57 protein-coding genes (2 of these 57 cut by a window edge) are annotated in these 57,671 nt (G+C 46.7%); 31 read left to right on the top strand and 26 right to left on the bottom strand.

What is annotated here, in order from left to right:
* Positions 1-2,038, bottom strand: the 5' portion of a protein-coding gene (gene polA, locus ICV39_RS04845; RefSeq protein WP_215390728.1) for a DNA polymerase I. The gene continues 779 nt to the left of window position 1, outside the view; only the first 2,038 of its 2,817 coding nucleotides appear in the window; it begins with the start codon at positions 2,036-2,038; its stop codon lies beyond the left edge, outside the window.
* An 82-nt stretch (positions 2,039-2,120) separates the two neighbouring features.
* Between polA and ICV39_RS04840 the strand changes: the two genes are divergently transcribed.
* The 3 genes from ICV39_RS04840 to ICV39_RS04830 are packed head-to-tail and all read left to right on the top strand — an operon-like array spanning position 2,121 to position 4,285.
* A complete protein-coding gene (locus tag ICV39_RS04840) occupies positions 2,121-2,534 on the top strand; it encodes a hypothetical protein (RefSeq protein WP_215390727.1) in 414 nt (137 codons plus the stop codon).
* Between the two features lie 15 nt (positions 2,535-2,549).
* Positions 2,550-3,527 carry a homoserine kinase gene (locus ICV39_RS04835; protein ID WP_215390726.1) on the top strand — a complete coding sequence of 326 codons (978 nt, stop codon included), beginning with the start codon at positions 2,550-2,552 and terminating at the stop codon, positions 3,525-3,527.
* On the top strand, positions 3,524-4,285 hold the full coding sequence (locus ICV39_RS04830) for a BPSS1780 family membrane protein (protein ID WP_215390725.1): 762 nt from the start codon (positions 3,524-3,526) through the stop codon (positions 4,283-4,285). The genes ICV39_RS04835 and ICV39_RS04830 overlap by 4 nt, the downstream gene beginning before the upstream one ends.
* Positions 4,286-4,291: 6 nt before the next feature.
* On the opposite strand, the gene ICV39_RS04825 is transcribed toward ICV39_RS04830, so the two are convergent.
* Complete coding sequence (locus ICV39_RS04825; RefSeq protein WP_215390724.1) at positions 4,292-6,655, bottom strand: UvrD-helicase domain-containing protein; 2,364 nt, start codon at positions 6,653-6,655, stop codon at positions 4,292-4,294.
* A 24-nt stretch (positions 6,656-6,679) separates the two neighbouring features.
* On the opposite strand from ICV39_RS04825, the gene ICV39_RS04820 reads away from it, so the two are divergent.
* Together ICV39_RS04820 and galU are read left to right on the top strand one after the other, a co-directional pair.
* Positions 6,680-9,571 (top strand): valine--tRNA ligase, encoded by a 2,892-nt coding sequence (locus ICV39_RS04820; RefSeq protein ID WP_215390723.1) that lies wholly within the window; start codon positions 6,680-6,682, stop codon positions 9,569-9,571.
* Between the two features lie 14 nt (positions 9,572-9,585).
* Positions 9,586-10,470 (top strand): UTP--glucose-1-phosphate uridylyltransferase GalU, encoded by an 885-nt coding sequence (gene galU, locus ICV39_RS04815; protein ID WP_215390722.1) that lies wholly within the window; start codon positions 9,586-9,588, stop codon positions 10,468-10,470.
* Positions 10,471-10,569: 99 nt separating this feature from the next.
* Here the strand turns inward: galU and ICV39_RS04810 are convergent, their stop codons facing one another.
* Positions 10,570-10,797 (bottom strand): sulfurtransferase TusA family protein, encoded by a 228-nt coding sequence (locus ICV39_RS04810; RefSeq protein WP_215390884.1) that lies wholly within the window; start codon positions 10,795-10,797, stop codon positions 10,570-10,572.
* Positions 10,798-10,811: 14 nt separating this feature from the next.
* Entirely contained in the window at positions 10,812-13,436 is a 2,625-nt protein-coding gene (alaS, locus tag ICV39_RS04805; RefSeq protein ID WP_215390721.1) for an alanine--tRNA ligase, read from the bottom strand.
* A gap of 125 nt (positions 13,437-13,561) precedes the next feature.
* Here alaS and ICV39_RS04800 point away from each other — a divergent pair, with 125 nt between their 5' ends.
* The 3 genes from ICV39_RS04800 (at position 13,562) to ICV39_RS04790 (ending at position 17,411) form a co-directional block, all read left to right on the top strand.
* Positions 13,562-14,023 (top strand): tripartite tricarboxylate transporter TctB family protein, encoded by a 462-nt coding sequence (locus ICV39_RS04800; RefSeq protein WP_215390720.1) that lies wholly within the window; start codon positions 13,562-13,564, stop codon positions 14,021-14,023.
* Positions 14,024-14,042: 19 nt separating this feature from the next.
* The gene (locus ICV39_RS04795; RefSeq protein ID WP_215316031.1) at positions 14,043-15,545 is read left to right on the top strand and encodes a tripartite tricarboxylate transporter permease; all 1,503 of its coding nucleotides are present in this window, start codon (positions 14,043-14,045) and stop codon (positions 15,543-15,545) included.
* An 84-nt stretch (positions 15,546-15,629) separates the two neighbouring features.
* Positions 15,630-17,411: a glutamine--tRNA ligase/YqeY domain fusion protein gene (locus ICV39_RS04790; protein WP_215390719.1), complete on the top strand. Its 1,782-nt coding sequence runs from the start codon at positions 15,630-15,632 to the stop codon at positions 17,409-17,411.
* Here the strand turns inward: ICV39_RS04790 and ICV39_RS04785 are convergent.
* Positions 17,392-18,279 carry an SDR family oxidoreductase gene (locus ICV39_RS04785; protein ID WP_215390718.1) on the bottom strand — a complete coding sequence of 296 codons (888 nt, stop codon included), beginning with the start codon at positions 18,277-18,279 and terminating at the stop codon, positions 17,392-17,394. The genes ICV39_RS04790 and ICV39_RS04785 overlap by 20 nt on opposite strands.
* A 36-nt stretch (positions 18,280-18,315) precedes the next feature.
* Between ICV39_RS04785 and ICV39_RS04780 the strand changes: the two genes are divergently transcribed.
* Together ICV39_RS04780 and ICV39_RS04775 are read left to right on the top strand one after the other, a co-directional pair.
* Entirely contained in the window at positions 18,316-19,365 is a 1,050-nt protein-coding gene (locus ICV39_RS04780) for a CDP-6-deoxy-delta-3,4-glucoseen reductase (RefSeq protein ID WP_215390882.1), read from the top strand.
* A 55-nt stretch (positions 19,366-19,420) separates the two neighbouring features.
* Positions 19,421-20,611 (top strand): acetylornithine transaminase, encoded by a 1,191-nt coding sequence (locus tag ICV39_RS04775; protein WP_215390717.1) that lies wholly within the window; start codon positions 19,421-19,423, stop codon positions 20,609-20,611.
* An 18-nt stretch (positions 20,612-20,629) separates the two neighbouring features.
* Here the strand turns inward: ICV39_RS04775 and ICV39_RS04770 are convergent, their stop codons facing one another.
* From ICV39_RS04770 to ICV39_RS04740, 7 genes are all read right to left on the bottom strand, one after another.
* Entirely contained in the window at positions 20,630-21,343 is a 714-nt protein-coding gene (locus ICV39_RS04770) for an ABC transporter ATP-binding protein (RefSeq protein ID WP_215390716.1), read from the bottom strand.
* Positions 21,343-22,116 (bottom strand): ABC transporter ATP-binding protein, encoded by a 774-nt coding sequence (locus tag ICV39_RS04765; protein WP_215390715.1) that lies wholly within the window; start codon positions 22,114-22,116, stop codon positions 21,343-21,345. The genes ICV39_RS04770 and ICV39_RS04765 overlap by 1 nt, the downstream gene beginning before the upstream one ends.
* Complete coding sequence (locus ICV39_RS04760) at positions 22,113-23,201, bottom strand: ABC transporter ATP-binding protein (protein ID WP_215390714.1); 1,089 nt, start codon at positions 23,199-23,201, stop codon at positions 22,113-22,115. Before ICV39_RS04760 ends, ICV39_RS04765 begins: the two co-directional genes overlap by 4 nt.
* Entirely contained in the window at positions 23,194-24,129 is a 936-nt protein-coding gene (locus tag ICV39_RS04755) for a branched-chain amino acid ABC transporter permease (RefSeq protein WP_215390713.1), read from the bottom strand. Before ICV39_RS04755 ends, ICV39_RS04760 begins: the two co-directional genes overlap by 8 nt.
* 53 nt (positions 24,130-24,182) lie before the next feature.
* Entirely contained in the window at positions 24,183-25,337 is a 1,155-nt protein-coding gene (locus ICV39_RS04750; protein ID WP_371816572.1) for a branched-chain amino acid ABC transporter substrate-binding protein, read from the bottom strand.
* 61 nt (positions 25,338-25,398) lie between these two features.
* Positions 25,399-26,340 carry a 4-hydroxy-3-methylbut-2-enyl diphosphate reductase gene (ispH, locus tag ICV39_RS04745; protein WP_215390711.1) on the bottom strand — a complete coding sequence of 314 codons (942 nt, stop codon included), beginning with the start codon at positions 26,338-26,340 and terminating at the stop codon, positions 25,399-25,401.
* Positions 26,341-26,346: 6 nt separating this feature from the next.
* Positions 26,347-26,793 (bottom strand): peptidylprolyl isomerase, encoded by a 447-nt coding sequence (locus ICV39_RS04740; RefSeq protein WP_215390710.1) that lies wholly within the window; start codon positions 26,791-26,793, stop codon positions 26,347-26,349.
* 30 nt (positions 26,794-26,823) lie between these two features.
* Here ICV39_RS04740 and radC point away from each other — a divergent pair, with 30 nt between their 5' ends.
* The 3 genes from radC to rpmG all read left to right on the top strand — a co-directional run bounded on the left by radC (position 26,824) and on the right by rpmG (position 28,087).
* A complete protein-coding gene (gene radC, locus ICV39_RS04735) occupies positions 26,824-27,513 on the top strand; it encodes a DNA repair protein RadC (RefSeq protein ID WP_371816571.1) in 690 nt (229 codons plus the stop codon).
* 161 nt (positions 27,514-27,674) lie between these two features.
* Positions 27,675-27,908 (top strand): 50S ribosomal protein L28, encoded by a 234-nt coding sequence (gene rpmB / locus ICV39_RS04730; protein WP_011903570.1) that lies wholly within the window; start codon positions 27,675-27,677, stop codon positions 27,906-27,908.
* A gap of 11 nt (positions 27,909-27,919) precedes the next feature.
* Complete coding sequence (gene rpmG, locus ICV39_RS04725) at positions 27,920-28,087, top strand: 50S ribosomal protein L33 (RefSeq protein ID WP_015421876.1); 168 nt, start codon at positions 27,920-27,922, stop codon at positions 28,085-28,087.
* Positions 28,088-28,194: 107 nt separating this feature from the next.
* On the opposite strand, the gene ICV39_RS04720 is transcribed toward rpmG, so the two are convergent.
* The 3 genes from ICV39_RS04720 to purN form a co-directional block, all read right to left on the bottom strand.
* A complete protein-coding gene (locus tag ICV39_RS04720; RefSeq protein WP_215390708.1) occupies positions 28,195-29,394 on the bottom strand; it encodes an acyl-CoA desaturase in 1,200 nt (399 codons plus the stop codon).
* 66 nt (positions 29,395-29,460) lie between these two features.
* Positions 29,461-30,978 carry an RsmB/NOP family class I SAM-dependent RNA methyltransferase gene (locus ICV39_RS04715; protein WP_215390707.1) on the bottom strand — a complete coding sequence of 506 codons (1,518 nt, stop codon included), beginning with the start codon at positions 30,976-30,978 and terminating at the stop codon, positions 29,461-29,463.
* Positions 30,975-31,604: a phosphoribosylglycinamide formyltransferase gene (gene purN, locus ICV39_RS04710; protein ID WP_215390706.1), complete on the bottom strand. Its 630-nt coding sequence runs from the start codon at positions 31,602-31,604 to the stop codon at positions 30,975-30,977. Before purN ends, ICV39_RS04715 begins: the two co-directional genes overlap by 4 nt.
* A 39-nt stretch (positions 31,605-31,643) precedes the next feature.
* On the opposite strand from purN, the gene ICV39_RS04705 reads away from it, so the two are divergent.
* Genes ICV39_RS04705 through ICV39_RS04680 form a run of 6 tightly spaced genes read left to right on the top strand, consistent with a single transcriptional unit; the run spans position 31,644 to position 38,061 of the window.
* Positions 31,644-32,594 (top strand): bifunctional riboflavin kinase/FAD synthetase, encoded by a 951-nt coding sequence (locus ICV39_RS04705; protein ID WP_215390705.1) that lies wholly within the window; start codon positions 31,644-31,646, stop codon positions 32,592-32,594.
* Positions 32,569-35,448 carry an isoleucine--tRNA ligase gene (gene ileS, locus ICV39_RS04700; protein ID WP_371816570.1) on the top strand — a complete coding sequence of 960 codons (2,880 nt, stop codon included), beginning with the start codon at positions 32,569-32,571 and terminating at the stop codon, positions 35,446-35,448. The genes ICV39_RS04705 and ileS overlap by 26 nt, the downstream gene beginning before the upstream one ends.
* Before the next feature lie 23 nt (positions 35,449-35,471).
* Positions 35,472-35,969 carry a signal peptidase II gene (lspA, locus tag ICV39_RS04695; protein ID WP_215390703.1) on the top strand — a complete coding sequence of 166 codons (498 nt, stop codon included), beginning with the start codon at positions 35,472-35,474 and terminating at the stop codon, positions 35,967-35,969.
* 9 nt (positions 35,970-35,978) lie between these two features.
* Entirely contained in the window at positions 35,979-37,190 is a 1,212-nt protein-coding gene (gene coaBC, locus ICV39_RS04690) for a bifunctional phosphopantothenoylcysteine decarboxylase/phosphopantothenate--cysteine ligase CoaBC (RefSeq protein WP_215390702.1), read from the top strand.
* Between the two features lie 13 nt (positions 37,191-37,203).
* Positions 37,204-37,653, top strand: coding sequence for a dUTP diphosphatase (gene dut / locus ICV39_RS04685; RefSeq protein ID WP_215390701.1), 450 nt, complete (start codon positions 37,204-37,206; stop codon positions 37,651-37,653).
* 30 nt (positions 37,654-37,683) lie between these two features.
* Positions 37,684-38,061 (top strand): hypothetical protein, encoded by a 378-nt coding sequence (locus tag ICV39_RS04680; protein WP_215390700.1) that lies wholly within the window; start codon positions 37,684-37,686, stop codon positions 38,059-38,061.
* 96 nt (positions 38,062-38,157) lie between these two features.
* Here ICV39_RS04680 and ICV39_RS04675 read toward each other — a convergent pair whose 3' ends face one another.
* The 3 genes from ICV39_RS04675 to clpS are packed head-to-tail and all read right to left on the bottom strand — an operon-like array spanning position 38,158 to position 41,088.
* Positions 38,158-38,391, bottom strand: coding sequence for a hypothetical protein (locus tag ICV39_RS04675; protein WP_215390699.1), 234 nt, complete (start codon positions 38,389-38,391; stop codon positions 38,158-38,160).
* A 37-nt stretch (positions 38,392-38,428) separates the two neighbouring features.
* Entirely contained in the window at positions 38,429-40,735 is a 2,307-nt protein-coding gene (clpA, locus tag ICV39_RS04670; protein ID WP_215390698.1) for an ATP-dependent Clp protease ATP-binding subunit ClpA, read from the bottom strand.
* A complete protein-coding gene (gene clpS, locus ICV39_RS04665) occupies positions 40,732-41,088 on the bottom strand; it encodes an ATP-dependent Clp protease adapter ClpS (RefSeq protein ID WP_251372757.1) in 357 nt (118 codons plus the stop codon). Before clpS ends, clpA begins: the two co-directional genes overlap by 4 nt.
* 276 nt (positions 41,089-41,364) lie before the next feature.
* Here clpS and ICV39_RS04660 point away from each other — a divergent pair, with 276 nt between their 5' ends.
* Both ICV39_RS04660 and ICV39_RS04655 read left to right on the top strand, forming a co-directional pair.
* Complete coding sequence (locus ICV39_RS04660; protein ID WP_011903586.1) at positions 41,365-41,568, top strand: cold-shock protein; 204 nt, start codon at positions 41,365-41,367, stop codon at positions 41,566-41,568.
* A gap of 83 nt (positions 41,569-41,651) precedes the next feature.
* Positions 41,652-42,104, top strand: coding sequence for a DUF192 domain-containing protein (locus ICV39_RS04655; RefSeq protein ID WP_215390697.1), 453 nt, complete (start codon positions 41,652-41,654; stop codon positions 42,102-42,104).
* Positions 42,105-42,184: 80 nt separating this feature from the next.
* On the opposite strand, the gene ICV39_RS04650 is transcribed toward ICV39_RS04655, so the two are convergent.
* The 3 genes from ICV39_RS04650 to argF form a co-directional block, all read right to left on the bottom strand.
* Positions 42,185-42,490, bottom strand: a complete 306-nt coding sequence (locus tag ICV39_RS04650; RefSeq protein WP_215390696.1) for a pyrimidine/purine nucleoside phosphorylase — start codon at positions 42,488-42,490, stop codon at positions 42,185-42,187.
* A gap of 36 nt (positions 42,491-42,526) precedes the next feature.
* The gene (locus tag ICV39_RS04645) at positions 42,527-43,759 is read right to left on the bottom strand and encodes an argininosuccinate synthase (RefSeq protein ID WP_215390695.1); all 1,233 of its coding nucleotides are present in this window, start codon (positions 43,757-43,759) and stop codon (positions 42,527-42,529) included.
* Positions 43,760-43,823: 64 nt separating this feature from the next.
* Complete coding sequence (argF, locus tag ICV39_RS04640; protein WP_215390879.1) at positions 43,824-44,771, bottom strand: ornithine carbamoyltransferase; 948 nt, start codon at positions 44,769-44,771, stop codon at positions 43,824-43,826.
* A 148-nt stretch (positions 44,772-44,919) separates the two neighbouring features.
* Here argF and ICV39_RS04635 point away from each other — a divergent pair, with 148 nt between their 5' ends.
* The gene (locus ICV39_RS04635; protein ID WP_173956353.1) at positions 44,920-45,234 is read left to right on the top strand and encodes a DUF3579 domain-containing protein; all 315 of its coding nucleotides are present in this window, start codon (positions 44,920-44,922) and stop codon (positions 45,232-45,234) included.
* Between the two features lie 74 nt (positions 45,235-45,308).
* Here ICV39_RS04635 and rpsT read toward each other — a convergent pair whose 3' ends face one another.
* Entirely contained in the window at positions 45,309-45,575 is a 267-nt protein-coding gene (gene rpsT / locus ICV39_RS04630) for a 30S ribosomal protein S20 (protein WP_173956354.1), read from the bottom strand.
* 151 nt (positions 45,576-45,726) lie between these two features.
* On the opposite strand from rpsT, the gene murJ reads away from it, so the two are divergent.
* Positions 45,727-47,280: a murein biosynthesis integral membrane protein MurJ gene (gene murJ, locus ICV39_RS04625; RefSeq protein ID WP_215390694.1), complete on the top strand. Its 1,554-nt coding sequence runs from the start codon at positions 45,727-45,729 to the stop codon at positions 47,278-47,280.
* 5 nt (positions 47,281-47,285) lie between these two features.
* The gene (locus tag ICV39_RS04620; RefSeq protein ID WP_215390693.1) at positions 47,286-48,128 is read left to right on the top strand and encodes a SirB1 family protein; all 843 of its coding nucleotides are present in this window, start codon (positions 47,286-47,288) and stop codon (positions 48,126-48,128) included.
* Positions 48,129-48,177: 49 nt separating this feature from the next.
* Here the strand turns inward: ICV39_RS04620 and ICV39_RS04615 are convergent, their stop codons facing one another.
* Complete coding sequence (locus tag ICV39_RS04615) at positions 48,178-48,822, bottom strand: VTT domain-containing protein (RefSeq protein WP_215390878.1); 645 nt, start codon at positions 48,820-48,822, stop codon at positions 48,178-48,180.
* A gap of 58 nt (positions 48,823-48,880) precedes the next feature.
* Between ICV39_RS04615 and miaA the strand changes: the two genes are divergently transcribed.
* Positions 48,881-49,891 (top strand): tRNA (adenosine(37)-N6)-dimethylallyltransferase MiaA, encoded by a 1,011-nt coding sequence (miaA, locus tag ICV39_RS04610; protein ID WP_215390692.1) that lies wholly within the window; start codon positions 48,881-48,883, stop codon positions 49,889-49,891.
* A gap of 6 nt (positions 49,892-49,897) precedes the next feature.
* Here the strand turns inward: miaA and purM are convergent, their stop codons facing one another.
* Positions 49,898-50,950 carry a phosphoribosylformylglycinamidine cyclo-ligase gene (purM, locus tag ICV39_RS04605; RefSeq protein WP_215390691.1) on the bottom strand — a complete coding sequence of 351 codons (1,053 nt, stop codon included), beginning with the start codon at positions 50,948-50,950 and terminating at the stop codon, positions 49,898-49,900.
* 72 nt (positions 50,951-51,022) lie between these two features.
* Here purM and ICV39_RS04600 point away from each other — a divergent pair, with 72 nt between their 5' ends.
* The 6 genes from ICV39_RS04600 to panB are packed head-to-tail and all read left to right on the top strand — an operon-like array spanning position 51,023 to position 56,291.
* Positions 51,023-52,012: an AI-2E family transporter gene (locus ICV39_RS04600; RefSeq protein ID WP_215390690.1), complete on the top strand. Its 990-nt coding sequence runs from the start codon at positions 51,023-51,025 to the stop codon at positions 52,010-52,012.
* A gap of 10 nt (positions 52,013-52,022) precedes the next feature.
* Positions 52,023-52,778 carry a DnaA regulatory inactivator Hda gene (gene hda, locus ICV39_RS04595; RefSeq protein ID WP_215390689.1) on the top strand — a complete coding sequence of 252 codons (756 nt, stop codon included), beginning with the start codon at positions 52,023-52,025 and terminating at the stop codon, positions 52,776-52,778.
* 19 nt (positions 52,779-52,797) lie between these two features.
* Positions 52,798-53,478 carry an HAD family phosphatase gene (locus ICV39_RS04590; RefSeq protein ID WP_215390688.1) on the top strand — a complete coding sequence of 227 codons (681 nt, stop codon included), beginning with the start codon at positions 52,798-52,800 and terminating at the stop codon, positions 53,476-53,478.
* The gene (gene pcnB / locus ICV39_RS04585; protein ID WP_215390687.1) at positions 53,475-54,878 is read left to right on the top strand and encodes a polynucleotide adenylyltransferase PcnB; all 1,404 of its coding nucleotides are present in this window, start codon (positions 53,475-53,477) and stop codon (positions 54,876-54,878) included. Before ICV39_RS04590 ends, pcnB begins: the two co-directional genes overlap by 4 nt.
* A 52-nt stretch (positions 54,879-54,930) precedes the next feature.
* A complete protein-coding gene (folK, locus tag ICV39_RS04580) occupies positions 54,931-55,458 on the top strand; it encodes a 2-amino-4-hydroxy-6-hydroxymethyldihydropteridine diphosphokinase (RefSeq protein WP_215390686.1) in 528 nt (175 codons plus the stop codon).
* Between the two features lie 17 nt (positions 55,459-55,475).
* Complete coding sequence (gene panB, locus ICV39_RS04575; protein WP_215390685.1) at positions 55,476-56,291, top strand: 3-methyl-2-oxobutanoate hydroxymethyltransferase; 816 nt, start codon at positions 55,476-55,478, stop codon at positions 56,289-56,291.
* A 12-nt stretch (positions 56,292-56,303) separates the two neighbouring features.
* On the opposite strand, the gene dnaJ is transcribed toward panB, so the two are convergent.
* Both dnaJ and dnaK read right to left on the bottom strand, forming a co-directional pair.
* Positions 56,304-57,437, bottom strand: coding sequence for a molecular chaperone DnaJ (gene dnaJ / locus ICV39_RS04570; protein ID WP_215390684.1), 1,134 nt, complete (start codon positions 57,435-57,437; stop codon positions 56,304-56,306).
* Positions 57,438-57,544: 107 nt separating this feature from the next.
* Positions 57,545-57,671 carry the 3' end of a molecular chaperone DnaK gene (dnaK, locus tag ICV39_RS04565; protein WP_215390683.1) on the bottom strand. The gene runs 1,811 nt beyond the window's last position, so 127 of the gene's 1,938 nt are visible here — the last part of the coding sequence; the start codon falls outside the window, past its right edge — the gene reads right to left on this strand; its stop codon occupies positions 57,545-57,547.

Raw genomic sequence — 57,671 nt, 5'->3', positions numbered from 1 at the left:
CAAGACGACCTGTCACCGCAGTTGCTTGAGAAAAATTGGTATGCACGCGACCCGTCTTAGGATCAGCCATGCGTGGCAATTTCTCAATATAGGTTGACATCAACTTTGCCAAACTACGGTAGTCCAGAATGCGTGCTGGCAATGGATAGTCTTCTGCCAACTTTTGTAGCACCTCTTCATCCGTAGATGGCGCGCCCGACGGCGTCTTTTTAATTACTGGCAGCTCTAATTGACCAAACAGGATTTCTGCAATTTGCTTGGGCGATTGAATATTAAAGGGCTGACCAGCCAGTTGATGGATCTCGCCCTCTAGCTCCAATAGACGCTTACCCACTTGCTGCCCTTGCTTGCCTAAAAGGGCTGAGTCAATACGAATGCCGTTGCGCTCCATCACTCCAAGCACATGCATTGCTGGCATTTCAATCTGCTGATAGACATACAAAAGACCAGGATTTGCCTGAATTTGGGGCCAAAGCTCTTGGTGTAGGTGCAAGGTGATATCAGCATCTTCAGCCGCATAGTCAGTAGCAACCTGAAGATCCACCTGATCAAAACCAATCTGATGCGCGCCCTTGCCGCAAACCTCTTCATAGCGAATGGTTTTCACACCAAGATGGCGCTCAGCCATACTGTCCATATTGTGCGGAAGATGCGACTCCAACACATAGGATTCCAACAAGGTATCAAATGCAACGCCACCCAAGGTAATGCCGTAGTTTGCAAACACATGGATGTCGTACTTTAAGTTTTGCCCAACTTTTAAATGCGTTTTACTTTCTAACCATGGCTTCATGCGTGACAGCACAAAATCGCGATTTAACTGCGTCTCGCCATTACGATGAGCCACCGGAATGTAGCAAGCTTCTCCCACTTTCACTGAAAGTGAGATGCCCACCAATTCTGCAGCTAAAGCATCTAGGCTGGTTGTTTCTGTATCGACTGCTGTTAATTCAGCAGCCTCAATTTTTTTCAACCACTTATCTAAGGTAGCTTCATCTGTAACGCACTCGTAATTGCGCTCAAGTAAATCTGGTGCCGCTATTTTTTCTGGCGCACTAGTAATTGCTATAGATTTCTTAGATTCAGACTCTTCATTCTTACTGGCCGTGGATGTAATAGGTGTGCCCGCCAGATCGAAGGCGCCTTCCTCTGAAGTCTTACTGGATGGGCTTTCCAACTGTTTTTCTACATCGCGCAACCAGGTTTTAAATGCATAGCGCTCGAATAGCTCACGCAGTAGCGCAGCGTCTTCTGGCTTAGCATGCAAATCATCTAAACCGGGTAAATGTGGTGATAAATCGCAATCGGTTTTGACGGTAATGAGTTGTCGCGCTTGTGGCAACCAGTCAAGAGTTGCACGTAAATTTTCTCCGACAACGCCTTTTACTTGATCCGCATTTGCAATCAAATTATCTAAATTACCGAATTCCGCCAACCATTTATTTGCTGTTTTAGGTCCCGCTTTAGGGACGCCAGGAACATTGTCAACGGCATCACCAATGATCGATAAATAATCAACAATTAATTCTGGTGGAACACCAAACTTTTCAATGACGCCATTAATATTCAACTTTTCATTCGTCATCGTATTGATCAGCGTGACCGACGAATTAACTAATTGCGCTAAATCTTTATCGCCTGTCGAGATGATAGTTTCCCAACCCGCTTGTGTCGCCTGACAAGCCAAAGTGCCAATCACATCATCAGCCTCTACTCCAGACACCATCAAAACCGGCCAACCTAAAGCCTTAACCATTAGGTGAATTGGCTCAATCTGCTTCACCAAATCTTCTGGCATAGGTGAGCGATGAGCCTTGTACTCGGAGTACATCTCGTCCCTGAAGGTTTTTCCCTTGGCGTCAAATACGCAAGCAATATGGTCGGCTTTTAGCTCTGACCGGGCACGGCGCATCATATTGACCATGCCATAGATGGCCCCCGTGGGCTCCCCGGCCCCATTTCTCAGGTCGGGCATGGCGTGGAAGGCGCGATAGAGGTAGCTAGAGCCGTCTACCAACAAGAGTCTATGTTTCGTCATACCGCAATCGTACAATCTAGTTAACAATTACCTACAGGACGGATTAATGAACCGTCCAAAAGTAGGCCAAAAAAGGTGAAAAATGATGCATGCCCTAACAAACGTAATTAGCCATATTTTTAGCCAAAGTCTCGCTCTGACGAGTTTTTTGGTGATTTTTGCCGTATTCGGAGCAGGATCCGCACAGGCTCAGAATACCAGCCAAGCTCTTAGCCAATCTGAGCTCAACAGAATCAACAATCAACCTCTGTCTCCAACCATGAGTCCAGCAGGTGTTGTCAGCAACCCAGAGGCCCGCAAACCAAGTTTCCAACATAAGGAAGCTACTGGCACAGAAATTACTGAGTACAAGGATGCCAATAGTCCTACTCAAGTACAAGTTAAAACGAAGTACACCACTTACGAGATGTCGCCACCTGACTCGGTAATGCCAGGACCACCCTCAGGTGAAGGCGCGCTTCTTAGCGTACCTAGTATTAGCATTCCAATTCAATAAAAAATAGATTGATCAATGGCTGTATTTACTCCGATTGAACTTGGTGAGATCGCTCCATGGATCTCCCAAGAATTTACTATCGGCGAAGCTGCAGACATTCGCGGCATTCATGGTGGCATTGAAAACTCCAACTTCTTCTTAGACACTGTTAAAGATGGCAAGAAGCAAGAATATGTTCTGACTATCTTTGAGCGCCTATCTGCAGAGCAACTGCCCTACTACCTAGAACTGATGCGCCACTTGGCAAACAAGGGCATACCAGTCCCCAAGCCAATTGAGAACAAGCGCGGAGAGATTCTTTTCTCTCTCAAAGGTAAGCCAGCGGCAATCGTCAGCAAGCTACCGGGTCTGTCCCGCATGCAACCCGAAGTAAAGCATTGCGCACTAGTGGGTGAGATGTTGGCCAAAATGCATCTTGCCGGAAAAGATTTTCCAAAATCACAAGAGAACCTTCGTAGCCTTGGCTGGTGGCAACAAACTATTCCACTGGTATTGCCACACTTAAACACAGCGCAAAAAGAATTACTCACTCACGAGCTCACTGCACAAGAAGCTTTTTTCTCATCCAGTGATTACGATATGCTTCCGCAAGGTGCTAGCCATTGCGACCTCTTCAGAGACAATGTCTTGTTTGATCCGAAAGGATCTACCGATACCAGCAACGATCAATTAGGTGGTTTTTTTGATTTCTATTTCGCAGGCACCGACAAGTGGCTGTTTGATCTTGCAGTCACTGTGAATGATTGGTGTTTGGCTGAGAACAAGCAGGATTTAGATCCAGCGCGCTTTGACGCTTTGATGCAGGCCTATCAATCCGTACGCCCACTGACCAAAGAAGAGCAGGCAAGCTGGCCGCTGATGGTGAGAGCAGCGGCTCTACGTTTCTGGGTATCACGCTTATGGGACTTTTATTTGCCCCGTGACGCTCAAATGCTGACCCCTCATGACCCAACGCACTTCGAACGTATTCTTCTTAGTCGCCGCACCCTATGAGACTCAATTCTGTTGCACCCAAAGAAGGCTATACCTGGATTAGACAGGGCATTTGGTTATTCAAACAAAATCCACTGGGATTTTTGATGTTGGTCTTTATGTATGTTTTTATGGCGCAGCTTGCCGTCATCGTTCCCGTGATTGGCGTCTTTGCGGTTCTACTATTAACACCAACTCTTTCCGTTGGATTCATGACCGCATGTCGACAAGCAATTCAGAAGGAGCGTATTCGACCAAGCGTTTATTTAATTGCACTGCAATCAGGTCAGTTTATTCGTAATCGAATTTTGCAATTGGGTTTGGTGTACGCAGCACTGATCTTATTAATGAGTTTTATCTTAAGTCTCTTGGTAGATTTCGAAACACTTTTACCCCTCATGACGACAGATAAGCCAATTACGCCTGAAGCACTCAGACAGGTCTATCTGATATTAGTCTTTGGTGCGATTCTGTATATCCCGATTGCAATGTTGATGTGGTTCTCCCCCATCCTGATTGCGTGGGCTGATATGTCTGTTCCGCAAGCTTTATTCTCTAGTTGGCTGGCATGCTGGACAAATAAAGCCGCATTCTTTTTTTATCTAGCAATCTGGAGCGCGGTCTTAATCGCCATTCCTCTTACGATCGGCATGATCTTTGACGCCCTCAATTTCGGTCAAGCCGCTTCATTCATCGTGGCGCCTATTTCGATGGCTGGCTTAACCATCATGCACTGCTCTTTCTACGCTACTTGGAAAGCCTGCTTTACCGAAGATTAAGCAGACTCAATCAATCGCAGCAAGTTTCGCAATACTGAGTTGCAACCATTTGACACCGTGGCGCTTAAAGTTCACTTGTGCCCGAGCATCGGCATCAACGCCCTCTAAGCCTGTAACACGCCCTTCACCAAACTTAGTATGAAAGACATTTTGACCAATGGTGAATGGATAATTTCCGCGGGGTGGCGAAGCTAAGCGCTTTACTTCCATAGAGGCTGAACCCACTCGCTTAGTTGGTCTTGGGCGTTCGCTACCTGAATCAAAAAAGTCATTGGATTCGTATTCACGCTGGCGAGTGTAGCCATCTTGCCAAGTTGAACCAGATCTTGAGCCAGCACCCCAACGCGCATCTTTAGCCTTGGGCGTTAACCACTTTAGCGATTCAGATGGCAACTCTTCCAAGAAACGAGAAGGCATGTTGTAGCGCACTTGACCATGCAACATACGCGACTGAGTATGAGATAAATACAAGCGTTCTTTAGCGCGGGTAATAGCGACATACATTAAACGTCGCTCCTCTTCCAGGCCGTTTTGCTCATTCACGCTGTTCTCGTGTGGGAACAAACCCTCTTCAAGACCCGTAATGAATACCGAAGTAAATTCCAAACCTTTAGCGGAGTGCACTGTCATGAGTTGCACGGCATCCTGACCTGCTTGCGCTTGGTTATCGCCTGCTTCTAAGGAGGCATGTGCTAAGAAAGCGGCGAGCGGTGACATCTCCACTGCACCTGGATCGTTCTCATCCGGTAGTAGTGCGGCAACAGCATCTTGGCCATAACCTTCTTCGGCAATGAATGCAGTAGCAGCATTAATCAATTCTTGTAAGTTTTCTACTCGATCTTGCCCTTCGCGTTCAGATAAATAATGCTGAATCAAACCACTGTGCTGAATCACAAACTCGACCGTTTCGGGCAAGGTGTTGTGACGCGTTGCTTCACGCATGTGATCCACTAAGCGAATGAAGCCACCCAATGCGGCACCCGCCTTACCCTCGAGAGATGATGCTGCCGTATACAAAGAACATTGCTGTGCCCTGGCAGCATCTTGCAAAGCCTCAATCGATCTTGCACCGATGCCACGCGTAGGGAAATTCACCACCCGAGAAAAGGATGTATCGTCATTGGGGTTTTCAAGCAAGCGTAAGTAAGCGAGTGCATGCTTAATTTCAGCGCGCTCGAAGAATCGCAAACCACCATACACACGATATGGAATGCCCGCAGAAAAAAGTGCGTGCTCAATAATTCGTGATTGGGCATTACTTCTGTAGAGCAAAGCGATTTCAGTACGTTTGATACCGCTATTGACTAGCGCTTTAATTTCATCAACCAACCAAGCTGCTTCAGCATGATCGCTTGGCGCCTCATAAATCCGAACTGGCTCGCCATGGCCAGCGTCCGTTCGCAAATTCTTACCAAGACGCTCGGAGTTATTCGCGATTAAATGGTTGGCAGTATCCAGAATATGCCCATGCGAGCGATAGTTCTGCTCTAGCTTAACCAGCAAGGGATGAAACTGCTTTTCATACAGACGCATATTTTCTACATCGGCACCGCGGAAAGCATAAATACTTTGATCATCATCGCCCACTGCGAATACCGAACTACTTCCCATGCCACTAACATTCACGCGGCTTGCGTCATGACCAGAGAGTAATTTAAGCCACGCATATTGCAAGGCATTGGTATCCTGAAACTCATCAATCAAGATATGACGAAAACGTTCTTGGTAATGTGTGCGAATAGGCTCGCTATGTTTTAACAACTCATAACTGCGTAGCAATAATTCAGCGAAGTCGACAACTCCCTCGCGCTGGCATTGCTCATCATAAGCCGCATAGAGTTGCGCCATCTTCGCCTGAAAATCATCGCCGACCGATAAATCTTTAGCACGCTGCCCGCGCTCTTTGGCATGCGCAATGAAATACTGCAATTGTTTGGGTGGGTACTTTTCATCATCCACCTTTAAGCCTTTTAAGAGGCGCTTAATTGCTGATAGCTGATCTTGGGTGTCCAGGATCTGGAAAGTCGATGGCAAACCAGCCTCTTTGTGGTGGGCTCGCAATAAACGATTACATAGACCATGGAAAGTGCCAATCCACATGCCGCGGGTATTGATTGGCAGCATAGCGCTCAAGCGCACCATCATCTCTTTTGCCGCCTTATTGGTAAATGTCACCGCCAAGACCCCAATTGGCGAAACCTGACCTGTTTGGATCAACCAAGCAATCCTGGTGGTCAATACACGCGTCTTACCGCTGCCAGCACCTGCCAAAATCAGAGCAGATTGGGCTTGGCCATTTGGGTTTACGGGCGGGAGGGTTACGGCCTCGCGCTGTTCTGGATTAAGGTTCGCGAGCATATCTGAATACATCAGCCCAATTATAATTTGCCTCTTATGCCAAATGCCTCAAATACCCCTAATTCATCAGTAGCCAACTCCGCGGAAGAGTTAGCTAAATCCTACGAACCTGCACCGATTGAAGCCTATTGGGGCCCAGAATGGGAGCGCAGAGGCATTGCTGACGCCAGCATGGATGAAGGCAAGGGCGACTTTTCGATTCAATTGCCGCCACCCAATGTCACTGGCACCCTACACATGGGGCATGCATTCAACCAAACCATCATGGATGGTCTAGTACGCCATGCCCGCATGTCCGGCAAAAATACTTTGTGGGTACCTGGCACAGACCACGCTGGTATTGCCACTCAAATCGTGGTTGAACGCCAACTCGATGCGCAAAAAATTTCTCGTCACGATCTCGGTCGTGAAAAGTTTCTCGAAAAAGTTTGGGAGTGGAAAGAAACTTCCGGCAATACCATTACACGCCAAATTCGTCGCCTCGGCGCCTCGATTGATTGGGGTAAAGAATATTTCACGATGGACAGCAAAATGTCCAAGGCCGTCATCGAAGTTTTCGTTCGCCTGCATGAGCAAGGTCTAATTTATCGTGGCAAGCGCTTAGTGAACTGGGACCCCGTTTTAGGAACTGCAGTCTCTGACCTTGAAGTGGTGAGCGAGGAAGAAGATGGCTCAATGTGGCACATTCGCTATCCACTGGCTGATGGCTCAGGCCACTTAACCGTTGCCACTACCCGCCCAGAAACCTTACTGGGTGACGTTGCCGTCATGGTTAACCCAACTGATGAGCGCTACAAACATCTCATTGGCAAATCAGTCAACCTGCCTTTATGTGATCGCCAGATCCCCATCATTGCCGATGAATATGTTGATCTGAATTTTGGTACAGGTGTTGTGAAAGTCACCCCAGCGCATGATTTCAATGACTATACTGTTGGACAACGTCATCAGTTACCGCTGATTAATATCCTCACTCTTGACGCCAAGATTAATGAAAATGCTCCAGCCGCTTATCAAGGCATGGAACGTTTTGCAGCACGCAAGCAAGTGGTTGCTGATTTAGATGCAGCAGGCTTGCTTGAAAAAGTTCAGCCACACAAATTAATGGTGCCACGCGGTGATCGTACGCAGACCATCATTGAGCCTATGCTCACTGATCAATGGTTTGTGGCCATGTCTAAACCGAGCCCTGATAATCAATATCAACCTGGTTCTTCTATTGCAGGCGCAGCCTTAGATGCCGTTACTAAAGGCGACATTAAGTTAGTTCCCGAGAATTGGATTAATACCTACACCCAATGGCTTGAGAATATTCAGGACTGGTGTATCTCCAGACAACTCTGGTGGGGTCATCAGATTCCAGCTTGGTATGGCGATGATGGTCAAATTTTTGTGGCACGCTCCGAAGAAGAAGCTAAGGCCAAGGCTACTGCAGCTGGTTACACAGGCAAACTCAATCGCGACCCTGATGTGCTCGACACGTGGTTTAGCTCTGCCCTAGTCCCCTTTAGTTCTCTTGGTTGGCCAGAAGAAACGCCAGCGCTACATCACTTCTTACCATCCTCAGTATTGGTAACCGGCTTTGACATCATTTTCTTCTGGGTGGCGCGCATGGTCATGATGACTTGCCATTTCACAGGCAAAGTGCCGTTCCATACTGTTTATGTTCATGGTCTCGTGCGGGATGCTGAAGGCCAAAAGATGAGTAAGTCCAAGGGTAATACTTTGGACCCGATCGACTTAATCGATGGCATCAAACTGGATGAGCTGGTAGGCAAACGCACTACTGGCCTCATGAATCCGAAGCAAGCCGAGAGCATTAGCAAGAAAACCAAAAAAGAATTTCCGGATGGTATTCCTGCATTTGGTACAGATGCGCTGCGTTTCACTTTCGCCTCTTTAGCATCGCTTGGCCGCAACATTAATTTCGATCAAAAGCGTTGCGAAGGCTATCGCAATTTCTGCAATAAGTTATGGAATGCAACCCGCTTTGTGCTCATGAATTGTCCAGGTGGCGACGAGGACAATGGTCTTGCCCCATGCGATAACCAGTGTGGCCCAGATGGCTATTTAGACTTCTCGCCTGCAGACCGCTGGATTGTGTCGCAACTACAAAGAACCGAGGCTGAGGTAGCTAAAGGATTCCAAAACTATCGTTTTGACAATATTGCTAATAGCATCTACCAATTCGTTTGGGATGAATACTGCGACTGGTATTTAGAACTTGCCAAAGTGCAGCTACAAACCGGCACGCCAGCGCAGCAACGAGCAACCCGTCGCACTCTGTTACGCGTACTTGAGACTATCTTGCGCATGGCGCACCCACTCATTCCATTCATCACTGAAACACTTTGGCAAACCGTTGGACCAAAGTCTGGAAAAGAATTGGTCAAGCAGGCTAAACAAACAATCGCATTGCAACCCTATCCTGTTTCTCAACCTGAAAAAATTGATGAGCAAAGCGAAGAGTGGGTAGCGCAAGTCAAAGCGATTGTGGATGCTTGCAGAAATCTACGCGGTGAAATGCAAGTTCCCCCCGGCCAAAAAGTGCCTTTGTGGATTTATGGTCCAGAAGAATTCCTAGAAAAGGCGACTCCTTATTTGCTCGCTTTGGCCAAGCTAACAGAAGTCAAAATCTACAGCGATGAGTCCGCTCTAGAAAAAGATGCCCCTGGCGCCCCAATTGCTCTCGTAGGCGATATTAAGTTACTACTAAAGATTGAAGTAGATGTAGTTGCTGAGCGCGCCCGTCTCGGTAAAGAAATCGAGCGCCTTGCCAATGAAATCACCAAAGCCCGTGGCAAGCTAAGCAATGAAAGCTTTGTTGCTCGCGCCCCCGCTGACGTAGTTGCCCAAGAAAAACAACGCCTTGCAGGCTTTGAGCAAAATCATGAGAAGCTTGTTGCACAATTAGAACGTCTTCAATAAAGATCGGATTAGCAATGCCCTTGTCTACCAAAGCGGTCACTAAAGCAGTTTTCCCAGTCGCAGGTTTAGGCACGCGTTTTTTGCCGGCGACTAAAGCCAGCCCAAAAGAAATGCTCAATGTGGTTGATAAGCCACTTATTCAGTATGCGGTTGAAGAAGCGATTGCAGCTGGCATCACCGAGATGATCTTTGTGACTGGGCGTAGCAAACGCGCGATTGAAGATCACTTTGATAAAGCTTATGAACTCGAAGCGGAACTTGAAGCCAAAAATAAGCAAGCGCTACTAGAGATTGTGCGAAGCGTAAAACCCAGTCACGTTGACTGTGTCTATGTCCGCCAACCAGAAGCACTAGGTCTTGGCCATGCAGTCCTATGCGCAGAGAAGCTGGTTCGTGACGAACCATTTGCAGTCATCCTAGCTGATGACTTGTTGGATGGTAATCCACCCGTTTTAAAGCAAATGCTCAAAGTGTATGAAGAGCAAAATGGCTCGGTGCTGGCAGTTGAAAAAATTGACCCTGCTCAAAGTAGCTCTTATGGCATTGTTGCCGGCACTGAGGTAACTAAAGGCATTCATCGTTTAAGCGGCATTGTGGAAAAACCCCAACCCAAGGATGCACCATCAAACTTAGCTGTTGTGGGTCGCTATGTTTTATCATCCGATATCTTTAAACACATTCGCAACCTCAAGCCAGGAGCGGGCGGCGAAATTCAGTTAACTGATGCAATTGCCTCGCTTCTAAAAGAAGATCCCGTATTTGCCTATGAGTACGATGGCGTTCGTTATGACTGCGGTAGCAAATTGGGTTACCTCAAAGCTTCAGTGGAATTTGCCTTACGTCACCCTGAAGTATCAAAAGATTTTGCAGCCTATCTAAAGAGTCGCTCACTTATTTAATTTACTTGCTTGATTGAGGCAATGAAATAAAAAAGGCAGGTAATACCTGCCTTTTTTTGATTCATTTCTTGAATTCAGTGCAGCTATCAGCGCACTTGCTTATCTTCTTTTTAGAAAGAAAACTAACACATCACCTTCGGTAGTGCTGGCAATTAACTCATTACCGGTTTGCTTAGCAAAAGCAGGGAAATCTCTAGCTGCACCGGAATCAGTGGCTTTAATCTTCAGAACCTCACCAGATTGCATGGTGGCCAAAGCTTTTTTGGTGCGCAAAATGGGTAATGGGCAATTCATACCAATAGCGTCTACTTCAGCATTAAATACGATATTGCTGGCCTCACTCATTTGCTTGCCACCCAGTCTTTCACACCAGCAAGAGCCGCATTGAGTTTGCTAGGGTCATTGCCACCTGCCATCGCCATTTCTGGCTTACCGCCGCCTTTGCCACCTACCTGCTGAGCGACAAAATTCACGAGATCGCCGGCTTTCACTTTAGATATTGAATCCGCAGTAACACCCGCAACCAAACTCACCTTGTCACCCTGAACCGATGCCAAAACAATCGCGGCTGATTTGAGTTTTGCCTTCAGGGCATCCATAGTCTCGCGCAACACTCCAGCGTCTGCACCGTCCAAACGCGCTGCGAGCACTTTGATGCCATTGACATCAATCGCTTGACCAGCCAACTCATCGCCCTGACTAGCCGCCAATTTGGAATTGACTTTCTCTAACTCGCGCTCAGCTTGACGCAAACTCTCTTGAAGCTGTGCCACGCGATTTACTAAATCACCAGGGTGTGTTTTCAAGATAGCAGCAACTTCATTGACCTTGTCTTCAAGACCTTGCAAGAAATGAAGAGCTTGATTACCGGTAACCGCTTCAACACGACGTATGCCAGCAGCAACGCCACCCTCAGAAACAATCTTGAGACTACCGATATCACCCGTGCGAGATACGTGAGTGCCTCCACATAATTCTTTTGAGCTACCGATCTCAAGAACACGCACTTCATCGCCATATTTCTCGCCAAAGAGCATCATCGCGCCAGTCTTTTGCGCATCCTCCAAAGACATCACTTTTCCAGAGGTGGCGGTATTCGCCAAAATCTCGGCGTTCACAATATCTTCAACGCGACGAATTTGTTCTGCGGTAATAGGGGCGTTATGGGTAAAGTCAAAACGTGTTTTAGTCGCATCCACTAAAGAACCTTTTTGCTGGACATGATCACCCAACACTTCACGCAAAGCTTTATGCAAGATGTGTGTAGCACTATGGTTGCGCATGGTGTCCGTTCTTTGCTGAACATCTACCAAGGCATTTAAGGTGTCGCCTACTTTAATCTCGCCTTCTAATAACTCACCTTGATGCCCAAACACATCCGCCTGAATCTTGAAGGTATCCTCGACAGCGAAACGAAGCGACTCATTGCGCAACTCGCCACGATCGCCAACCTGACCACCAGATTCTGCATAAAACGGGGTGTGGTCTAAAACAACGACCGCAGCATCGCCAGCCTTAACCGAAGTCACCTCAGAACCATCTATATATAAGGTAGTGACCTTGGCACCTTCGTGTTTGAGAGTGTCATAGCCATGGAACTGGGTTGGCTGACCTTTGTATTCCAGGCCTTGGGCAACTTTGAACTTGCCTGCTGCTCTAGCCTGATCGCGTTGCTTTTGCATTGCGACTTCAAAACCTTCAGCATCAACTGTGACGCCACGCTCACGACAAACGTCTGCAGTTAAATCTAATGGGAAGCCAAAAGTGTCATGCAAACGAAATGCAGTTTCACCATCGACTACCTTGGCGCCACCAGCTAGCGCGCCATCCAAGATTTCCATACCATTGGCAATCGTTTGGAAGAAACGCTCTTCCTCTTGCTTGAGCACTTCGCTAACTTTATCTTGTGCTGCGCGCAGCTCAGGATAGGCATCACCCATTTCTTGAACAAGCGCAGGTACGAGCTGATAGAAGAATGGTTTGCGTGCACCTAACTTGTAACCATGACGTATCGCGCGACGCGCAATACGGCGCAATACATAACCGCGTCCAGCATTACCTGGAATCACACCATCTACTACGATAAAACTACATGCTCGAATATGATCTGCGATCACCTTCAATGATGGAGAGGCAGCATCGCAATTACCGCCGCCAGCTGCATCGACCGCATCCTTGGAAGCCTTAAGCAGATTGACGAAGAGGTCGATTTCATAATTGGAATGGACATGTTGCAACACTGCTGCAATGCGCTCCAAACCCATGCCCGTGTCAACGCTAGGTTTAGGCAGTGGATGCATCACACCCGCTTCATCACGATTGAACTGCATGAAGACGTTATTCCAAATTTCGATGAAGCGATCGCCATCTTCTTCTGGGCTACCTGGAGGACCGCCAGGAATGTGTTCGCCATGATCGTAGAAAATTTCAGTACAAGGTCCGCATGGGCCAGTGTCACCCATCATCCAGAAATTATCTGAAGCGTAACGCGCGCCTTTATTGTCGCCAATGCGAATAATGCGATCTGCAGGCACGCCAATCTGATCTTTCCAAATGGCATACGCCTCATCGTCCTCAGCATACACAGTGACCAATAACTTTTCTTTTGGCAACTTAAATACTTGGGTCAATAAATCCCAGGCAAATTGAATCGCATCTTTCTTGAAATAGTCCCCGAAAGAAAAATTGCCCAACATCTCAAAAAAGGTGTGGTGACGGGCGGTGTAGCCCACGTTATCCAAGTCATTGTGTTTACCGCCAGCTCGAATACATTTTTGGGCTGTCGTCGCACGGGTATAGGGACGCTTGTCAAAACCCAAAAAAACGTCCTTAAATTGATTCATTCCCGCATTAGTAAATAGCAGGGTTGGGTCGTCGCCAGGAACTACCGGGCTTGACGGGACAATTTGGTGGCCTTTTTGAGCAAAGAAATCCAGGTAAGCCTGGCGTATTTGGGAGACTTTCATAGCCGTAATTATGGCATTCGCACTCGTCTAGGGCAAACCCTAGACAAGGTACCCCCCTCGTGGCTTACAATCGCTCAACATCAATAAATAATCGGCTTCTAAGTCCGATATAAAAGGAGCGCAACTTGAAAATTCGCAATCAACGGGATTTTGGGGCTGGTGTCATGTACATCGTGATTGGCCTCTTCTTCACCATCGTGGCAACCCAATACCCCATGGGCACTGCGGCCAAAATGGGCCCAGGCTACTTTCCATTCTTCTTGGGAATCTTAATGACCCTTCTTGGCCTGCTGGTTGCCGTTAAGGCATTGAGCGCCACAGCGGCCATTGAGACCATTCCTAAGTTCAACTGGAGAGTGATTGCTCAAATTACTGGTTCAGTAGTGCTATATGGATTGCTGCTACCAAGAATGGGTTTCTTGATTGCTGTGGTTGTACTAGTTCTCGTCTCTGCTAGTGCTAGCAAAGAGTTCACATGGAAAGGTTCGCTAATTAATGCTGCCTTCCTAGTGGTATTTACATACTCAGTATTTGTGGTGGGCTTGAAGCTTCAGTTCCCGCTGCTACCTGTATTCCTACAACAATAACGAACCGGGACTCTGAAAAATGGATTTATTTGCTAACTTAGCTCTCGGTTTCGATACCGCGTTTACACTACAAAATCTCTTGTACTGCCTCATCGGCTGCATCTTGGGAACCCTCATTGGCGTATTGCCTGGCCTTGGCCCTATCGCTACCATTGCGATGCTCTTGCCAGCAACATACGCGTTGCCTCCTATTGCGGCTTTGATCATGTTGGCTGGTATCTACTACGGCTCACAATACGGCGGATCAACAACAGCAATTTTGCTCAACATCCCAGGAGAGACGTCCTCGGTGGTGACGGCGATTGACGGCTACCAAATGGCTCGGAATGGTCGAGCGGGCGTTGCTTTGTTTACTGCTGGTATGGGTTCATTCTTTGCAGGCTGCGTTGCAACTTTAGTGTTGGCTGCTTTTGCTGCGCCACTCTCACAACTCGCATTTAAGTTTGGTCCTGCAGAATATTTCTCATTGATGGTGCTTGGCTTGATCGGCGCGGTCGTGTTGGCATCCGGCTCATTGATTAAAGCGATTGGCATGATCATCCTTGGCTTGCTCATGGGCTTGATCGGTACCGACGTGAACTCTGGTGTATCACGCTATGCGTTCGATATTCCTGAGTTGAGCGACGGTATTGGCTTCGTAGCAGTTGCGATGGGCGTATTCGGCTTTGCGGAAATCATGGGCAACCTTGAAAAGCAAGGTGAAGATGAGGGCTTCCTCAATAAGCTCACCAGCATGATCCCAACGAAGAGTGATGTGAAGCGCATGATTCCTTCCATCCTGCGTGGCACAACGATTGGTTCTATCTTGGGCATTCTTCCTGGCGGCGGCGCAGCTTTAGCAGCGTTCGGCGCTTACTCAGTTGAGAAAAAATCCTCCAAGTACACCCATGAATTTGGCAAGGGTGCGATTGAAGGTGTTGCAGGTCCTGAATCAGCAAACAATGCTGCAGCTCAAACTTCATTTATTCCATTGCTTACCTTGGGTATTCCACCAAATGCCGTGATGGCTTTGATGGTTGGCGCGATGACCATTCACAACATTCAACCTGGCCCACAAGTGATGACCAGCAACCCTGCTTTGTTCTGGGGTCTGATCGCTTCTATGTGGATCGGTAACGTGATGTTGATTCTCTTGAACTTGCCACTCATTGGTATTTGGGTGAAGCTCTTGAAGATTCCATATCGCTTCCTCTACCCAGCAATTTTGGTGTTCTGCTGTATTGGTGTGTACACCGTGAACAACACTGTATTTGACGTCTATGTAACCGCAGGCTTTGGTTTGATTGGTTACCTATTCTTCAAATTAGGTTGCGAACCACCTCCATTACTCTTGGGCTTCGTGCTAGGACCGATGATGGAAGAAAACTTCCGCCGCGCATTATTGCTTTCTCGCGGCGACTTCTCAACCTTCGTCACACGCCCACTGTCGCTTGGATTATTGATTGCAGCGGCCTTGCTAGTGGTGATTGTTGCCTTGCCAGCAGTCAAGAAGACTCGCGAAGAGGCGTTCGTCGAAGACTGATTGTCTTAGACCTCACAGAAACGAGCCCGCAGCAGTTTGCGGGCTTTTTCTTTATGGGCCAGGGGTTTTCTCTACAATGTGGCTATGTCCCAAGATAGCAAATCCCCTAAATTAGGTACGGCAGGTACTGGCGCAATTGCCGAGCCATCGAACTTCTTACGTCAGATCATTGATCAAGATTTAGCGAGTGGCGCGTTCTCACGGCGCACCAATTTAGCGGGTGAGCCCATTCCCTCCATCATTACTCGCTTTCCACCAGAGCCAAATGGCTATTTGCATATTGGTCATGCGAAAAGTATTTGCCTGAATTTTGGTTTAGCTGCGGATTACAACCAACAAGCAGGTGGCGCGCGTTGCAATATGCGTCTAGACGATACCAACCCTGTCAAAGAAGATATTGAATACGCTGACAGTATTTTGGATGCAGTGAAGTGGCTCGGCTTTGATTGGGGAACACATCTGTATCACGCCAGCGATTACTTTGATCGCCTCTATGAATTTGCAGAAATCCTGATTCAAAATGGCAAGGCGTATGTTGATAGCCAAAGCGCTGACGACATTCATACCAATCGCGGCAACTTCGGCCAAGCAGGAAAAAACAGTCCATATCGCGATCGCAGCCCCGAAGAGAGCCTCGCCCTCTTTCGTGAGATGCGCGATGGCAAATACAAAGATGGCGAACATGTTCTGCGCCTAAAGATTGATATGGCGCACCCCAACATTGTGATGCGCGACCCTGTGGTTTACCGTATCCGCCATACCGATCATCACCGCACTGGCAGCAAATGGTGCATCTACCCCTTATATGACTTCACGCATTGCATCTCTGACGCACTAGAAAATGTTTCTCACTCCATTTGCACGCTGGAGTTTGAGAACAATCGTCCACTCTATGACTGGATTGTGAATTCTCTAAAGGAATTGGGCGTATTTAAGGACCCCGTACCGCATCAGTACGAGTTTGCCCGTCTTAATCTCACTTACACCATTACAAGTAAGCGTAAGCTATTACAGCTCGTTGAAGAAAAGCATGTTGATGGCTGGGATGATCCCCGTATGCCTACGATTGTTGGCATACGTCGCCGCGGTTACACACCAGAAAGTATTCGCTTATTCTGTGAACGCATTGGCGTATCGAAAGCAGACAGTTGGATTGATATGAGCACTCTCGATCAAGCTTTGCGTGATGACCTAGAAGTCAGAGCACCTCGAGCAACTGCTGTTCTCAAACCGCTGAAGTTAGTAGTAGAGAACTTTGATACAAATGCTAAAGAGCCTTGTTCTGCTCCACGTCACCCTCAACATCCAGAATGGGGTAATCGTGAGTTTCATTTCACACGCGAGTTGTGGATTGAAGCTGATGACTTTATGAAAGAACCTGTAAAGGGATTCTTCAGGCTATACCCGCCCATTGGCGATCAACCGGGCAGTCGTGTGCGCCTACGCCATGGCTTTGTAGTCGAATGCACTGGCTTTGAAACCGATGCGCAAGGCAATGTCACCCAGGTCAATGTCACGCACTTCCCTGACAGCAAGAGTGGGACGCCAGGATCTAATAACTACAAGGTCAAGGGCAATATTCATTGGATTAGCACTGCAGAAGCTATTCCAGCAGAGGTTCGCCTCTATGATCACCTCTTCACAGACCCACACCCCGATAGCGGTGATAAGAATTTCTTAGATGCCATTAATTCAAACTCCAAAGAAACCATTACCGCTTACTTAGAGCCTTGCATGAAAGATGTTCAAGCGGAAGATCGCTTTCAGTTCGAGCGGCATGGTTACTTTATCGCTGATAAGGTAGACTCCAAACCAGGCAAATTGGTGTTCAACCGTACTGTTGGTCTTAAGGATTCTTGGAAATAGTCTTCAGAAAATCCGCTACGCTTGGATAACGTAGCGGTCTCTTTAATTCCGATAAGCGTGTATTCGTCACGCGCCTCGATTCGCGCATAAAAGACCACAGCATCGGGCTGACGATTTCTTGCAATTGATTAGCCGGCATTCTTGGCGCTCTTGCTAAGCCAAAGGCATCTGCCACTTCATCAAAATAATCACCCATTTTGCTTTCATTGCCATCACACGCATTAATGACTCTTTGAGGTTTGCCGTGGAAGACGGTCGCACAAACCAAGCGCGCTAAATCATCACTATGAATATGATTCGAATACGCATCCTCTTCCGGCAATAGTGCTGGGGTTTGCGATTGCAAACGCTCTAAAGGAAGGCGATTGGAGGCATAGATCCCTGGAACACGCAAAATGGTGATGGCAACTCCGTGCGCGGGACCCCATAGGCGAAGCATCCTCTCTGCATCCATCCTACGCTGGGCTCGGTCACTTTGTGGATTGACTGGGGTCACTTCGCTCACTCTGGCGCCCCGATGATCGCCGTAGACACCAGTAGTGCTGATATAGATCAGTCGCCTGACGACAGAAGACCCTTGGGCTAAAATTCTGAGCAGGTTACGGGTTCGGTAATCACGATTTCCTTGATTTTGGGGTGGAGCTAAATGTATGACGGTTTGAGCTAAGCTCGCCAGCCGCCATAACGACTCTGGTTGATCCAGATTTCCTAAAATCGGTGTCGCGCCAGCCTCTCGTAACTCCTGAAAACGATGTTGTGAAGAAGTCAGCGCAAAAACCCGATGGCTGGATGAAAGCTGTTTTGCCACCCGAAGGCCAATATCGCCACAGCCAATAATCAGGATTGAAGGTTTACCAAAAGTACGCATAAGTAGCATCGTAACGATTTATTGAAAGGAATGAGAGTGTCTTACCAAGTCACGCTCAAAACGAGCGGCAAACAATTTACTGTTAACCAAGATGAAACCCTCTTGGAGGCCGCATTACGTCAAGGCATTAACTTGCCCTATGGTTGCAAAAACGGCGCCTGCGGATCCTGCAAAGGAAAAGTGGTTGAAGGCAAGGTAAGCCATGGTCAACATAGCGAAAGCGCCCTCAGTAAGGCTGATGAAACCGCTGGTGGCATCCTATTTTGCTGCTCACACCCCCAGTCTGACTTGCTCATCGAAGCGCGTGAAGTTCAAGGTGCCGGGGATATTGCTATTCGTAAAGTGCCTTGCAGGGTCAACACGATTAGCAAACCGAGCAATGATGTTGCCATTCTGAAACTGCAACTACCTGCTGCAGAGCGCTTCCAGTTCTTAGCAGGTCAATATATCGAATTCTTATTAAAGGATGGTCAGCGCCGCGCCTATTCGATTGCCACGTCCCCCGATCAAGAGGGTCCATTAGAACTTCATATTCGTCACTTACCGGGCGGCTTATTCACTGACTTTGTATTTGGAGTATCCGATCCCGCCTTAAAAGAAAAAGATATCCTGCGTTTTGAAGGGCCTTTAGGGAGCTTTTTCTTGAGAGAAGACTCTAAGAAACCAATTATCTTTTTAGCAGCAGGCACTGGCTTTGCACCGATCAAATCCATCATCGAGCAAATGCAAGCCAAAAAGATTGAAAGGCCTATTTATCTCTACTGGGGCGGACGTAGGCCAAGCGATCTCTACCTAAGCGATCTTTGCAAAGCTTGGGAAAAAGATATTCCGAATTTTCAATACATTCCCGTGATCTCGGATGGCCTCCCTGAAGATGCTTGGCAAGGCCGCACCGGGTTTGTCCATCAAGCGGTAATGCAAGACCATCCAAGTCTTAAGGGTTTTCAGGTCTATGCTTGCGGAGCGCCAGTAATGGTGAATGCCGCTAGAACCGACTTTTCTGCGAAATGCGAGTTACCTGAGGAAGAGTTTTTTGCAGACTCCTTCACCAGCGCCGCAGATTTAGCAACAAACCCAACTCAATAAAGTTAGATAATAGAAGACTTTAGCCCTTGTAATCCCATTTCATTACCAAATCAGCATGAACACACCCGCTCCTATCGATACCCATTCAGTGATGTTTATCACCCAACGTCCAGACGTGATCATGGTTGAGGGAGATGGGTCTTGGTTAACCGATAACAATGGCAAGCGCTATTTGGATTTCTTGCAAGGCTGGGCGGTGAACTGTCTAGGACACGGTAACCCAGGAATGATTGCTGCGCTCAATGCTCAAGCAAAGAAACTCATCAATCCAAGTCCAGCGTTTTACAACGAGCCAATGATTGGCTTATCTAATTTGCTCACGGCTAATAGTTGCTTCAACAAAGTCTTTTTTGCAAACAGCGGTGCAGAAGCAAATGAAGGTGCAATCAAGCTAGCTCGCAAATGGGGTCAGCTCAATAAAAATGGCGCCTTTGAAATTATCACTTTTGATCACAGCTTTCATGGCCGCACTTTGGCGACTATGAGTGCTTCAGGCAAACCAGGTTGGGATACGATGTTTGCTCCCCAAGTGCCAGGTTTTCCTAAAGCGGATCTCAATGATTTAGATTCTGTTAAAAAATTAGTTACAGATAAAACCGTTGCAATCATGCTCGAGCCCGTGCAAGGCGAAGGTGGCGTGATACCAGCCACTAAAGAATTTATGCAAGCGTTGCGCAAATTCACCAAAGAAAACAACATTCTGTTGATTGTGGATGAAGTACAGGCTGGCTGTGGTCGTACGGGCACCTTATTTGCCTATCAACAATTTGGCATCGAACCAGACATCATGACTTTGGGTAAAGGCATTGGTGGTGGCGTGCCTCTTGCAGCGCTTATGGCAACCGATGCTGTAGCTTGCTTTGTGCCTGGAGATCAAGGCGGCACCTACAATGGCAATCCACTCATGACTGCGGTCGGTATCAGCGTGATCGAGCAACTATTGGCCCCAGGATTTTTGGATAGCGTTAAAGCAAAAGGCGAGCTCCTGAAATCTGAGCTTCTCAAACTCTCAGCAGAGTTTGGCTTAGAAGGCGAACGCGGCGAGGGTTTGTTGCGTGCGCTCATGCTTGGCAAGGATATTGGATCAAAATTAGTCGAGTTAGCTCGTGATCGCAGCCCCGAAGGTTTATTGATTAACTCACCAAGACCGAACTTATTGCGCTTTATGCCAGCACTCAATGTCAGCAATGATGAGATCTTGCAGATGTGCAATATCTTACGTGAGCTTCTTAAAGAAACTGCTTAGTAGTTATGGAGTAACTGCTTATTCACCTAAATAGGCGGTACGCACCCTTGGATCTTGAAGTAATTCCGATCCAGGGCCAGTGAGTGCAATCAACCCACTTTCCATCACATAAGCCCGATCCGCCATTTGCAAGGCAAGACGTGCATTTTGCTCTACCAACAAAATGGTCATGCCATTCTTGGAGAGATTGCGCACCACATCAAAGATGGTTTCAACCATGATGGGGGATAAGCCCATTGAAGGCTCATCAAGCAACAATAGTTTTGGCTCAGCCATCATTGCCCTACCCATTGCCACCATTTGCTGCTCACCACCAGAAAGTGTTCCAGCCAATTGAGAAAGTCTCTCCTTCAATCTCGGGAAATATTGAAAGACCTCTTCAAGCTTGCGCTCAATTGCCTTGGAATCGCTCTTCAAAAAGGCACCCATCTGTAAATTTTCTAGGATGGTCATGCGCTTGAATACACCGCGCCCCTCCGGGACTAGACCAAGACCCAATCGAGCCAATTCATAAGCGGGCTGACCATTAGTTTCCTCGTTAGCAAATTGAATGGCGCCTGCGGTTGGGGTCAGTAAACCAGCGATAGCTTTAAGACTAGAGCTTTTGCCAGCGCCATTGGCGCCAATTAAAGCAACTAGCTCACCTTGATTTACATGCAGATCAATGCCCTTAACCGCATTGATGCCGCCGTAGGCTACCTTCAAATCTTCAACCCTGAGCAGTGCACTCATTAAGCAGCCCCCTGACCAAGATAAGCCCTAATCACTTCGGGATGTTCGCGCACATCAGCCGGCTTACCTGAGGCAATCACCTTACCGTAATCGAGCACTGTTAGATAGTCGCAAATACCCATTACCAAGCTCACATCATGCTCAATCAACAGAATCGTTTTTCCATCGGCACGAATACGCAATAGCAACTCACGTAGTTCCAACTTTTCAGTGGCATTCATACCAGCCGCTGGCTCATCCAATGCCAATAACTTCGGTTCGGTTGCTAATGCTCGAGCAATCTCCAAACGTCGTTGATGCCCATAAGAGAGGTTGCGGGCTTGCGTATCTGCGTAATTGCTCAAGCCAACATAGGCCAGTAACGCAAGCGACTTTTCTCGAATCTGTAGCTCTTCACGACAAGTAGAGGGAAAACGGAAAATTGCGCCAAGCAATCCTGCCTTAGATCGACAATGGCAACCTACCATCACATTCTCAAGGACAGACATCTCGCCAAATAAACGAATGTTTTGAAAAGTTCTCGCCAATCCAGATTTTGTGACTTGCGATACTGACTCTGGAAAATAAGAGGCTCCATCAAATAAGAAAATTCCGGAATCAGCAGGATAAAGGCCGGTAATCACATTAAAGAACGTAGTTTTACCAGCACCATTGGGACCAATTAGACCAACAATCGCACCATGAGGAACTTGCAGGCCAACAGAGTCGAGCGCCTGCAATCCACCAAAGCGTTTAGATACATCAGCGACATCCAATAACAAATGCGCGGTCATTGGTCACCCCGCTTCTGCCAAATTCCACCAGGACGATAGAGCATGATCAAAATTAAGGCTAAGCCGTAGATCAATTGACGAATCACTTCCACATCGACAATCACATGACCAAAAACCATCTTCTGGACGGGCTCAGCAACCCCACGTAATACCTCAGGAAATACTGCCAACACAATCGCACCCAAGATCACACCTGGAATATGGCCAATCCCTCCAAGAACAACCATTGCTAGTACGACGATGGATTCCCACAAAGTAAAAGATTCTGGCGATACAAATCCTTGAAAAGCAGAAAAAAGGACGCCTGCTACACCAGCAAATGAGGCCCCAATCGCAAAGGCCAGTAATTTCATATTACGGGTATTGATACCCATCGCTTTGGCTGCGATCTCATCCTCACGAATAGCAACCCAAGCGCGACCAATTCGAGAATTTTGCAAATGCAAACAAACGATAGTAACCAGAACCGCCAAGGTTAGAAAAAGGTAAAACACCAAATACAAACCTGGAATCTGAATAAACCCTAAATCCAACGGCTTGGTAAACGTGATGCCAAATACCTGCAAGGGATCAATTGCAGTAATCCCTTTTGGACCATTGGTTAGATTCAAAGGGCGATCTAAGTTATTCATAAAAATACGAATGATTTCACCGAAGCCCAAAGTCACAATCGCCAAATAATCGCCGCGTAATTGCAATGTAGGCAAACCCAGCACAATCCCAAAGAGCGCTGCTAGCGCAATTGAAAATACTGCAACCATCCAAGGCGAAAAATGCAGACCCCGTGGAAACACAGCGGCAATAGTTTCAAAATGATTTGGCAAATGTGGGGAAGCAAGCAAAGCGTAGCTGTATGCACCAAGAGCATAAAAGGCGATGTAACCTAAATCCAAGAGGCCGGCAAATCCCACAACTACATTTAGACCCAAAGCCAGCACGATATAGAGCAGAGCAAAATCTAGAACTCGCACCCAGTAGTTACCGCCACCGGCACCCACGATCCATGGCAATAAAACAAGTGCAATTACGCCCAAGCCAAGATAGGCATTACGACTGAGATGATTCTGGGCAAGCTTCTTAAGCACGATCAGAAACTTTCTCGCCTAGCAAACCAGTGGGTCGAAGCACTAACACCAAAATTAATACTAAGAAGGCAAAAATATCTTGGTAATTGGAACCAAAGACACCACCAGTGAGCTCACCAATATAGCCGGCGCCCAATGCCTCAATTAAACCCAATAAGAGACCGCCCAACATGGCGCCCTGTAGATTCCCGATGCCACCCAAGACAGCCGCAGTAAAGGCTTTAAGGCCGGGAATGAATCCCATATAAAAATGCACATTGCCGTAATTGCTGGCAATCATCACGCCAGCTAATCCCGCAAGTGCGCCACCCAACATAAAGGTGATCGAAATCACGCGATTGGGGTTCACACCCATCAAGGAGGCAATTTGAGTTTGTTCCGCAGTTGCGCGCATTGCTCTGCCCAACTTCGTTTTCTCAACTAAGAACAACAGTCCGCACATCACTGCTAATGCCACCAGAACGATGACTATTTCTTTACCAGTTATCGTTGCGCCAGTAGCACCCAATTCAATCGGGGTTGATGGAAGTAATTGTGGATAGGTCATCGGATTTCGTGACCAAATCAACATCGCTATTGTTTGCAAAAGAATTGACATGCCAATAGCGGAAATTAATGGCGCCAAGCGGGGCGCATTACGCAAGGGACGATAGGCAATCCGCTCAATCCAATAGCTTAAGCCAGCACAAACCGCCATCGTGACCGGTAAAACAATTAAGAGGGTTAGCCATCCAGGCAACCCACTGGTCAAACCTAAAATTAGGCGCAGCAATGACAAAGACACCATTGCGCCAATCATCAACACTTCGCCATGCGCGAAATTAATAATCCCCAGTACGCCATACACCATGGTGTAACCCAAAGCAATCAAGGCATAGATGCTACCAAGCACTAAGCCATTGATGATTTGCTGAAGAAAAATATCCATTACCGAGCTTCGATAAAAAGAGCGCCGAATATTCGGCGCTCTTTCAAGACTTCTTACATATTGATGACGTCAAGAACTGTTTTCTTTTTGTCTTTGAAGTCGTACAAGGTGATCACGCCTTCTTTCATATCACCTTTGCTATCAAAAGCGATATTGCCAATCAAACCATTCATTTTAGTATCAGGCATTGCAACTAAGATTTTTGCTGGATCAGTTGAATTAGCGCGCTTCATTGCGTCTACCAAAACGTATACAGCATCGTAGGTAAATGGTGCATAAATTTGCACATCAGAATTAAAGCGCTCTTTGTAACGCTTCTGGAAATCTGCACCCTGAGCCATTTTAGAAAGGGCTTTACCTGCTTCTGAGCAAGTAACGTTCACTACCGCCTCACCTGCAAGCTCGATTAGCTTTTCAGTACACATACCGTCACCACCAACAATCTTTGCCTTAATGCCTAGCTCACTAGCTTGCTTAGCCAAAGGACCACCGGTAGCATCCATGCCGCCATACATAATGACGTCCGGTTTGCTACCCTTTACCTTGGTCAAAATAGCCTTAAAGTCAGTCGCTTTATTATTGCTTGCCTCACGAGTCACCACTTTTAGGCCGGCAGCTTTTACAGTCTTCTCAAACTCATCAGCTAGACCTTTGCCGTATTGAGTAGAGTCATCAATAATCGCAACTGTTTTTGCTTTTAAAGTGTTTGCAACGTAATTACCTAAAGCAGGACCTTGCTGAGCATCAGTTGCCACTAGGCGATAAGTTGTCTTGAAGCCTTGCTTGGTGTAATCGGGATTGGTTGAAGATGGAGAAATCTGGGTAATGCCAGCATCGCTATAAATCTTCGATGCTGGAATACTGGTGCCAGAGTTCAAGTGGCCCACAACACCGACTACTTTTGCATCAACTAATTTTTGGGCAACCTGTGTAGCAGTTTTTGGATCTTCAGCATCGTCCTCGGGAACCAAAGTCAAAACTGCTTTTTTGCCATCAATTGTTAAGCCGGCCTTATTGATTTCTTCAAGGGCTAAACGCGCGCCGTTCTCATTGTCTTTGCCCAAATGAGCGATAGGTCCAGTTAATGGAGCTACGTGTCCAATCTTGACCTCAACACCATCAGCAGGAACGGCAGCTGCTTTATCGCCGCCCTTTCCACAAGCCGTCAAAATTAATGCAGTTACCGATAAGGCAATCGCGCTCTTCATAAAATTCACTTTTGATGCATTGGAATTAATCATCTACAGCTCCTCTGTTATGAATCAAACTTCAATCAACTAAATTTTTTGGTAAAGAAAAAGTGACGTCTTCGACAACGCCGGCTAAAGGTCGGACACTACGTGGGCCAAATTCTTGAATGCGCGCCACTATGGATTGAGCAAGACTCTCGGGAGCGGATGCGCCCGCCGTTAAGCCCACTCGCTTTTTTCCCGTAAACCATTCAGGCTTTAACTGCTCTGGGGCATCTACCATGTAGGAAGGTACGCCTAATTTTTCTGAGAGTTCACGCAAGCGATTAGAGTTCGAGCTTGTCGCACTACCCACCACAATAACGACCTCGACTTGAGGCGCCATAAATTTCACGGCATCTTGTCGATTCTGAGTGGCGTAACAAATATCTTGTTTGCGAGGCTGAACAATATTAGGAAATTTTCTGGTGAGCGCCTCAACAATCTCTTTAGTCTCGTCAACAGACAAAGTTGTTTGCGTTACAAAAGCAATTTTTTCATCACTTGGGAACGGCAACTTTTCTACATCGCTAATTTTTTCGATTAAGAAAACGCCTTCTTTCACTTGGCCCATGGTGCCCTCTACTTCGGGGTGCCCTGCATGACCAATCATCAATACCGTGTAACCCTCTTTGCACATCTTGACCACTTCAAGGTGCACCTTAGTCACAAGAGGACAAGTCGCGTCATACACCTGCAAGCCACGTTGCTCGGCATCCTTGCGCACATCTTGAGATACGCCATGCGCACTAAACACGACGATTCCACCCTTGGGCACTTCATGCAATTCATCCACGAACACTGCGCCTTTTTCGCGCAATTCATTTACTACGTAAGCGTTATGAACAATTTCATGGCGCACATAGATCGGCGCACCGAAGCGCACCAGCGCCTCATTCACAATATTGATTGCACGATCGACCCCTGCGCAAAAACCGCGGGGTTGTGCCATCAAAATTTCTGCGTGATCAGATCCACTCATATTGCTTTAAAGAATAGCGACAATCTGCGCTTCAAAGGTAACTTCCCTGCCGGCCAAAGGGTGGTTGAAATCAAACCATGCACCTTCGTCATCAATCGATTGCAAAACACCTGCATATTGAGCGCCGCCAGGAGCATTGAATTCAATCACATCGCCAGGATTAAATTCCACATCATCATCGCGCCCTTCTTTCAGCGCTTTCAATGAAACCCACTGTACTAAATCTTCTTTACGATCGCCAAAACTTTCCCCCGGCGAAAGTACAGCACTCTTCTTGTCACCAACACCTAATCCCAACAACACCCTCTCAAAGCAAGGCGCAAATTGTCCAGAACCCATCAGAACCGTCGCAGGGCGATCAACAAACGTATTGATGTAATCCTCCCCATTGGGCAAGGTCAGCCGGTAGTTCAGAGTCAAATAGGAGTTGGGCAAAACAGTAAGCTTAGTCATAAGGTGATTGTATCTAGCCCTGCGTCAGGAGTGCACTCTTCAATACCCCAATGGCCCAAAAATGAACAGCCCCGAGAAAAGCTCCGTTTGCATGGGGCCAAATGCCTCACTGACGCAGAATTACTTGCGATATTTTTGCGGGTTGGGGTTAAAGGAAAAAATGCCGTCACCCTAGCAAACGATCTCTTGCATCACTTTGGTAGCTTACCCCGCCTTCTCGCTAGCAGTCCCGTTGAATTTACCCGCATTCATGGAATGGGGCTTTCCAAGTGGAGTCAGATTCAAGCAGCTTATGAACTGGTCAAACGCAGCCTTGAAGATGATCTTGCCCAACGCTCAATCTTCTCCTCTCCAGGTCGCGTCAAAGAGTTTTTACAGGCCAAAATTGGGGGTCTACCCCACGAGGTTTTTCTCTGCCTCTATCTAGACTCAGGGCTGCACTTAATTGAATGCCAAGAGCTATTTCGGGGCTCAATTACCCATACGGCGGTATACCCCCGAGAAATCCTCAAAGAAGCCCTTTCCAGAAATGCCAGCGCCCTGATCGTTGCCCACAACCACCCCAGTGGCAAACCCCTACCCAGTAAAGCAGACCAAGATTTGACTCAAACCCTCATTAAAGCCTTGCAGCTAGTGGATATACCCTTGCTAGACCACTGCATCGTGAGTAATGGTGGATTTTTCTCCTTTTCCGAGTCTGGCCTTATGGATATTGAATAAAATTGATAGTGTTTACTAACATACAAGAAATATATTGTGATTTTATGGCCAATTTCACGTCTTTTGGACCCCGTAGGCCCACCGCCAAAGCCACATGGGGCTAGCCCAAATTAGGCTTTGACTGATACAATCTTTCTTTTTCGCAATTAATGGAGTTAGTCATGGCAAAAGTTTGCCAAGTCACTGGGAAAAAGCCGATGGTTGGCAACAATGTATCCCATGCAAACAATAAAACGAAGCGTCGCTTTTTGCCGAATTTGCAAAACCGTCGTTTCTGGGTTGAATCTGAAAACCGTTGGATTAGCTTGCGCTTAACCAATGCTGGTTTGCGCGTTATCGACAAAAATGGCATCGATGCTGTTTTGTCTGATCTCCGTGCACGTGGCGAAATTTAAGGAGCGCACAAATGGCTAAAGGCGGCAGAGAAAAAATCAAATTAGAGTCATCAGCTGGTACTGGTCACTTCTATACAACTTCAAAAAACAAGCGTACAAAGCCTGAGAAAATGGAGATCATGAAATTTGATCCAACCATTCGCAAGCACGTTGCTTATAAAGAAACAAAACTCAAGTAATCGACACTGAGCATTACTTGAAGTAAATAAAAAACCCGCTAAGCAGCGGGTTTTTTATTATCCATTTTGGATTTCTTTTTAACCTGTTTATTGATTAATTTAATTCCTCAGGCATAACGACGCAATCTTAAAGAGAACTCTCGCAAGCTTGCTAGGCCACTATCTTCAGCACGCTGACACCAAGCATGCAATTGTGAAACCAATTGCTCGCGGGTTGCTGTTGAACGACCCCAGATAGCCTGAAGATCACGACGCATTTCGATCATCTTACGAAGCTGTGCATTACTAGCCATTAGCTCTTCTAGCTTAGCTTTCTCTTCTTCGCTTAAGCGGGACTCATCTTTAACTAACCAAGTGCGAGCGTCGCTTAAATGGGATGCCAATACTTGCATATGTTGCACTTCATTACTAAAGAAATTACGCAATGTCTTGCTGTAACGCGCCATGATTTCATAACGATTTGCAATGATTGCTTCTAATGTATTTTGATCGGCAGGACGCAAATCACTTAAAACTGGTTTTGGCGGCGTCTTTTTCACAGTAGCTAAACCTACTGCACTCATCATTTGAATATACAACCAACCAATATCAAATTCATACCACTTGTTAGAAAGTTTCGCGCTAGTGGCAAACGTGTGATGGTTGTTGTGCAATTCTTCACCACCAATCAAAATGCCCCAAGGAAAAATATTGGTTGAGGCATCTTCACAATCGAAGTTGCGATAACCCCAGTAGTGGCCAATGCCGTTAATGATGCCGGCGGCAGTGATTGGAATCCACAGCATCTGCACGGCCCAAACAGTTAAGCCAACTGCGCCGAATAAAAACACATCGATGATGAGCATGATGGCAACACCCTGCCATGTGAACTTCGCATAAACATTGCGCTCGAGCCAATCATCTGGAGTGCCATGACCAAACTTGTCCATGGTCTCTTGATTCTTTGCCTCTTGCTTATAAAGCTCAGCACCGCGGGATAGCACGGTCCCAATGCCTAGAATTTGCGGGCTATGGGGATCGTCAACTGTCTCGCACTTGGCGTGGTGCTTACGGTGGATCGAGGCCCACTCCTTGGTCACCATGCCGGTAGTAAGCCAAAGCCAAAAACGAAAGAAATGAGAAACGATCGGGTGCAGGTCGAGGGCACGGTGCGCCTGACAACGATGCAAAAAGATAGTTACTGCGGCAATCGTGATGTGGGTGGCAATCAACGTGAACAGAGTAATCTGCCACCAAGACCAATCTAAATATCCATTGGCGAGCCAGTTAAGGAATAAATCAAAACCTGAACTTGAAACTGTATTCAAAAGTGTGTCCTTTAAGTATCAGCTTTCATTTTAACGCTTTTCAGGCTTTTTTTGACCTATCTTTCGTTAATTCTTAGGTTTTTGCATTTCTAGGCTTTCAGATTTAATGCTCTTTTTCTGAAAAACAGCCCCAAAAAAGCCATCCGTACCGTGAATATGCGGCCACAATTGCCACCAAGGATTTTCTGCGGAACAGCCCAATGGTAATTTTTCCTTTGGGAACAATGGCTTGAGGACCTCAGCCGCTGGAACCACCTCAAAATCAGGGTGATTCTTGAGGAAATCCTCTGCAACTCCTTGATTTTCCTGGGGTAATAGGCTGCAAGTGGCATATACCAAGCGACCACCTGGTTTTAAGAGGCGAGCTGCTGAATTCAAAATGCTGGCTTGCTTTTGATTCAATTCCGCAACACCCTCTGGGGTTTGGCGCCACTTCAGGTCAGGATTACGGCGCAAGGTGCCCATACCGCTACAAGGGGCATCAACCAGAACACGATCTATCTTTCCGGCTAAGCGTTTGATCTTGGCGTCATTCTCAGAATCAATCCACACAGGATGAACATTAGAAAGACCACTTCGAGCTTGTCTCGGTTTGAGATTGGCTAAGCGACGTTCAGATGTGTCAAATGCATATAGGCGGCCTGTGGATCGCATCAACGCGCCAATTGCCAATGTCTTGCCACCGGCGCCAGCGCAAAAATCAACAACCATTTCGCCACGTTTTGGAGCCAGCAAATAGGCCAACAACTGGCTTCCTTCATCTTGCACTTCAAACATGCCTGCTTTAAAGCCTGCAGTATTTTGCAAAGCGGGTTTACCCATAATGCGCACACCATCTGGTGCAAACGGAGTTGGAGTAGCTTGATAACGACCACCCAATGCATTCATCTGCGCAAGTAATTCCTCGCGATTGGTCTTCATCGTGTTTGCGCGCAAATCTAAAGAAGCGGGATGCATCAAAGATTTCGCTAATTCTTCACGAGTATCTTCACCTGGATATTTTCTAAAGGCATCCCACAACCACTCAGGCAAATTGTTGCGCACTAGTGGATTTAAAGAACTTGGATCTACCGTTGAAATTCGTTGCAACCACTCATACTCACCAGGCTTGAGAACATGCGCCAAGTCCGCAATCGCACTCTCCGCACGATTGCCTGAACCAAGCCCACCTTCAGAAAGAGCGGACAGCAAACCCAATAGGGCTAAGCGTCTAGCCTGTGATCCCTCGCCACTAGAGGCAAATTGTGAGAACTCATTTTTACGACGCAAAATAGCAAATGCACTCTCTGCTATCAACGCTCGATCACGATTACCAAGCTTTGGCTCAGATCGAAAATAACGACTAACAATCCGATCAGCGGGTTGATCAAACTGCAGTAATTCTGGAAGTAAGCGCTCTAAATGAATCGCATGCTGCGGCAAAGCTTTCGCATTTGAGAAATTTTTCTGACCTTCAGGCGCAATCAAGTTGCCACTGGCATTACGTCGCTCCGGACGGCGCAATGGATCTTTTGATTTAGCCGCATAACTTTTTTGCGGACCTAAGCGCTTATTGGATTTTGGATTGGAACGTTCTGCGCTCATAATTTAAATAATTGCGATTCTGGGGGTTGTAACTTCACTTGATTACCTTCAATGCGCAATCGTCCGTCAAGAAACCATTTTACGGCTCGAGGATAAATCTGATGCTCAGCCTTCAAAACTCGAGCAGCAAGTGTATCGGCATCATCACCTTCGAGCACTGGCACGGAAGCCTGACAAATAATCGGCCCCTCATCGACACCCTCGGTCACAAAGTGCACTGTAGCCCCATGCTCTTTAACCCCCGCCTCTAAGGCGCGCTCATGGGTATGCAAGCCTGGGAAGGCCGGCAAAAGGGCTGGGTGAATATTGATTAAACGACCCCCAAAATGACGAATAAAACTCGGGGTCAAAATCCGCATAAAACCAGCTAAGACCACCAAATCAGCTCCAAGCTCATCAATTTTCTGGATCAGAGCGGCATCAAAGGATTCTCGGGTAGGGTGCTCTTTATGCTCTATTGCAAAGGCTGGAATACCTTGCGAGCGAGCAAAATCAAGGCCCTTAGCTGCGGAGTGATTCGCTATAACCGCTGCAAATTTGACTGGCCATTGCTCTTTTTGAGCCGTTTTAACGATAGCCTCGAAATTGGATCCGCGGCCGGAGATTAAGGTAACGATAGAAAGCATGCCCACAATATAATTGATGGCTACCCAGAAGGCGATTTTGTGAACGTATTTCGTGGCTCGACCCCGTTTTCCGCAGGACCTGCTTGTGCCCTCACCATCGGAAATTTCGATGGCGTGCACAGGGGTCATCGCGCCCTGCTCAAGCAGTTGGTTGCTGGCGCTCGGGAAAGAGGCTTGGCCAGCTGCGTACTGACCTTTGAGCCCCACCCAAAGGAATTTTTCTCCCCCGAACAAGCCCCACCCCGAATTCTGAATTTGCGCGACAAATTGGCTGCTCTTGCGGATCTAGGTATTGATCGAGTCGTTGTTGAGCATTTCAATTCCGCATTTGCTCGCCTTTCGCCGGAAGAGTTTGTTTCAGAGATTATCGTCAAACGACTCAATACCAAATGGATTTTGATTGGTGATGACTTTTGCTATGGGGCTAAGCGAGCAGGTAATTTTGCAAGCCTCAAAGCGGCTGGTGAAAAATATGGATTTGAAGTTTCCAGCATTCAAACGATTTCTGAAGATGGTGAGCGTATTTCGAGTTCAGCATTGCGCACCGCTCTTGCAAATGGTGATATGAAGCAAGCAGAAAAATTACTTGGTCGCCCTTATGGAGTTTCTGGACACGTCATTCATGGGCAACAACTTGGTCGCAAATTAGGATTCCCCACTTTAAATTTAGCCGTAGCCAATCACTTACATCATCGCAAGCCAGCGACTACTGGCATCTTCACTGCGCAAGTACTGGGGCTTAGCGACAAACCTTTGCCAGCTGTAGCTAGCCTAGGCGTGCGGCCTACGGTGGAAGATGAAGGTCGCGTGTTACTTGAGACCCACATATTTGATTATCAAAAGGATGTTTACGGAAAAATCATTACCGTTGAACTTTTAGAAAAAATTCGTGACGAGGAAAAGTATGATGACCTCGACACTCTCACAAATGCGATTGCGCAAGACGCAAAGCACGCCAGAAATTATTTCCAGAAAAAATCTTATGTCTGAAAAAGAAAATAACTATCCAGTCAATTTACTAGATACCGCATTTCCGATGCGAGGCGATCTAGCAAAACGCGAACCGCAATGGGTTGCGCAATGGCAAAAAAATAAGCTTTACGAAAAGATTCGTGCGGCTCATGCTGGTCAACCAAAGTTCATCTTGCATGATGGCCCTCCTTATGCGAATGGCGATATTCATATTGGTCATGCGGTTAATAAGATTCTGAAAGACATGATTGTGAAATCCCGCTGGTTGATGGGATTTGATTCCGCATACGTACCAGGCTGGGATTGCCACGGAATGCCAATTGAGATTCAAATTGAGAAGCAGTTTGGCAAGAATCTGCCCACGGCTGAAGTACAGGCTAAAGCCCGTGCCTATGCGCAAGTGCAGGTAGGCAAGCAAAAGAAAGATTTCGAGCGCTTAGGCGTATTGGGTGACTGGAACAACCCTTATCTCACTATGAATTACCGCAACGAAGCTGATGAAATTCGTGCACTAGGCAAGATTTGGGAAAAGGGTTACGTATTCCGAGGCTTAAAACCAGTGAACTGGTGTTTTGATTGTGGTTCTGCGCTTGCAGAAGCTGAGGTGGAATACCAAGATAAAACTGATCCAACAGTCGATGTAGGTTTTGCGTTTGATGATGCGCAGCGTCCACAGCTTGCCAAAGCATTTGGATTGGAGGATCTACCCAATAAGCCTGGTCAGATTGTGATCTGGACAACAACGCCTTGGACTATTCCTGCTAACCAAGCAATGAATGTTCACCCAGAGTTAACTTACGCACTTGTGGATGTTGGTAGCAAATTATTAATACTTGCAAAAGATCGTGTCGAGATCTGTTTACAAGATTACGGTCTCGAAGGCAAAGTCATCGCCACCTGCCTTGGTGAGAAACTCGCCAATATTTCTTTTTGGCACCCTCTCGCTTCTTTACACGAAGGCTACAAACGTCTTTCACCAATCTATGTAGCTGAATATGTCACGCTCGATACTGGCACAGGCATTGTTCACTCTGCCCCAGCCTATGGCGAAGAAGACTTTAAGTCTTGCAAAGCAAATGGGCTTGTGGACAAAGACATCTTGAATCCAGTAATGGGAAATGGTGTGTATGCGTCCTGGTTGCCGCTCTTCGCCAACGAATACATTTGGAAAGCGAATCCAAAAATCGTAGAAGCAATGCGTGAGGCAGGAAGCTTATTGCGTGACAAAACCTATACCCACTCGTATATGCATTGCTGGCGCCACAAGTCGCCGATTATTTACCGCGCGACCTCACAATGGTTTGCTAGCATGGATAAAAAACCATCTGATGGTAAAGCCAGCTTACGTGAAACTGCTTTGGCCGGCATCGATAGCACCGACTTCTTCCCTGCATGGGGCAAGCAGCGCTTACATAGCATGATCGCCAATCGCCCTGATTGGACGCTCTCACGGCAACGTCAATGGGGCGTGCCGATGGCCTTCTTTGTTCACAAAGAAACTGGGGATCCACATCCACGCACAGTCGAGTTACTCGAGGAAATTGCAAAGCGCGTAGAAAAAGGTGGAATTGAAGCCTGGCAGCAACTCGAAGTTTCTGAGTTACTCGGTGATGAAGCTTCTCAATATGAAAAGAATCGCGACACACTAGATGTGTGGTTTGATTCTGGCACAACCCATTGGCATGTGATTCGTGGATCGCATCGCGACGAGCTGCTCACTGCAGACGCAGAAACCCCTACCGGTCGTTTAGCAGATTTGTATTTAGAGGGTTCAGACCAGCACCGCGGCTGGTTCCACTCCTCATTGCTCACCGGCGCGATGCTAGACGGAAAACCCCCTTACAAAGCACTCTTAACTCACGGCTTTACTGTTGACGGTCAAGGTCGCAAGATGAGTAAATCGGTGGGTAACGTGATTGCCCCACAACAGGTGGCAGATAAGCTCGGCGCAGAAATTATTCGCCTCTGGGTTGCCTCGACAGATTATTCGGGCGAGATGACGATCTCTGATGAAATCCTGAAACGCGTTACTGAAAGCTATCGTCGTATCCGCAATACCTTGCGCTTCTTGCTAGCGAATCTTTCGGATTTTGATCCCGCTAAACATGCAATGCCTACAGATCAGTGGTTAGAAATTGATCGCTATGCAGTAGCGCTAGCCAATCAATTGCAGAGTGATATTGAGGCACATTACAAGGCTTATGAATTCCATCCTGCAGTCGCGCGCATGCTTACTTTCTGCTCAGAAGATTTAGGTGGCTTCTATTTAGACATTCTGAAAGATCGCCTCTACACCAGCGCCCCTGATTCTGCAGATCGTAGAGCGGCTCAAAATGCGCTTTTCCATATCACGCGCAATCTCTTGAAGTGGTTGTCTCCGTTCCTCTCATTTACCGCAGAAGAAGCTTGGCAAGATCTCCCTAAAGATCCCAGCAGGAAACTGTCTGAATCTATCTTCATGGAAGAATTTGGTACTTTCCCAGAAATCGCCAACTCAGAAGAATTACTCGGCAAATGGAATCGCATTCGCGAGATTCGTTCAGAAGTGACCAAGGCTATTGAGGTGGAGCGCGAGGCAGGCAATGTAGGCTCATCCCTGCAAGCTGAACTCACCATTAAGCTTGGTGACACTGACTTCGCTATCTTGCACTCGCTTGAGAATGACTTACGTTTTGTCACTATTACTTCAAGTGCCAATATTGAGTTAAGTAATGATGGCTTAGAGGTATCAGTACGCGGCAGTCAATTTAAGAAATGCGGTCGTTGTTGGCATCACACCAAAGATGTTGGCAGCAATACAGATCACCCTGATCTGTGCGGCCGCTGCATTAGCAATCTTTTCGGTGACGGCGATCATCGCCTCTTTGCTTAATCTGATTCTTGTCCAATTCATCAATGAGCCAACAGAGCATTCCATTTTTACGCTGCATAGCTATTGCTGTCATTACCTTGCTACTAGATCAAGCAAGCAAATGGCTGGCCTTAAGTGAATTGCAGCTTGGAATTCCGGAACCTGTTCTGCCTTTCTTCAATTGGTTGCTACTGTTTAATCCCGGCGCTGCATTTTCTTTCTTGGCTCAAAGCTCGGGATGGCAACGTTGGTTCTTTACTGCCCTGGGTCTGCTTGCCTGCGTCTACATCGTCTTTATGCTGCGCAAACATCAAGATGAGAAGCTACTTTGCATCGCCCTCAGCCTGATTCTCGGCGGAGCAGCTGGAAATGTTTTAGATCGCCTCATGTATGGCGCTGTCGTGGACTTTATTGATCTGCACTATGCCGGATGGCACTGGCCAGCCTTTAATGTGGCTGATAGTGCCATTTGCGTTGGGGCTGCACTGATCATTGTTAGCGAATTACGCAAGTCATTTGGCAAATCCACACAATCCCAGTAAGCTGGCGCCATGCAATCCTTAATCAATAAAAAAATCGTTCTCGGCATCTCTGGCGGCATTGCCGCTTATAAGACGCCTGAGCTTGCTAGATTACTGATGCAAGAAGGCGCCTCGGTCCAAGTGGTGATGACTGAAGCTGCCCAACAATTTGTTACCCCAGTAACAATGCAAGCCCTTACAGGCAATCCTGTCTTTACAAGCCAGTGGGATAACAGCATTAGCAACAATATGGCGCATATTGAGCTCTCACGAGCCGCTGATGCGATTGTGATTGCCCCAGGAAGCGCCGATCTGATGGCAAAACTATCTCTGGGATTGGCAGATGATTTGCTAAGTACTCTTTGCCTCGCAAGAGACTGCCCTCTTCTTATTGCCCCTGCGATGAACAAGCAAATGTGGGAACATGCAGCCACCCAAAGAAGCGCGGAACGATTAAATAAAGATGGTGTGACACTACTTGGTCCCGCCAGTGGATTTCAGGCTTGTGGCGAAGTTGGGATGGGTCGCATGCTCGAACCAGCAGAGGTTGCAGAACAAGTCATTGCCTTCTTCCAGAAAAAAACATTGCTCGGCAAAAAAGTACTGATCACCGCAGGGCCAACATTTGAGGCAATTGACCCAGTTCGCGGAATTACCAATCACAGCTCTGGAAAAATGGGCTTTACAATTGCTAGGGCCGCGCTTGAGGCTGGCGCCCAAGTACATTTGATTGCAGGTCCATGCAACTTGCCAACGCCGCTTGAGGCAACTGGGTTAATTACTCGCACCAACGTGGTTAGCGCCAAAGAAATGCATGCAGCCACTCTTGCCGCTACAGATTGCGATGTATTTTTCGCGGTGGCTGCAGTGGCTGACTGGGGGATTGCCAAGCCAGCTAAGGAAAAGATCAAACGCAACGGTAAAGAAACGCCCAATATTGAATTTGTCGCTAATCCCGACATTCTGCTGGATGTAGCTAAAACGGTAAAAACCAAAGCTGGCAAACCATATCCCTACTGTGTTGGCTTTGCTGCTGAATCTACGGATCTTGAGAAGCATGCTGATGAGAAACGTAAACGCAAAGGCATTCCAATGATCGTGGGTAATATTGGCCCCGATACATTTGGCAGTGATTTAAATCAATTGCTTGTCATAGACGCTAGTGGCAGTAAAAAAATTGCCAAGGCAGAAAAGTTACAGCTCGCACGCCAATTAATTCAGTTGGTAGCTAAGAAAATTTAATTTAGGAAACTTCATGCAATCTTTACAAGTCAAAATTCTCGATGAACGTATGCGAGATCAGTTGCCAGCTTATGGCACACCGGGAAGCGCTGGATTAGATTTGCGCGCTTGTATTGATGAAACAATTGAAATTGCGCCAGGTCAAACAGTATTAGTTCCTACAGGCCTCGCAATATATGTAGAAGATCCACGTTATGCCGCATTTATTCTGCCTCGTTCAGGTCTTGGCCATAAGCATGGAATAGTGCTGGGGAATTTAGTTGGCCTCATCGATTCTGACTATCAAGGTCAGCTTATGGTGAGCACATGGAACCGTGGATCCACTCCATTTAAGCTAGAACCCATGGAGCGCCTAGCTCAGTTAGTCGTCATGCCTGTGCAACAGGTGGAACTCAAAGTGGTTGAAGAGTTTACCGAGAGCAGTCGTGGTGCTGGTGGCTTTGGCAGCACCGGCAGGGGCTAAGGCTTTATTGAGAAATGTCTAGGGATGAGCATGAAAAGGTATCTATTTGTTCTTGGACTTCTATTAGCTGGATGCGCAACTACAGCGAATTACGAAAAAATCCTACAGACAACGATAGGAAAGCCTGAAAAAGACTTGGTGGCCGCCTGGGGAATTCCTCAGGGTTCATATGAAAATGAAGGTGTCAGATATCTAACTTATTCCCGCTCTGAATCAGGCGTAATACCTGGCCAGCCAGCAAGGGCCAATACAGTGATGATTGCCGGAAAACCATATACAAATATGGTGGGTGGCAGCCCTTCAATAGGATATACAAACGCCTGTACGACAATCTTTAAGATTGAGAATAAGATTGTTGTGAGCTATGAATTTAAGGGCAATGACTGCAAGGCTTATAGCAAAGATTAAAGAAAATGCCCTCAATCAAGAGGGCATTCGTTTTTGCTAAGTTACTGATTTTGTTGATTGTGAGTATCAACTACATAATTGCGATTAACCGTCAATTTACTTCCGAATATGAGCGTGGCGTGCTGCATCTTGTGACATGCCTGCACCCTTACCTTCGCGCGATTCTTTTTCAGCAGAAATCTCTTTGCGACGCTCTTTGCAAGACCCAGCGATTTCTTGCAAAGCTTTACGAGCACGGGCAGCAGATGCCTTAATGCCTTTTTCTTGAAACTTTTCATTCTCAGCTTTATACGTTTCAAACGCTTCAAGCAATTTATCGTGATGAGACATATTTTCCTTTTTACTTTTTATTAAGAACGATGATTAATTAAATTTCTTCCGCAGGCGCAACATCAATCTTGGCGGCTTTACCCGGTAATTTTGGTACATCAAAAGTTAGGTTGACTTTACCGTCAGCATCAATATCCACATCGACATGGCCGCCCTGGGCTAACTTGCCAAACAGTAACTCATCAGCTAGGGCTTTGCGAACGGTATCCTGGATAATCCGCTGCATTGGACGTGCGCCCATCAATGGATCAAAACCATGTTTCGCCAAATGAGCTCGCAGGGCAGGACTAAAGGTGGCATCCACCTTCTTCTCATGCAGCTGCTCTTCCAATTGCATCAAGAACTTGTCAACCACGCGCATGATGATGGTTTCATCAAGAGCTTTGAAAGACACGATAGCATCTAAACGATTGCGGAACTCAGGTGTAAAGAACTTCTTGATATCGGCCATTTCATCACCGGATTCACGCGCATTTGTAAAGCCGATGGTGGACTTCTGCATTACCTCAGCCCCTGCATTGGTGGTCATGATAATGATCACATTGCGGAAGTCTGTCTTGCGACCATTGTTATCAGTCAAGGTTCCATGGTCCATAACTTGCAACAGGATGTTGAAGATATCTGGATGCGCTTTCTCAATTTCATCCAAAAGTAGCACGCAGTGAGGCTTCTTATTGACCGCCTCAGTCAATAGACCGCCTTGATCAAAACCAACATATCCAGGAGGAGCGCCAATCAAACGACTTACGGCGTGACGCTCCATGTACTCAGACATATCAAAACGTAAAAGTTCGATACCCAAGATAAAGGCTAATTGCTTTGCTACCTCAGTCTTACCAACCCCAGTCGGGCCAGAGAACAAGAAAGAGCCAATTGGGCGATCAACCTTACCAAGACCAGCACGAGTCATCTTAATAGCACTAGCCAAGGCCTCAATGGCTGGATCTTGCCCAAACACCACGCTCTTAATGTCACGATCAAGCGTCTGCAACTTACTGCGATCATCAACCGTAACGGACTGGGGCGGTATGCGTGCAATCTTGGCAACAATCTCTTCAATCTCGGGACGACCAATCGTTTTCTTTTGCTTTGATTTAGGCAATATGCGTTGCGCTGCCCCTGCCTCATCAATTACATCGATTGCCTTGTCAGGCAAATGGCGATCATTAATGTAGCGAGAAGAAAGTTCAGCGGCAGCCACTAAAGCACCAGCAGAGTACTTCACGCTATGGTGCTCTTCAAAGCGGGATTTGAGGCCACGCAGAATTTGTACAGTTTGATCTACGGTTGGCTCTACAACGTCTACCTTTTGGAAGCGACGAGATAAAGCCGCATCTTTCTCAAAAATACCGCGATACTCAGTAAAGGTCGTTGCACCAATACATTTCAGAGAGCCATTGGATAGAGCAGGCTTTAGTAAGTTGCTAGCATCTAAGGTGCCACCTGAAGCTGCACCAGCTCCAATCAATGTATGAATCTCATCAATAAACAAGATGCCGTGCGCGTGATCTTTTAAAGACTTCAAAACACTCTTGAGACGCTGCTCAAAATCACCACGGTATTTAGTACCAGCGAGTAAAGCACCCATATCTAATGAATAGACTGTCGCGTTTGCCAATACCTCTGGCACATCACCCTTTACGATTCTCCAAGCTAAGCCTTCAGCAATCGCGGTTTTACCAACACCTGCCTCACCTACTAGTAAGGGGTTATTTTTACGGCGGCGGCACAGCACCTGAATGACACGCTCTACTTCACTCTCACGACCAATTAATGGGTCGATCTTGCCTTGGCGAGCCATAGCATTGAGGTTTTGAGTGTATTGATCAAGCGGACTCTCCTTACCAGAGGCGGCAGACTCTTCAGCGTCTTGTGTTGACTCGACTGGCTTCACATGCTCAGCCTGATCCTTACGTACGCCATGGCTAATAAAGTTCACTACATCCAATCGAGTGACGCCTTGCTGCTGCAAGAAATACACTGCATGCGAATCCTTCTCACCAAAAATCGCTACCAACACATTTGCACCAGTAACCTCTTTCTTTCCATTTGAAGTGGACTGAACATGCATGATCGCGCGTTGAATCACACGCTGAAAACCTAAAGTAGGCTGCGTATCGACTTCATCATTACCAGGCACTACAGGAGTGTTGTCATTAATAAAATTCTTTAACTGGGCACGTAGCTCTGCAATGTTGACGGCGCAAGCCTTAAGCACCTCAACCGCAGTGGCGTTATCTAGTAAGGCTGCAAGCAAATGCTCCACCGTAATGAACTCATGTCTGGATGCACGGGCGTCAACAAACGCCATATGCAGACTTACTTCTAGTTCTTGGGCAATCATGCTTCCTCCATAGTGCACTGTAATGGGTGACCAGCTTCACGCGATAATTCAATTACTTGATGTACTTTAGTTGCTGCGACATCGCGTGTAAAGACGCCACAGATACCTTTACCAACTAAATGCACTTGCAACATGATGCGCGTTGCAGTCTCATGATCTTTATTGAAGTACTCCTGAATGACCATCACCACAAATTCCATTGGGGTGTAATCGTCATTCAGTAACAAAACTTTATACATTGAGGGAACCTTAACTTGCTCGACTTGTTTTTCGAGTAAAAGGGTGTCCTCAACATAGGGGTTGGCAGGGATGCCTGTAGTGGGATTCTTTGGTGCGCGACTCATGAGAAACATTCTAAACACAGATACCTAAACTGGATTTCAGGGGATTCTTGTTGTGAAAACCCCAAAAAAACCCTGATTTAACCCATATTGGGGCATTTTTCGATAAAAAAAGGGGTAAATACGGGGTAATAAGGCTATTTAACTCCTTGACACCCCCACAAAAAGGGCAAACAATCGGGGGGTAGGCCTATAAAAGGGTTCTATTTAGGCGTGTTGTGGATTGAGACTGATTAAAAAGTATTTGCCCTCATCACGGTTGTTTTAAGTTTATGTAATGGAGTTCGCATGGCGACCGGAATTGTTAAGTGGTTCAATGATGCAAAAGGTTTTGGCTTTATCAAACCTGATGATGGTGAAGAAGAGTTATTCGCGCATTTCAGCGCAATTACTATGCCTGGGTTCAAGACCCTCAAGGAAAACCAAAAGGTAACTTTTGATATTACCCAAGGTCCTAAAGGCAAACAAGCTACAAATATCCAAGCGGCTTAATAGTCCTTAGATCATTATGAGAAACCCAGGATTTGTTCCTGGGTTTTTTTTCGCCTGAAATTTGCCTCACTTAAAATGCAAGCATGCATACAAAAATAAAACTCATTCAAAAACTTTTTATTTCCAGCATTCTGTTTTGCTCAGCAAATGCTTGGGCACAACTCAATGTAGGACTGCCAACCGTTGAACTCAAAACAGGCATCTACCGAATTCAGGCAGAGCTAGCTGATACACCTAAGACGAGAGAAGTAGGTTTAATGAATCGCACCAGCATGCCAACCAATTCGGGAATGCTGTTTATCTTCGAACAGAAAGCTGGGCATTGCTTTTGGATGAACAATACCAAGATTCCCCTGTCGATTGCCTTTATTGCTGACGATGGCAAGATTGTGAACATTGAAGAAATGCAAGCCGAGACCACCAACAACCATTGCCCTAAGGCTGCTGTGCGTTATGCCTTAGAAATGAATAAGCAATGGTTCTCTGATCGCGTGATTGTTCCCGGAAGCTTTATTAATGGGCTGCCAAAGAGATAAAAAGTAATCGACTCAGAACAGTAAAGTAACAATAAAAAACGCAGGCCTAGGCCTGCGTTTTGCTTTAAGCAGAAGCACGTTTACTCAAAGTGGCAAACATAGTGCACTGGCTGCTCAGCGCGGATGATGAAATAACCACCCTTTTCCACTTCCCAGCTTTGGCCAGCCTTGAACTCTTGTTCAGGAGCGCCATTGATGCTGACAAATGCATTGCCATCAACTACTTCCATTACTTCTTTAGTACTCAGGTCAAAACGTAAAGTGCTTGGCAATACAACACCAACAGATTTACGCACACCGTTCGGCATTGTTACAGTATGTGACACACACTTACCATCAAAAAATACATTAGCTTTCTTGCCAACAGAAACTTGATCAAATTGCATCTAAATTCTCTCTTTATTGTTTGGTTCTAATTGAAATTATTTCTTTGTACGTTTACGTTTTGCGGTTTCAGCAATACGCATACGCAATGCATTGAGCTTGATAAAGCCGGCAGCATCGGCTTGGTTATAGGCCCCGCCGTCATCATCAAAAGTGGCGATTGTTTGATCAAACAAGGTGTTCGCTGAATCTCTTGAAATCACAGATACAGAGCCCTTGTAGAGTTTCAAACGGACTACGCCATTGACCATCTGTTGAGTGTGATCGATCAGAGTTTGCAAAGCAATACGCTCTGGAGACCACCACAGACCGTTATAGATCAAACTTGCATAGCGTGGCATCAGATCATCTTTTAAGTGCGCCACTTCGCGGTCCAGCGTAATACTTTCAATACCGCGATGTGCTTTGAGCAAAATAGTGCCGCCAGGAGTTTCATAGCAACCACGGCTCTTCATGCCAACGAAACGGTTTTCTACCAAGTCGAGACGGCCAATGCCGTGTTTGCCACCAAGGCGATTCAGTTCAGCCAACAATTCATGTGGCTTGTATGACTTACCGTTAATAGCGACAGGATCGCCAGACTTAAATTCAATTTCAATAATTTCGGGAGCATCTGGAGCTTTTTCAGGAGACACTGTCCAACGCCACATAGATTCCTCGGCTTCGGCATTTGGATCTTCCAAATGACGGCCTTCATAGCTGATATGCAATAAGTTGGCGTCCATGGAATAAGGTGAACCACCTTGCTTGTGTTTCATTTCTACTGGAATGCCATGCTTTTCAGCGTAGGCCATCAACTTCTCACGAGAGAGGAGATCCCATTCACGCCATGGAGCAATCACTTTAATTCCTGGCTCAAGAGCGTAGTAACCCAATTCAAAGCGAACCTGGTCATTACCTTTGCCGGTAGCGCCGTGCGATACAGAGTCCGCACCAGTTAAACGAGCAATCTCAATTTGACGTTTTGCAATTAGTGGGCGGGCGATCGAAGTGCCGAGTAAATACTCACCCTCATAAATCGTATTTGCACGGAACATTGGAAATACAAAGTCACGCACAAACTCTTCGCGCAAATCATCAATAAAAATATTTTCTGGCTTGATGCCAAATTGGAGTGCTTTGGCGCGAGCCGGCTCAAGCTCTTCGCCTTGACCCAAATCTGCAGTGAAAGTAACGATTTCACAACCATAAGTATCTTGAAGCCACTTCAAGATCACGCTGGTGTCGAGTCCACCGGAATACGCTAGTACGGCCTTTTTAATATCAGACATGATTTCTTATTCAATAAAAATTAATAAACAAATGACTCAATACTTCTTGACTACTTTTTATCTCTTAATCCAAACGCCCGCAGAGCAAATATTCCATCAAGGCTTTTTGAACATGCAGACGATTTTCCGCCTCTTCCCACACAATACTTTGCGGACCATCAATCACGCCCGCAGAAACCTCTTCGCCCCGGTGTGCAGGCAGGCAGTGCATAAATAAAGCATCGGGCTTTGCAAGTGCCATCAACTCTTCATCAACCATCCAGTCTTTAAAAGCGTTCATACGTGAAGTATTTTCAGCTTCATAGCCCATGCTGGTCCAAACGTCTGTAGTAACCAAATCAGCATCTTTGCACGCGTCCTTAGGATCGGCGCAAATAGTTAGATGCTTGGTGGCATTACTACTAAGTCGTACTGGATCTAATTGATAACCTTCGGGTGCAGAAAAGCGTAATTGAAAATCTAAGCACTCAGCCGCCTGAATCCAGGTATAGGCCATGTTGTTGGCATCACCAACCCAAGCAACCGTTTTTCCTTGAATCGGTCCGCGTGCCTCAACATAAGTAAAAATATCTGCGAGAACTTGGCATGGGTGATATTCATTAGTCAGGCCATTAATCACGGGCACACGAGAGTTCGAAGCAAAGCGCTCAATGATTTCTTGTCCGAATGTACGAATCATGATGATGTCGGTCATTCTTGAAATCACCTGTGCAGCGTCCTCTACAGGCTCACCACGGCCCAATTGAGTATCACGGGTATTGAGATAGACCGCGTGACCACCTAGCTGGTGTATCCCCGCTTCAAATGAGAGGCGCGTACGTGTTGAATGCTTCTCAAAAATCATCGCCAAAGTCCGGTCATGCAGAGGGTGCCATGTCTCATAACTTTTAAACTTGGCTTTTAACCATGCTGATCTTTTCAGCAAGTAGTCATACTCTTCACGAGTGAGGTCAGCAAACTGCAGGTAGTGCTTGACCTGACCAGGCACTTGAGGCTTTGCCAGAGATGTCATAGTTGAGCTTTCTACTAAAGTTTTGGCTTGCATTTTTTTCTTAAATCAATCAACTGCACGAAAATAGAACATAAAGCCATCTTACGGTCACCTCAGGCTGTTAAGCTAGAGGGCTTAGTACTACCCTTACAAATATCCAAACGCCAACTTGAACCACAAAACGCTTTTCATTCAAGGCATTACAACTTCTGGCAAACCGTTTCGGCCCAGCGATTGGGCGGAGCGTCTTTGCGGGGTTATGGCTACTTTTCGCCCACCCGGCGATTCGGGAGACCCTCGCTTCACTTACTCGCCCTATGTAAGACCAGTACTCATTGCAAAAGTGAAATGCGTTGTTATTGATACTAGACTAGGTGACCTCGACCCTAGAGCGCTAGACTTTGTCATGAACTTTGCCAAAGACAATAATCTACCGATCGAAGAGGCTTGTGAGTTCAACCCAGCAACACCACCTCAGCCTTAAAAACAAAAACCCGCTCTGATGAGGAGCGGGCCTCGGTCGAAATACGTTTCGACCAGCCTAAAACAAAAACTAAATTACGCTGCCATCGCTTTAATAGCTGCAGACAAACGTGACTTTTGACGAGCCGCAGTATTTTTGTGAGCAATCTTTTTGTCAGCAATCTTGTCGATTGTTGATTGGGATGCTGCGAATACTTTTGCAGCAGCAGCTTTATCACCAGATTCGATCGCTTTACGAACTGCCTTAATGGAAGTACGGAGCTTTGAACGCAAGCTGGAATTGTGCTCGTTCTGTTTTACTGCCTGGCGTGCGCGCTTACGCGCTTGTGCTGTATTGGCCATCTTTAAACCTTGCCTCTATAAATTGCTAAATACGATTAGTTAAATATCTTGCGACCTTGCCAATTTTGTAAGCAAGCTCGCCAAAACCCAAGATTTTACCTGAAAGGGGCAAAAAAGCCCAGTCAAACCATAAATAGGGGAAAATCGGCTCATGAACCTGCTTTCTGCCGCTGCCAAGGTCAGCTCCCTCACCATGCTTTCCCGTATTACAGGGTTGCTACGGGAAACGCTGATTGCCCGTAGTTTCGGGGCTTCAGAGTGGACAGACGCCTTTAATGTGGCTTTTAGGCTACCCAATCTGCTACGACGACTATTTGCAGAGGGGGCCTTTTCTCAGGCTTTCGTGCCCATTTTGGGCGAAATTTCCACAAATGAGGACCAAAACAAGGCCAAAACCCTCATAAATGCCGTTGCCACCCTCCTATTTTGGGCCTTATTGCTGACAGTATTGGTAGGGGTTATTGGCGCTCCATTATTGATTTTGGTTATTGCCACAGGCTTTACTGGTGGCCCAGCCTACGATGCGAGCGTTGTCATGACCCGGATCATGTTTCCATATATTGGACTGATTTCCATGGTGTCTCTGTCTGCCGGAATCTTGAATACCTATCATCGTTTTGCGATTCCAGCATTCACACCTGTTCTATTAAATCTTGCGCTGATTGGCAGCGCTATTTTCTTGGCGCCATATTTAGGGCAGCCAATTTATGCACTCAGCATTGGCGTGCTTTTAGGTGGCGTTCTGCAATTAGCCATTCAAGTTCCATCTCTTGCACGCTTGGGTTTATTGCCACGCATTGGTTTACTGCCGGGCGCAATTAAATCCGCCTTCAACAATCCAGATGCAAGACGAGTTTTAAAACTGATGGGTCCTGCAGTCTTTGCCGTATCTGTTGCGCAAATATCACTCATCATCAACACCAACATCGCATCTCGCTTGCAAGCCGGGAGTGTTTCATGGCTCTCATATGCTGACCGCCTAATGGAATTTCCAACCGCCTTGCTTGGCGTGGCGCTTGGTACTGTTCTGTTACCGAGCCTGAGTAAAGCAAACGCCAAGAATGATTTAGCACATGCTGGCGAGCTATTGGTATGGGGTCTGCAACTCACCTTCTTGTTGGCAGCGCCTTCAGCCATTGCCCTTTTTATTTTTGGCGAGCCCTTAGCGGCCGTCTTGTATCACTACGGGAAATTCAATGCAATAGATGTGCTGATGACGCAACGCGCTCTTTCAGCATATGGCGTTGGCTTAATTGGTTTGATATTGGTAAAAATTTTGGCTCCTGGCTTTTACTCCCGACAAGATATTCGCACGCCCGTCAAAATTGGCTTAGTTGTATTGATTGCCACACAGCTAGCAAATCTTATTTTTGTGCCCTGGTTTGGACATGCGGGCCTGGCCTTATCCGTCGGCACTGGCGCTTGCCTGAATGCAGCGCTACTGTGGATAGGCCTAAGCAAACGGGGCGCCCTTCCAAATGCTGCATGGCCCAAATACCTAGGGCAGCTATTTCTCGCTCTTATCCCATTTTCGGCGGTGCTTTTTTATGCGGCCTCTGCTCATAATTGGATCGAACTTCAAGCTCAACCCTGGACTCGCATAGGCCTATTGGTACTATGGTTAACGGCTGCGGCCTTGGTTTACTTTATTTCTTTGGCTTTAGTGGGAATTCGCTGGCAAAAATTCTTGCGTCATGCAAAATAGGATGTATGCCAACACAACAGCTCGACTACTTCACTACATTAGTTACTGAAGACGAACACTTTCCGTTAACGGAAGCTGCTATCGCAGTAGCGCAACACGCATACCCAGACCTAGATGTTCAAGGCGTACTTGATCAGCTTGATGAACTAGGCAATAAATTAAAAGCGCGCATTACCCCGGATACATCACCTGTTCAGCGCTTACAAATTTTGAAACACTTTTTTTATGCCGAGCTAGGGTTTGGTCCCAACCCAAATGATTTTTATGCTCCCGAGAATTCCTACTTGCACTACGTACTTGAAAATCGTCGCGGTATTCCAATCTCTCTGGCAATTTTGATGATGGAGCTTGGACAGCAAATTGGTTTGAAGATTCGTGGCGTCTCATTTCCTAATCACTTCATGATGCGTATCTCCCTGCAACAGGGTGAGGTAATCATGGACCCCCTGACCGGTGAATCTCTTTCCAAAAACCAGCTACAAGAAATGCTAGATCCATACCTTGATGCCAAGGGCTACCGAGGGGAGCTCAGCCTTCCCTTGAATGTCTTCTTGAGGGCATCCAGCTCTAGGGAAATACTTTCCCGATTCCTGAGAAACCTCAAGATGATCTACTCAGAGCACGAGCGCTGGGAGCGTTTATTAGGAATTCAAGAACGTCTTGTGATCTTATTGCCCGATTCAATTGAAGAGATTAGAGATCGCGGGCTGATCTTTGCTCAACTAGAATATTTGCGACCCGCATTAGAAGATATGCATCGCTACTTAAGCGAAGTACCAGAAGCAGAAGATGCTAGCGATATACGCGAGCACATTGCTACCTTGGAAAGCCAAACAAAGTTGCACTGAGCAAGCTGCGCTAAGTGATCTGCACTTAGCTAAATGGGATTTTGTTTGGCTAGTTTTTCTTGCGTTGAAAAATTTTATAAAGTGCAGCCAAAACTACAGGCACTGCAGCTGCGCCTATACCTACCAAAACAATAACGTTTAGATTCTGGCGAATGAATGGAATATTGCCAAAGAAGTACCCAGCAATGACCAAACCAAAAACCCAAAGGGCTGCGCCCGTAATATTGAATAACTGAAAGCGTGAAAAGTTCATCTCAGATACGCCAGCGATAAATGGCGCAAAGGTGCGAATAATAGGCAAAAAGCGTGCGAGGATAATTGTTTTACCGCCATGCTTCTCATAGAAAGCATGGGTCTTTAATAAGGCACCCTGATCGATCCAACGAGATTGGCTACTAAATACCCTTTTACCAATCCAACGACCAATGAAATAGTTCACTGTATTACCGGCAACTGCGGCAATCAATAAACCAATACACAAAGTCCAAAGATTGAAATGCTCTGTTGCGCAATAGGCGCCAGCAATAAAGAGCAAAGAATCACCAGGCAAGAACGGTGCTACAACTAAACCCGTTTCCGCAAATACGATCGCAAAAAGCAAGCCGTATGCCCAAGGGCCATATTGAGAAATAACCACATCCAAATGGCGATCAATATGCAGCAATAAGTCACTCAACTGCAACAGGGCATCAATCAACTTGCTCTCCAAAAATAGGTTTGATGGGCATATTAACAGGCTCTTATAATGACTTATGCAAACTGAACTACACATTCAGCCTATGCAGCCACCAGCAAGCAATCCGATACTTTGTATTGTGGGTCCGACTGGTGCCGGCAAAACCCATCTCGCCATGTCACTGGCGGAGCATGCTAAATCTATTGGCCTAACTATAGAACTGATCAGCATGGATTCAGCATTGGTCTATCGCGGACTGGATATTGGCAGTGCAAAACCCACTAAAGCAGAACAAGTGGCAGTCAAACATCATCTGATAGACATTCTTGAGCCGACTGAAGTTTATTCAGCGGCACGCTTTGCAAAAGATGCAAAGCAGCTCTGTGCAGAAATTACGAACCGGGGGCATATACCCGTTATTGTTGGTGGCACCATGCTCTACTGGAGAGCATGGGCATATGGCTTATCGTCATTACCTCCTGCAAACCCTGAGATTCGTGCTCGACTCGATGATGAAGGCAAGCGCATTGGCTGGCCCGCAATGCATGCCAAACTGGCAATCATTGATCCAGAAACCGCGATGCGTCTAGAGCCCAATGACTCTCAACGAGTTCAACGCGCCCTCGAAGTTTATGAAATCACTGGCAAAGCAATGTCGACCTTGTTATCAGAATCCCCCAGCGAAGATGGAAGGGAGGGTTCCGATATCCCTAAATGGATTAACTTAGTTTCATTAGAGCCCAGTGATCGTAAGCGACTGCATCAAAATTTAGAAAAGCGTTTTGATGAAATGCTCGCAGCGGGATTTTTAGATGAAGTAAGGCTGTTGCGAAAAAATGCAGCTCTGCATGCTGACTTGCCCGCCATTCGCTCGGTTGGCTATCGCCAAGCTTGGGAGTTTCTCAATGGTGAAATCGATGCGGAACAAATGCGTTACAAAGCATTGGCAGCAACAAGACAATTAGGAAAACGCCAACTGACTTGGCTCAGAGCCATCTCCGGAAGAAACACATTTGACCCCTTCAACCCAATTGAGATGAAGGCAGCTCTAGACTATTGCCAAAACAGCTTGATGGGGCTGACTTAGATGTGCTTAAATAACAATGGTTTGCGGTGCATCCTTTGAACGCTCCACCACTTCACCTACAGTCCATGCTTTTAAGCCTTGGGCAGTCAGTGATTTAATCGCTGCATCAGCCTGAGCTGGCGACACAATCACCACCATACCAATACCGCAGTTAAACACTCGGACCATTTCTGCATCAGCAACGCCGCCCTTCATTTGTAACCAACGGAAGAGCTCAGGCATCTGCCAGCTATCTCGATGCAATACCGCTTGAGTATTTTCAGGTAACACACGTGGCACGTTATCTACTAAACCGCCACCAGTAATGTGGGCCATGCCTTTCACATCGATTTCAGAAATTAATTTCAGGAGCGGCTTCACATAAATTTCTGTTGGAGCCATGACTACATCACCCAATGAACGACCACCCAAATCATCAGTCGGTTTTGCGCCAGCACGCTCAATAATTTTTCGAACCAATGAGTAACCATTGGAATGAGCGCCGCTAGATCCAATTGCTAACACTACGTCGCCAGGAACAATAGTGTTGCCAGTAATGATTTTGGATTTCTCAACTGCACCCACAGCAAAACCTGCCAAATCATATTCACCCGGGGGATACATTCCAGGCATCTCAGCAGTTTCACCACCGATCAATGCGCAACCTGATAATTCACAGCCTTTAGCAATACCGCCAACCACTGTTGCCGCAGTTTCTACAGAGAGCTTGCCGCAAGCAAAATAATCTAAGAAAAATAGTGGCTCGGCACCTTGAACCAAAATGTCATTCACACTCATGGCAACCAAATCCTGGCCAATAGTCTCATGACGATTCCACTCAAAAGCCAAGCGTAGCTTTGTACCTACTCCGTCAGTACCAGAGACCAAAACTGGCTCTTTATAGCGCTTCGGAACTTCAAAAAGAGCACCAAAGCCGCCAATTCCAGCCAAAACACCTTCTCGCATGGTTTTCTTGGCTAAGGGCTTGATGCGATCGACTAAATCATCCCCAGCGTCAATATCAACGCCCGCATCGCGGTAGGAAAGGCCTTTTGAAGAAGAATTGGTAGAAGAAGTCATATCTGGGCTGGAATATTAGTAAAAAATGCTACTGGGTCAGTAGAATCATTGAATTCTAGAGGATTACTCGTAATGGCTGAAATTTTTACCCCATTTTTGACCGCATTCATCCTGGCATACGCCCTGCGACCCGTTTGCCTATGGCTTGAAAAACACCGCCTCCCCCGTGGTCTTGCTGCCGCCCTAGCGGTCCTTTTTGGTCTTGGCCTCATTTTTTTCATTCTCAGCCTGTTTATAGGGCTCCTTAAATACGAAATTCCCCTGATTCGCGCCCAGATTCCAAATTGGATCAGTAATACCCAAACTTGGCTTGGACCAAAGTTGACCGAGTTGCATATTAACTTTGACTGGGCATCACTTAAAGTCGACGCCATTCAAAAAATCACTGAGCACATCAATGAGAATGCCGACACATTAATGAGTTCCGCACTCGACACTGTTTTGTTATCAAGCAGCTCAGTAATCGCTGGATTTGTTAATGCGATTCTGATTATCTTTGTGATGTTTTATTTGTTAATTGACTGGACCCATTTCTTTGGTCTACTCAGAACCATTGTTCCAGTGCGCGCTCAAGATACGGTTCATCATCTTGCGATGCATACCGATGGTTTGTTATCGCAATACTTACGCGGTATGTTGATCGTGGTTTCCATCATGGCGGTCTACTACAGCGCTGGCCTAGCCTTGGTCGGCGTTAAAGGTGCTGTTGCATTAGGCGTATTCACAGCCCTCATGATTGTGATTCCCTACATCGGCATTGCTTTGGGCTTAAGTCTAGCAATCATCTCCGCACTTTTACAGTTCGGTCCACATACAGAAGTCGCTGGAGTGCTCGTCCTTTTTGGCATTGGACAGTTCATTGAAGGCTTCTTCTTGACCCCACGCCTAGTGGGCGAGCGCATTGGCTTGCACCCTGTGGCCGTCTTATTTGCATTGCTTTTGTTTGGAAAGCTTTTTGGCTTTTTTGGCGTTCTCCTAGCGCTACCGATTAGTGCAGTGAGCTTGGTATTGGTTAAATACCTTTGGTCTGTTTACACGCAAAGCACTTGGTATCAAAAATAATTTTGCTTTAATGAATACGCCCTCGCTTCCAAAACAATTTGCTTTAGATATTGGCCATACACCAGAAGCCAGTCTTGAAAATTACCTTCCCGGAAACGATCGCGCACTCATTTCTTCTTTGCAAGCACTTTGTGATTCTTGGAAACAAGGCTCGCCAAGAGAAATAAATAACCCCCTCAATCATCGTTGGATGTATTGGTGGGGCCCAGAAGGATCTGGGCGTACCCATTTACTTCAGGCCATGACGAATGCAGCAGAACTTGCTGGTCTCGAATCTTTTTCACTCACACCCTCAGAACCCATCACTTGGGTGCGACTAGAAGAACAAATTACCGCATTGGCAGAAAAGGACCAGGTCTCTGTGATCACGGTTGATGATGTTGACCGCCTTGATGACAGACTAGTGGGAGCGCTTTTTCGTATTCTCAATACAGTGCAGGCTAGCAAAAATATTCATATCTTTATGGCTGGCAATGCGGCGCCGGCCAATCTAGAGCTACGCGAGGATCTACGGACACGCCTAGGATGGGGTCTCATCTTTCAAACCCAACTTTTGGATGATGATGAGAAAATACAAGCATTAGAGCAAGCAGCAAAAGCCCGTGGTTTAGTGCTGTCCCCAGAAGTGGTTCCTTGGTTATTAAATCGCTTCTATCGCGATATGCCTAACTTAATGGCTTTAATCGATGCTTTGGATGCTTACTCACTAGAAACAAAACGTGCTGTAACCTTGCCTCTGGTGCGCGAGCTTCTGCAACCTAAATAATTTTCTAAATATTTCATTTGTGACACAGTTAGCCCTTTTCGATTTAGATCACACCTTACTTCCCTGCGATAGCGACTATGAATGGGGGCAGTTTTTGGCACGCATTGGCGTGGTTGATAGCGAATACTATGCACGACAAAGCGAACGCTTCTACCAAGACTACAAAGAAGGTAAGCTTGATATTCATGAATTTTTGCGATTTGCTCTCAAACCACTTTCCGAGCACTCACGCGCACAACTCAAAGAATGGCATGACCAATTTATGCATGAAGTGATCAATGGACAGCTTCGTCAAAAAGCCATTGACCTGGTCAAGCAGCATCAAGATGCTGGCGACCTTTGTTGCGTTGTTACAGCCACGAATAGCTTTGTCACACGCCCGATTGTTGAACGCTTTGGCATTGAGCATCTCATTGCTACTGAACCAGAAACTAGCGGTGATAATCCCTTGGCCAACTTCACAGGCGAAGTGAAGGGAAGCCCAAACTTTCGCGAAGGCAAAATTTTGAATTTACATAGCTGGCTAGCAAAACAGAAACTCAAGCTTGATCAGCTACCACGCAGTTATTTTTATTCTGACTCTATGAATGACCTGCCACTACTTGAGCAAGTCAGCCATCCTGTTGTTACCAATCCAGATGATCGCTTGCGTAATGAAGCCCAGAAACGCAATTGGCCTATCCTCGAGTTGTTTGCATGATTACTAAGTTTTTTAAACGCATCTTGCGTCGTGACCCTATGGTCAAACAGACGCAGGCTAATCTGGCTGGAGCTCCAAAGCGGATTCCCAAAAAATCTCACCGCATTGATCCACACCTGCTCTCCAAAAATGCCGTTAAGGTTACCCAAACCCTTCAACAAGCTGGCTTTGAAGCATTCATTGTGGGTGGCGCAGTGCGTGATCTTGTTTTGGGAATTGAGCCAAAAGATTTTGATGTGGCAACGAATGCCACCCCAGATCAGGTACAACGACTCTTTCGTAAAGCACGCCTCATCGGTCGACGCTTCCAAATTGTTCATGTGACCTTCTTTGGTAAGGGCCACCCTGAAATCATCGAGGTCTCAACCTTTAGAGCCTTGCTTGATATCGCCGGTGATCATGTGGCTGAAAGTGGTCGTATTTTGCGTGACAACGTCTGGGGATCACAGGGTGAGGATGCTGCCCGCCGTGACTTTACGATCAATGCAATGTATTACGATCCATCCACCGAAACCGTTCTTGACTATCACGGCGGCATGGCGGACATGCAAAGAAAAACTTTGCGCATGATTGGTGACCCGGCTAAACGTTATCGCGAAGATCCAGTACGAATGCTCAGAGCTATTCGCTTTGCTGCCAAAACCGGATTTACTCTTGACTCAAATACCCGCTCGCCGATTGCTAAATTGAGCAAGCTCTTACAAGACGTGCCAGCAGCCAGACTTTTTGATGAAATCCTCAAGCTCCTCATGTCTGGCTATTCCTGGGCAGCCATTCAAGGTCTTCGAGAGGCGGGTTTACACCATGGGTTGTTGCCCTTGCTTGATCATATTTTGGATGACAGCGAAAACGCTATTGGGGCAAATGGATTTGTGAAGCTGGCACTTGCCAATACGGATCAACGCATCCAATCCGGAAAAAGTGTATCGGCAGGATTTTTATTTGCCACATTGCTGTGGCCAGATCTTCTGAAAAACTGGAAGGCCAATCTTGCCAAAGGCATGGCCAATATTCCGGCACTACAAGATGCTATGGACGAAACGATCGCCACTCAAAGTAGTGGCATGACTATTCAGCGTCGCTTTGAGAGTGACATGCGAGAAATCTGGTCAATGCAGCCTCGCTTTGAAAGACGAGTCGGGCGTTACCCTTATCGTTTAATTGAAATGCCCCGTTTTAGGGCAGGCTATGACTTTATGCTGCTACGCTGCGCAACTGGAGAACAAAGCCCAGCGCTTGGTGAGTGGTGGACCAACTTCATCGCAGCAGATTCTGCTGGGCAAGAGGCTTTGATGGCTAGCGCAAAAACTGAACTAGGCAATACCACTAACTCACCCACCAAAAGACGTCGTCGTAGAAAACCAAAATCCACAAGCCCAGCAGAAGTTTCTTCGAGCTAAGCAAACTTATAAAAATTTCGGTAAAGTAATTCCATCTTGAATTTGGAATCGTATGGCACGAGCTTTTATCGGATTTGGTGGCAACATCGGCGACACGCGTCAGCTCATTACTGATGCCATTGTTTGCTTAGCGCAACGCGCTCAACTTCACATTCTTGCCAAAAGTTGTTTTTATCAAAGCGCTCCCGTTGAAGCGACTGGTGGCGATTACATTAATGCCGTCATTGAGATCGAAACAGAGCTCAGTCCTTATGGCTTACTGCATGTTTGCCAAGCCATTGAAAAAGAGTTTGGTAGAGAGCGCCCATATGCAAATGCACCCCGGACACTTGATCTAGATATTTTGTCTTTTGAGGGCGTCACTCAGAATGAAACCGAGTTGATGCTTCCCCACCCCAAAATCATTGAACGCTCATTTGTTTTATTGCCTTTGCTAGAAATTGCTCCTGATTTCTTTCTACCCAATTTAGGTGAATTAAAGGCCTATCTCCCTAAAGTAGCTCACCAGCGCATCGAAAAACTCCCTTGCCGTAACTGTAATTGCGGGGAAAAAGACGTTTATAGCCAAACGGCGCATTAATTCATTAAACTCTCGCCATGGGTTACTTACAGGGCGATAAGCCAATCACAATTACTAAGCTCCTCGCAATGCACGCTGAGGGTGAAAAGATTTCTATGCTGACAGCATATGATTCAACTATGTCAGCACTTCTCAATCGTTGTGGTGTTGAGACCATTTTGATTGGTGATTCTCTTGGCAATGTGATTCAAGGGCACACCAGCACCACCCCAGTTACAGTAGAGCAAGTTGCTTATCACACTGAATGTGTAGCGCGCGCCAATACGCACGCTTTTGTTATTGCTGATTTACCTTTTGCCAGCTACGGCGATCCAGTACAGGCCTTAGATTCTGCTGCGACCTTAATGCGCGCTGGCGCCGATATGGTCAAGCTAGAGGGCGGCGATTGGCAAATCGACATCATTCAATATTTGGTTGAGCGTAGCGTACCTGTGTGTGCGCATCTCGGACTTCTCCCGCAATCCGTTCATGTTTTAGGTGGCTATAAAGTTCAAGGAAAATCCAAGGACGCCGCAAGCCTCATGCTTGATCAAGCAATTGCATGCGAACAAGCTGGCGCGCAAATGATTGTGCTCGAAGCGATTCCATCTTCGCTGGGTGAAAAAATTACTGAAGCTTTATCCATTCCAACGATTGGTATTGGTGCTGGTCCAAATTGTTCAGGTCAAGTATTGGTGCTACAGGATATGTTGGGCATTAGCCCAGGTAAGCCTCCCAAGTTCGTGAAGAACTTTATGGAAGGGCACCATTCAATTGAAGCAGCTGTGAAGGCCTATGTCCGCGAAGTCAAGTCCGGAAAGTTTCCCGGACCTGAACATGGCTTTGCTGGCTAAATAACTAAGTAGTTAACTAAAGAAGCTCTTTACGCCATCAAACCAGCCTTTTTGCTGGGGGCTATGTTTGTCACCAGCTGACTTCAGACTTTCATCAAACTGTTTGAGTAATTTCTTTTGGTCCTCGGTCAATTTGACTGGGGTTTCAACCACTACATGAACAAATAGATCGCCCACTAGAGTCGAGCGCAAGCCCTTTATGCCTTTGTTACGCAAACGGAATGTTTTACCTGTTTGCGTTCCCTCAGGAATAGGAAATTCAACGCGACCAGAGAGTGTTGGCACCTCAATATCACCACCGATCGTCGCTGTCGCAAAAGAGATTGGCATTTGCACATGCAAATCACTGCCATCACGCTCAAATACTTTATGCGGCTTAACACGCACTTCTACATAAAGATCGCCAGCGGGTCCGCCATTAATTCCAGGCTCGCCATTCCCAACTGAGCGTACGCGCATTCCATCATCGATGCCCGCAGGGATTTTGATCTCGAGCGTTTTTTGTTCTTTGTGTTTACCTGAGCCATGACAGGTTTTGCAGGGCTTCGGAATGTACTCACCAGTACCGCGACACTTAGGGCAAGTTTGCTGCATTGAGAAAAAGCCCTGCTGCACCCGTACCTGACCATGGCCATCACAGGTGGAGCATTTTTCTGCCTTTGTGCCAGGCTCAGCACCTGTTCCATGACAAGGTTTGCAATCACTCCAACTTGGCACGCGAATCTGAGTGGTATATCCCTCAGCGGCTTGCTCAAGAGTAATGTCCATGTTGTAACGTAAATCCGCTCCCTTATAGACTTGCGGGCCCGCGTGACGGCCACCACCTTGACCAAAAATATCGCCAAAAATATCGCCAAAGGCATCAGCAAATCCGCCACCGCCAAATCCACCGCCAAAACCGCCACCCATAGAAGGGTCTACACCAGCATGGCCATACTGATCATAAGCAGCGCGTTTATTGGGATCAGATAGGGTCTCGTAGGCCTCTTTCGCTTCTTTAAATTGCGCTTCAGCAGTTTTACTGTCGGGATTACGATCGGGGTGATACTTCATCGCCAACTTACGATAAGCTTTTTTCAACTCATCATCACTGGCACCCTTCGCTACACCAAGCACTTCATAAAAATCGCGTTTACTTTTAGGCACGGCCTATTCCTCTCAACTTCCCAACAACCTGAATGGCACAAGTCGGCGCGAGGCCGACTTGTTATTTAGTTACTTCAAAACTTCGTTAAAAATAGTTTCTGACTAAATTATTTTTTGTCATCAACCTCTTTAAAGTCCGCATCAACTACATCTGCGTCTGGTGCTGCACCAGGTGCTGCGCCGCCAGGAGCCGCACCTGCAGCGCCAGCGCCCGCTTTAGCCTGTTCTGCCGCC

The sequence above is a fragment of the Polynucleobacter sp. MWH-UH25E genome (assembly GCF_018687095.1).
GTDB lineage: Bacteria > Pseudomonadota > Gammaproteobacteria > Burkholderiales > Burkholderiaceae > Polynucleobacter.
The sequence above is the reverse complement of the archived record's forward strand: the minus strand, read 5'-3'. Positions and strand labels throughout refer to the sequence as shown.

Bases quoted from the DNA above. Each gene is read 5' to 3' on its own strand.
- ICV39_RS04840 (WP_215390727.1), top strand. From the start codon at position 2,121: ATGATGCATGCCCTAACAAACGTAATTAGCCATATTTTTAGCCAAAGT.
- ICV39_RS04835 (WP_215390726.1), top strand. From the start codon at position 2,550: ATGGCTGTATTTACTCCGATTGAACTTGGTGAGATCGCTCCATGGATC.
- ICV39_RS04830 (WP_215390725.1), top strand. From the start codon at position 3,524: ATGAGACTCAATTCTGTTGCACCCAAAGAAGGCTATACCTGGATTAGA.
- ICV39_RS04825 (WP_215390724.1), bottom strand. From the start codon at position 6,655: ATGTATTCAGATATGCTCGCGAACCTTAATCCAGAACAGCGCGAGGCC.
- ICV39_RS04820 (WP_215390723.1), top strand. From the start codon at position 6,680: ATGCCAAATGCCTCAAATACCCCTAATTCATCAGTAGCCAACTCCGCG.
- galU (WP_215390722.1), top strand. From the start codon at position 9,586: ATGCCCTTGTCTACCAAAGCGGTCACTAAAGCAGTTTTCCCAGTCGCA.
- alaS (WP_215390721.1), bottom strand. From the start codon at position 13,436: ATGAAAGTCTCCCAAATACGCCAGGCTTACCTGGATTTCTTTGCTCAA.
- ICV39_RS04795 (WP_215316031.1), top strand. From the start codon at position 14,043: ATGGATTTATTTGCTAACTTAGCTCTCGGTTTCGATACCGCGTTTACA.
- ICV39_RS04790 (WP_215390719.1), top strand. From the start codon at position 15,630: ATGTCCCAAGATAGCAAATCCCCTAAATTAGGTACGGCAGGTACTGGC.
- ICV39_RS04785 (WP_215390718.1), bottom strand. From the start codon at position 18,279: ATGCGTACTTTTGGTAAACCTTCAATCCTGATTATTGGCTGTGGCGAT.
- ICV39_RS04775 (WP_215390717.1), top strand. From the start codon at position 19,421: ATGAACACACCCGCTCCTATCGATACCCATTCAGTGATGTTTATCACC.
- ICV39_RS04770 (WP_215390716.1), bottom strand. From the start codon at position 21,343: ATGAGTGCACTGCTCAGGGTTGAAGATTTGAAGGTAGCCTACGGCGGC.
- ICV39_RS04765 (WP_215390715.1), bottom strand. From the start codon at position 22,116: ATGACCGCGCATTTGTTATTGGATGTCGCTGATGTATCTAAACGCTTT.
- ICV39_RS04755 (WP_215390713.1), bottom strand. From the start codon at position 24,129: ATGGATATTTTTCTTCAGCAAATCATCAATGGCTTAGTGCTTGGTAGC.
- ICV39_RS04750 (WP_371816572.1), bottom strand. From the start codon at position 25,337: ATGAAGAGCGCGATTGCCTTATCGGTAACTGCATTAATTTTGACGGCT.
- ispH (WP_215390711.1), bottom strand. From the start codon at position 26,340: ATGAGTGGATCTGATCACGCAGAAATTTTGATGGCACAACCCCGCGGT.
- ICV39_RS04740 (WP_215390710.1), bottom strand. From the start codon at position 26,793: ATGACTAAGCTTACTGTTTTGCCCAACTCCTATTTGACTCTGAACTAC.
- rpmB (WP_011903570.1), top strand. From the start codon at position 27,675: ATGGCAAAAGTTTGCCAAGTCACTGGGAAAAAGCCGATGGTTGGCAAC.
- rpmG (WP_015421876.1), top strand. From the start codon at position 27,920: ATGGCTAAAGGCGGCAGAGAAAAAATCAAATTAGAGTCATCAGCTGGT.
- ICV39_RS04715 (WP_215390707.1), bottom strand. From the start codon at position 30,978: ATGAGCGCAGAACGTTCCAATCCAAAATCCAATAAGCGCTTAGGTCCG.
- purN (WP_215390706.1), bottom strand. From the start codon at position 31,604: ATGCTTTCTATCGTTACCTTAATCTCCGGCCGCGGATCCAATTTCGAG.
- lspA (WP_215390703.1), top strand. From the start codon at position 35,472: ATGAGCCAACAGAGCATTCCATTTTTACGCTGCATAGCTATTGCTGTC.
- coaBC (WP_215390702.1), top strand. From the start codon at position 35,979: ATGCAATCCTTAATCAATAAAAAAATCGTTCTCGGCATCTCTGGCGGC.
- dut (WP_215390701.1), top strand. From the start codon at position 37,204: ATGCAATCTTTACAAGTCAAAATTCTCGATGAACGTATGCGAGATCAG.
- ICV39_RS04680 (WP_215390700.1), top strand. From the start codon at position 37,684: ATGAAAAGGTATCTATTTGTTCTTGGACTTCTATTAGCTGGATGCGCA.
- ICV39_RS04675 (WP_215390699.1), bottom strand. From the start codon at position 38,391: ATGTCTCATCACGATAAATTGCTTGAAGCGTTTGAAACGTATAAAGCT.
- clpA (WP_215390698.1), bottom strand. From the start codon at position 40,735: ATGATTGCCCAAGAACTAGAAGTAAGTCTGCATATGGCGTTTGTTGAC.
- clpS (WP_251372757.1), bottom strand. From the start codon at position 41,088: ATGTTTCTCATGAGTCGCGCACCAAAGAATCCCACTACAGGCATCCCT.
- ICV39_RS04660 (WP_011903586.1), top strand. From the start codon at position 41,365: ATGGCGACCGGAATTGTTAAGTGGTTCAATGATGCAAAAGGTTTTGGC.
- ICV39_RS04655 (WP_215390697.1), top strand. From the start codon at position 41,652: ATGCATACAAAAATAAAACTCATTCAAAAACTTTTTATTTCCAGCATT.
- ICV39_RS04650 (WP_215390696.1), bottom strand. From the start codon at position 42,490: ATGCAATTTGATCAAGTTTCTGTTGGCAAGAAAGCTAATGTATTTTTT.
- ICV39_RS04645 (WP_215390695.1), bottom strand. From the start codon at position 43,759: ATGTCTGATATTAAAAAGGCCGTACTAGCGTATTCCGGTGGACTCGAC.
- argF (WP_215390879.1), bottom strand. From the start codon at position 44,771: ATGACATCTCTGGCAAAGCCTCAAGTGCCTGGTCAGGTCAAGCACTAC.
- rpsT (WP_173956354.1), bottom strand. From the start codon at position 45,575: ATGGCCAATACAGCACAAGCGCGTAAGCGCGCACGCCAGGCAGTAAAA.
- murJ (WP_215390694.1), top strand. From the start codon at position 45,727: ATGAACCTGCTTTCTGCCGCTGCCAAGGTCAGCTCCCTCACCATGCTT.
- ICV39_RS04620 (WP_215390693.1), top strand. From the start codon at position 47,286: ATGCCAACACAACAGCTCGACTACTTCACTACATTAGTTACTGAAGAC.
- miaA (WP_215390692.1), top strand. From the start codon at position 48,881: ATGCAAACTGAACTACACATTCAGCCTATGCAGCCACCAGCAAGCAAT.
- purM (WP_215390691.1), bottom strand. From the start codon at position 50,950: ATGACTTCTTCTACCAATTCTTCTTCAAAAGGCCTTTCCTACCGCGAT.
- ICV39_RS04600 (WP_215390690.1), top strand. From the start codon at position 51,023: ATGGCTGAAATTTTTACCCCATTTTTGACCGCATTCATCCTGGCATAC.
- hda (WP_215390689.1), top strand. From the start codon at position 52,023: ATGAATACGCCCTCGCTTCCAAAACAATTTGCTTTAGATATTGGCCAT.
- pcnB (WP_215390687.1), top strand. From the start codon at position 53,475: ATGATTACTAAGTTTTTTAAACGCATCTTGCGTCGTGACCCTATGGTC.
- folK (WP_215390686.1), top strand. From the start codon at position 54,931: ATGGCACGAGCTTTTATCGGATTTGGTGGCAACATCGGCGACACGCGT.
- panB (WP_215390685.1), top strand. From the start codon at position 55,476: ATGGGTTACTTACAGGGCGATAAGCCAATCACAATTACTAAGCTCCTC.